The 57,671-nt window shown below is 61.0% G+C and carries 52 protein-coding genes (2 of these 52 running past the window's edge); 11 read left to right on the forward strand and 41 right to left on the reverse strand.

The features are described 5' to 3' along the window. Both A6U87_RS27160 and A6U87_RS27165 read right to left on the reverse strand, forming a co-directional pair. Window positions 1–470, reverse strand: partial view of a xanthine dehydrogenase family protein molybdopterin-binding subunit gene (locus A6U87_RS27160; protein WP_065694435.1) — the beginning only. Its footprint begins 1,876 nt before the window's first position; only the first 470 of its 2,346 coding nucleotides appear in the window; its start codon is at window positions 468–470; its stop codon lies beyond the left edge, outside the window. Between the two features lie 80 nt (window positions 471–550). Further along, window positions 551–1,042: a (2Fe-2S)-binding protein gene (locus A6U87_RS27165; protein ID WP_065694436.1), complete on the reverse strand. Its 492-nt coding sequence runs from the start codon at window positions 1,040–1,042 to the stop codon at window positions 551–553. Window positions 1,043–1,319: 277 nt separating this feature from the next. Here A6U87_RS27165 and A6U87_RS27170 point away from each other — a divergent pair, with 277 nt between their 5' ends. The 3 genes from A6U87_RS27170 to A6U87_RS27180 all read left to right on the forward strand — a co-directional run bounded on the left by A6U87_RS27170 (window position 1,320) and on the right by A6U87_RS27180 (window position 9,851). Continuing rightward, window positions 1,320–1,580 carry a YMGG-like glycine zipper-containing protein gene (locus A6U87_RS27170; RefSeq protein WP_065694437.1) on the forward strand — a complete coding sequence of 87 codons (261 nt, stop codon included), beginning with the start codon at window positions 1,320–1,322 and terminating at the stop codon, window positions 1,578–1,580. A gap of 168 nt (window positions 1,581–1,748) precedes the next feature. Next, entirely contained in the window at window positions 1,749–3,677 is a 1,929-nt protein-coding gene (locus A6U87_RS27175) for an autotransporter assembly complex family protein (RefSeq protein ID WP_198928775.1), read from the forward strand. A gap of 69 nt (window positions 3,678–3,746) precedes the next feature. Then, window positions 3,747–9,851, forward strand: a complete 6,105-nt coding sequence (locus A6U87_RS27180) for a translocation/assembly module TamB domain-containing protein (RefSeq protein ID WP_198928776.1) — start codon at window positions 3,747–3,749, stop codon at window positions 9,849–9,851. A 59-nt stretch (window positions 9,852–9,910) separates the two neighbouring features. On the opposite strand, the gene A6U87_RS27185 is transcribed toward A6U87_RS27180, so the two are convergent. Beyond that, window positions 9,911–10,339, reverse strand: a complete 429-nt coding sequence (locus A6U87_RS27185) for an Lrp/AsnC family transcriptional regulator (RefSeq protein WP_065694439.1) — start codon at window positions 10,337–10,339, stop codon at window positions 9,911–9,913. 128 nt (window positions 10,340–10,467) lie between these two features. Between A6U87_RS27185 and rocF the strand changes: the two genes are divergently transcribed. The 5 genes from rocF to A6U87_RS27215 all read left to right on the forward strand — a co-directional run bounded on the left by rocF (window position 10,468) and on the right by A6U87_RS27215 (window position 16,497). Then, window positions 10,468–11,403 (forward strand): arginase, encoded by a 936-nt coding sequence (gene rocF, locus A6U87_RS27190; RefSeq protein WP_065694440.1) that lies wholly within the window; start codon window positions 10,468–10,470, stop codon window positions 11,401–11,403. A 17-nt stretch (window positions 11,404–11,420) separates the two neighbouring features. Further along, window positions 11,421–12,620: an ornithine--oxo-acid transaminase gene (gene rocD, locus A6U87_RS27195; protein WP_065694441.1), complete on the forward strand. Its 1,200-nt coding sequence runs from the start codon at window positions 11,421–11,423 to the stop codon at window positions 12,618–12,620. A 245-nt stretch (window positions 12,621–12,865) separates the two neighbouring features. Beyond that, window positions 12,866–13,342 (forward strand): chemotaxis protein CheW, encoded by a 477-nt coding sequence (locus tag A6U87_RS27200; protein ID WP_065694442.1) that lies wholly within the window; start codon window positions 12,866–12,868, stop codon window positions 13,340–13,342. A 282-nt stretch (window positions 13,343–13,624) separates the two neighbouring features. After that, window positions 13,625–15,379 (forward strand): methyl-accepting chemotaxis protein, encoded by a 1,755-nt coding sequence (locus tag A6U87_RS27205; protein ID WP_065694596.1) that lies wholly within the window; start codon window positions 13,625–13,627, stop codon window positions 15,377–15,379. A gap of 485 nt (window positions 15,380–15,864) precedes the next feature. Next, window positions 15,865–16,497 carry a hypothetical protein gene (locus tag A6U87_RS27215; protein ID WP_065694444.1) on the forward strand — a complete coding sequence of 211 codons (633 nt, stop codon included), beginning with the start codon at window positions 15,865–15,867 and terminating at the stop codon, window positions 16,495–16,497. 59 nt (window positions 16,498–16,556) lie between these two features. Here the strand turns inward: A6U87_RS27215 and A6U87_RS27220 are convergent, their stop codons facing one another. The 16 genes from A6U87_RS27220 to A6U87_RS27295 form a co-directional block, all read right to left on the reverse strand. Continuing rightward, on the reverse strand, window positions 16,557–16,781 hold the full coding sequence (locus A6U87_RS27220) for a formate dehydrogenase subunit delta (protein WP_065694445.1): 225 nt from the start codon (window positions 16,779–16,781) through the stop codon (window positions 16,557–16,559). Beyond that, window positions 16,771–17,598 carry a formate dehydrogenase accessory sulfurtransferase FdhD gene (gene fdhD, locus A6U87_RS27225; protein WP_065694446.1) on the reverse strand — a complete coding sequence of 276 codons (828 nt, stop codon included), beginning with the start codon at window positions 17,596–17,598 and terminating at the stop codon, window positions 16,771–16,773. The genes A6U87_RS27220 and fdhD overlap by 11 nt, the downstream gene beginning before the upstream one ends. Further along, window positions 17,598–20,477 (reverse strand): formate dehydrogenase subunit alpha, encoded by a 2,880-nt coding sequence (fdhF, locus tag A6U87_RS27230; protein ID WP_065694447.1) that lies wholly within the window; start codon window positions 20,475–20,477, stop codon window positions 17,598–17,600. The genes fdhD and fdhF overlap by 1 nt, the downstream gene beginning before the upstream one ends. Before the next feature lie 5 nt (window positions 20,478–20,482). Next, window positions 20,483–22,039, reverse strand: coding sequence for an NADH-quinone oxidoreductase subunit NuoF (locus A6U87_RS27235; protein WP_065694448.1), 1,557 nt, complete (start codon window positions 22,037–22,039; stop codon window positions 20,483–20,485). Next, window positions 22,036–22,515, reverse strand: coding sequence for a formate dehydrogenase subunit gamma (locus A6U87_RS27240; protein ID WP_065694449.1), 480 nt, complete (start codon window positions 22,513–22,515; stop codon window positions 22,036–22,038). The genes A6U87_RS27235 and A6U87_RS27240 overlap by 4 nt, the downstream gene beginning before the upstream one ends. A gap of 164 nt (window positions 22,516–22,679) precedes the next feature. Next, a complete protein-coding gene (locus tag A6U87_RS27245) occupies window positions 22,680–23,576 on the reverse strand; it encodes a LysR family transcriptional regulator (protein ID WP_065694450.1) in 897 nt (298 codons plus the stop codon). A gap of 75 nt (window positions 23,577–23,651) precedes the next feature. Continuing rightward, window positions 23,652–23,987, reverse strand: a complete 336-nt coding sequence (locus tag A6U87_RS27250) for a helix-turn-helix transcriptional regulator (protein ID WP_065694451.1) — start codon at window positions 23,985–23,987, stop codon at window positions 23,652–23,654. Window positions 23,988–24,097: 110 nt separating this feature from the next. Continuing rightward, window positions 24,098–24,865, reverse strand: coding sequence for an SDR family NAD(P)-dependent oxidoreductase (locus A6U87_RS27255; protein WP_065694452.1), 768 nt, complete (start codon window positions 24,863–24,865; stop codon window positions 24,098–24,100). Window positions 24,866–25,018: 153 nt separating this feature from the next. Then, window positions 25,019–25,423 (reverse strand): F0F1 ATP synthase subunit epsilon, encoded by a 405-nt coding sequence (locus A6U87_RS27260; protein WP_065694453.1) that lies wholly within the window; start codon window positions 25,421–25,423, stop codon window positions 25,019–25,021. Window positions 25,424–25,500: 77 nt separating this feature from the next. Next, window positions 25,501–26,949 carry a F0F1 ATP synthase subunit beta gene (atpD, locus tag A6U87_RS27265; protein ID WP_065694454.1) on the reverse strand — a complete coding sequence of 483 codons (1,449 nt, stop codon included), beginning with the start codon at window positions 26,947–26,949 and terminating at the stop codon, window positions 25,501–25,503. Window positions 26,950–26,972: 23 nt separating this feature from the next. Next, complete coding sequence (locus A6U87_RS27270; RefSeq protein ID WP_065694455.1) at window positions 26,973–27,857, reverse strand: F0F1 ATP synthase subunit gamma; 885 nt, start codon at window positions 27,855–27,857, stop codon at window positions 26,973–26,975. A 26-nt stretch (window positions 27,858–27,883) separates the two neighbouring features. Next, window positions 27,884–29,413, reverse strand: coding sequence for a F0F1 ATP synthase subunit alpha (gene atpA / locus A6U87_RS27275; RefSeq protein ID WP_065694456.1), 1,530 nt, complete (start codon window positions 29,411–29,413; stop codon window positions 27,884–27,886). Then, window positions 29,413–29,973 (reverse strand): F0F1 ATP synthase subunit delta, encoded by a 561-nt coding sequence (locus tag A6U87_RS27280; RefSeq protein WP_065694457.1) that lies wholly within the window; start codon window positions 29,971–29,973, stop codon window positions 29,413–29,415. Before A6U87_RS27280 ends, atpA begins: the two co-directional genes overlap by 1 nt. Window positions 29,974–30,232: 259 nt before the next feature. Then, window positions 30,233–30,622, reverse strand: coding sequence for a DUF4345 domain-containing protein (locus tag A6U87_RS27285; protein WP_065694458.1), 390 nt, complete (start codon window positions 30,620–30,622; stop codon window positions 30,233–30,235). 78 nt (window positions 30,623–30,700) lie between these two features. Continuing rightward, entirely contained in the window at window positions 30,701–32,917 is a 2,217-nt protein-coding gene (locus A6U87_RS27290) for a primosomal protein N' (protein WP_065694459.1), read from the reverse strand. An 83-nt stretch (window positions 32,918–33,000) separates the two neighbouring features. After that, window positions 33,001–33,945, reverse strand: a complete 945-nt coding sequence (locus tag A6U87_RS27295; RefSeq protein WP_065694460.1) for a GNAT family N-acetyltransferase — start codon at window positions 33,943–33,945, stop codon at window positions 33,001–33,003. Window positions 33,946–34,090: 145 nt separating this feature from the next. On the opposite strand from A6U87_RS27295, the gene A6U87_RS27300 reads away from it, so the two are divergent. Continuing rightward, complete coding sequence (locus tag A6U87_RS27300) at window positions 34,091–35,026, forward strand: tyrosine recombinase XerC (protein WP_065694461.1); 936 nt, start codon at window positions 34,091–34,093, stop codon at window positions 35,024–35,026. Between the two features lie 85 nt (window positions 35,027–35,111). Further along, entirely contained in the window at window positions 35,112–36,191 is a 1,080-nt protein-coding gene (locus A6U87_RS27305) for a TraB/GumN family protein (protein WP_065694462.1), read from the forward strand. Here A6U87_RS27305 and A6U87_RS27310 read toward each other — a convergent pair. From A6U87_RS27310 to sdhC, 17 genes are all read right to left on the reverse strand, one after another. Continuing rightward, a complete protein-coding gene (locus A6U87_RS27310) occupies window positions 36,188–36,691 on the reverse strand; it encodes a cytochrome b (protein ID WP_065694463.1) in 504 nt (167 codons plus the stop codon). The genes A6U87_RS27305 and A6U87_RS27310 overlap by 4 nt on opposite strands. Before the next feature lie 93 nt (window positions 36,692–36,784). Beyond that, window positions 36,785–38,191 (reverse strand): dihydrolipoyl dehydrogenase, encoded by a 1,407-nt coding sequence (gene lpdA, locus A6U87_RS27315; RefSeq protein WP_065694464.1) that lies wholly within the window; start codon window positions 38,189–38,191, stop codon window positions 36,785–36,787. A 26-nt stretch (window positions 38,192–38,217) separates the two neighbouring features. Then, window positions 38,218–38,856, reverse strand: coding sequence for a LysE family translocator (locus A6U87_RS27320; protein WP_065694597.1), 639 nt, complete (start codon window positions 38,854–38,856; stop codon window positions 38,218–38,220). Window positions 38,857–38,887: 31 nt separating this feature from the next. Continuing rightward, complete coding sequence (locus A6U87_RS27325; RefSeq protein ID WP_065694465.1) at window positions 38,888–39,640, reverse strand: SDR family oxidoreductase; 753 nt, start codon at window positions 39,638–39,640, stop codon at window positions 38,888–38,890. Next, window positions 39,637–40,143 carry a hypothetical protein gene (locus A6U87_RS27330; RefSeq protein WP_244499579.1) on the reverse strand — a complete coding sequence of 169 codons (507 nt, stop codon included), beginning with the start codon at window positions 40,141–40,143 and terminating at the stop codon, window positions 39,637–39,639. Before A6U87_RS27330 ends, A6U87_RS27325 begins: the two co-directional genes overlap by 4 nt. A gap of 7 nt (window positions 40,144–40,150) precedes the next feature. Next, window positions 40,151–40,540 (reverse strand): MAPEG family protein, encoded by a 390-nt coding sequence (locus tag A6U87_RS27335; RefSeq protein ID WP_065694466.1) that lies wholly within the window; start codon window positions 40,538–40,540, stop codon window positions 40,151–40,153. 54 nt (window positions 40,541–40,594) lie between these two features. Beyond that, a complete protein-coding gene (odhB, locus tag A6U87_RS27340) occupies window positions 40,595–41,839 on the reverse strand; it encodes a 2-oxoglutarate dehydrogenase complex dihydrolipoyllysine-residue succinyltransferase (RefSeq protein WP_065694467.1) in 1,245 nt (414 codons plus the stop codon). A 118-nt stretch (window positions 41,840–41,957) separates the two neighbouring features. After that, on the reverse strand, window positions 41,958–44,942 hold the full coding sequence (locus A6U87_RS27345; RefSeq protein WP_065694599.1) for a 2-oxoglutarate dehydrogenase E1 component: 2,985 nt from the start codon (window positions 44,940–44,942) through the stop codon (window positions 41,958–41,960). Window positions 44,943–45,106: 164 nt separating this feature from the next. Then, window positions 45,107–46,009 (reverse strand): succinate--CoA ligase subunit alpha, encoded by a 903-nt coding sequence (gene sucD, locus A6U87_RS27350; protein WP_065694468.1) that lies wholly within the window; start codon window positions 46,007–46,009, stop codon window positions 45,107–45,109. Between the two features lie 16 nt (window positions 46,010–46,025). Next, entirely contained in the window at window positions 46,026–47,219 is a 1,194-nt protein-coding gene (gene sucC, locus A6U87_RS27355) for an ADP-forming succinate--CoA ligase subunit beta (protein ID WP_065694469.1), read from the reverse strand. A 40-nt stretch (window positions 47,220–47,259) separates the two neighbouring features. Beyond that, on the reverse strand, window positions 47,260–48,222 hold the full coding sequence (gene mdh / locus A6U87_RS27360) for a malate dehydrogenase (protein WP_037181990.1): 963 nt from the start codon (window positions 48,220–48,222) through the stop codon (window positions 47,260–47,262). 178 nt (window positions 48,223–48,400) lie between these two features. Then, entirely contained in the window at window positions 48,401–49,564 is a 1,164-nt protein-coding gene (gene zapE / locus A6U87_RS27365; protein WP_065694470.1) for a cell division protein ZapE, read from the reverse strand. Window positions 49,565–49,610: 46 nt separating this feature from the next. Beyond that, window positions 49,611–50,123, reverse strand: a complete 513-nt coding sequence (locus A6U87_RS27370) for a protease inhibitor Inh/omp19 family protein (RefSeq protein ID WP_065694600.1) — start codon at window positions 50,121–50,123, stop codon at window positions 49,611–49,613. A gap of 221 nt (window positions 50,124–50,344) precedes the next feature. After that, window positions 50,345–51,124, reverse strand: coding sequence for a succinate dehydrogenase iron-sulfur subunit (locus tag A6U87_RS27375; RefSeq protein WP_065694471.1), 780 nt, complete (start codon window positions 51,122–51,124; stop codon window positions 50,345–50,347). A 12-nt stretch (window positions 51,125–51,136) separates the two neighbouring features. After that, window positions 51,137–52,978, reverse strand: a complete 1,842-nt coding sequence (sdhA, locus tag A6U87_RS27380; RefSeq protein ID WP_065694472.1) for a succinate dehydrogenase flavoprotein subunit — start codon at window positions 52,976–52,978, stop codon at window positions 51,137–51,139. A 7-nt stretch (window positions 52,979–52,985) separates the two neighbouring features. Continuing rightward, window positions 52,986–53,366, reverse strand: coding sequence for a succinate dehydrogenase, hydrophobic membrane anchor protein (gene sdhD / locus A6U87_RS27385; RefSeq protein ID WP_065694473.1), 381 nt, complete (start codon window positions 53,364–53,366; stop codon window positions 52,986–52,988). 11 nt (window positions 53,367–53,377) lie between these two features. After that, window positions 53,378–53,773: a succinate dehydrogenase, cytochrome b556 subunit gene (sdhC, locus tag A6U87_RS27390; RefSeq protein ID WP_065694474.1), complete on the reverse strand. Its 396-nt coding sequence runs from the start codon at window positions 53,771–53,773 to the stop codon at window positions 53,378–53,380. Window positions 53,774–54,086: 313 nt separating this feature from the next. Between sdhC and A6U87_RS27395 the strand changes: the two genes are divergently transcribed. Then, entirely contained in the window at window positions 54,087–54,593 is a 507-nt protein-coding gene (locus A6U87_RS27395) for a hypothetical protein (RefSeq protein ID WP_065694475.1), read from the forward strand. 4 nt (window positions 54,594–54,597) lie between these two features. On the opposite strand, the gene A6U87_RS27400 is transcribed toward A6U87_RS27395, so the two are convergent. The 5 genes in view from A6U87_RS27400 to tsaD are tightly spaced (at most 10 nt apart) and all read right to left on the reverse strand, a layout consistent with a single transcriptional unit that may run on beyond the window. After that, complete coding sequence (locus tag A6U87_RS27400) at window positions 54,598–55,245, reverse strand: methyltransferase (RefSeq protein ID WP_065694476.1); 648 nt, start codon at window positions 55,243–55,245, stop codon at window positions 54,598–54,600. A gap of 7 nt (window positions 55,246–55,252) precedes the next feature. Beyond that, complete coding sequence (locus A6U87_RS27405; RefSeq protein ID WP_065694601.1) at window positions 55,253–55,684, reverse strand: EVE domain-containing protein; 432 nt, start codon at window positions 55,682–55,684, stop codon at window positions 55,253–55,255. A 2-nt stretch (window positions 55,685–55,686) separates the two neighbouring features. After that, a complete protein-coding gene (locus A6U87_RS27410) occupies window positions 55,687–55,980 on the reverse strand; it encodes a YciI-like protein (RefSeq protein WP_065694477.1) in 294 nt (97 codons plus the stop codon). Between the two features lie 10 nt (window positions 55,981–55,990). Beyond that, on the reverse strand, window positions 55,991–56,974 hold the full coding sequence (locus A6U87_RS27415) for an NAD(P)H-dependent glycerol-3-phosphate dehydrogenase (RefSeq protein ID WP_065694478.1): 984 nt from the start codon (window positions 56,972–56,974) through the stop codon (window positions 55,991–55,993). Further along, window positions 56,971–57,671, reverse strand: the 3' portion of a protein-coding gene (tsaD, locus tag A6U87_RS27420) for a tRNA (adenosine(37)-N6)-threonylcarbamoyltransferase complex transferase subunit TsaD (RefSeq protein ID WP_065694479.1). It continues 394 nt past the right edge of the window; 701 of the gene's 1,095 nt are visible here — the last part of the coding sequence; its start codon lies off the right edge, out of view — the gene reads right to left on this strand; it ends in the stop codon at window positions 56,971–56,973. The genes A6U87_RS27415 and tsaD overlap by 4 nt, the downstream gene beginning before the upstream one ends.

Here is a 57,671-nt window from a genome sequence, read left to right on the forward strand (position 1 = left end):
TGGATCTGCGGAGCGCCGGATTTCAGCGCATCGACCGCTTCCACCACGACAGGCAGTTCTTCGTAGTCGACCACCACGGCTTCGGCCGCATCGCGTGCCTCGGCGAGGCTATCGGCGACAACGACGGCCACCGCATCACCAACATAACGCACCACGTCGACCGCCAGCGGACGCCACGCGCCCATCTTCATCGGTGACCCGTCTTTTGAATGGATCATCCAGCCGCAGATCAGGTTGCCGATTCCATCGGCGAGCAGCTGCTTGCCGTCCAGCACGCCGATGACGCCCGGCATCGCCTTGGCCGAAGCCGCATCGATGCTGCGGATCTTTGCATGGGCATGCGGACTACGGATAAAAAACGCGAACTTCATGCCCGGCACGACCATGTCGTCGGTATAACGGCCCTTGCCGGTCAGGAACCGCTTGTCTTCCTTGCGCGTGACGCGTGCACCAATTCCTTCAACACCCATGATGTCCTCCCAATGGGGTTTCGGGCCTGGCATTCCGCCAAAGACAGTCGTGTCGGCGGCAGCCAGACAATTCCTGAGCGCTATTCAGCCGCCTGTCGGGCGGTGCCATGCATCTGCTCGTTGGCGGACAGCACAGCCTTGACGATATTGTGATAGCCGGTGCACCGACAGATGTTGCCTTCGAGTTCGTGGCGCACGGTCTGTTCATCGAGCTTGCCGCCATGACGGCCGATCATGTCGACGGCGGTCATCACCATCCCCGGCGTGCAGAAGCCGCATTGCAGGCCATGATGCTCCTTGAACGCAGCCTGCACCGGATGAAGTTCGCCATCGGTTGCAAGGCCTTCGATGGTCGTCACAGCAGAGCCTGACGCCTGGACGGCAAGGATTGTGCAGCTCTTGACCGATCGACCGTCCATATGGACGACGCAGGCGCCACATTGGCTCGTATCGCAGCCGACATGCGTTCCCGTCAGGCCCAGCTTTTCGCGAATGAAATGGACAAGAAGCGTGCGCTCTTCACAGTCGCCGCTCACCGCCCGGCCGTTCACCGTCAGTGTCACTTTCGCCATGATTTCCTCCTCGTGCCTCCTCCAGGCACGGGCGGTATCATTTGACGTTTTTGCTTTGGGATCAACCACTACTTTAGGGAGGCATGTTCAATTCGCCGGTACCGAGCGGACGCCTCGGCCCGGCTTTCTCCACACACTTTTCAAGCCACCAGAAATTGCAACCCCGGCACAAAGAAACGAAAAGCTCCTTTTTGCGCCACAGTTTGCAAGCTAGCCTGTCAGAAAAGAAGAATCAGGGACGGCCATCGCCCGCTGGGGCGCTAATCGGGAGTAATTGATGAAAAAGATTATTGCATTCGCCTTGGTCGGTTTGTCGATCGCCAGCTGCACTCCAACCGAACGCGGTGCGGGGATCGGCGCCGCGTCGGGCGCCATCGTGGGCGGTGCCGTCACCGGCAACGTGCGCGGCGCAGCCGTTGGCGCGGCGATTGGCGGCGTGTCCGGCGCGCTCATCGGTGCCGTCGCCGAGCAGCCCGGCCAGTGCTATTACCGCGACCAATACGGACGCCGGTACATAGACGACTGCCCGCGTCGATAACCCGGGACAGCCTTAAAATCCCGGGTTCTGCCCGGGATTTTTTGATCTTTTTCCACTAATTCAGCAATTAGGCGATTTAAAACGATACACCAAAAGGAATTTTGCCGCTAAGGTTGCCGCCGGCTAGGGGACGCGAAGCTAGATTCCAATGTAACCAAAAAGCGGCGGATGCAGATCAGAGGGACGGCACCGAAAACAGGTATTGCGTATCGGCGTATGGGCATCGTGATGGTGGTCGCGGCAGCGGCTGCGCTCTCACCTGCTCTCGTGGCCGACGCTTTCGCCTTCAAGCTTTTCGGCATGAACTTTTTCGGCAAGGACGAGGACACGAGCGATCAGGTTCCTGATCCCGTTCGCTACGACGTGACGCTGACGACTGATGCAGTCGATCCCGATCTCAAGGAAGCGCTGGAGAACAGTTCCCGCCTCGTCGGCGACAAGGACAAGCCTGTTTCCGGCGATCTCGGCGTCGTGGTCAAGGCGCGCGACGACATCGAGCGCCTGGTCGCCACACTCTACGAAAAGGCACGCTACGGCGGTGTCGTGACGATCACCATCGACGGTAGGAATATCAACGCACTGCCGCCCAACCCGACCTTCAACCGCTCTCGGCCAGTGCCGGTCCATGTGAGCGTTGCGGCCGGGCCGGTCTTCAAGGTGCACGAGGTCCAGTTCGGAGGCGATGCCGCTGGGCAGAATCCGGCCGATTACGATCTCGCCCCCGGCGAACAGGCCGGTTCGCTGGTCATCATCAAGGCCGGCGACAAGATCGTCGAGCAACTGAAAAGCAATGGTCACCCGCTGGCGAAACTGACGGATCGCAAGGTCATCGCTGATCACAAGACGAATACGGTCAATATCCTGATCGCAGCAGAAAGCGGCCCGGTCGCTCCGATCGGAAACGTCGGCGTCACGGGAGAAAAAAGCGTACGTTCGGACTTCATCGAACGCTATTCGAGGCTGAACAAGGGGGATCGCTATTCGCCCGAAGCCGTGAGGAAGGCGGGAGACAGGCTGCGTGCGCTCGGCGTGTTTTCGAGTGTCACCATCCACGAAGCCGACGCTTTGGACCCCGATGGGACGTTTCCGATGACAATCGAGGTCGCGGAAGGCAAACAGCGTTATCTTGGCCTGGGAGCCCAATATTCCACGACCGATGGCTTTGGCGTGAATGGCTATTGGGGTCATCGCAACCTGTTCGGCGCCGCGGAATCGCTGCGCATCGAGGGGTCGGTCGGGCGACTGGGCGACGCATCGAACATCGGCGATCTCGACTACTCGGCGGGCGTCACCTTCACTAAGCCGGGCGCATTTTTCCCGTCCGCGACCCTGACGGCAAGCATTCTTGCAAAGACGGAAAATCCGGATGCCTACAGCGCCAAGCTGGTGACGGCATCGCTCGGTCTTTCCTATGAACTCAGCGACATCGACACGATCAGCGGCGCCGGCGAGGTCAGCTGGGAAAAGGACGACGATGCCTTCGGCACCAATACGTACCTGACCTTTGCGCTGCCGTTCCAATACGATCGCGACACGCGCGACAACAAGCTTGACCCAACGGAAGGCTATCGCGCCACCCTGAAGGCAACGCCAAGCTACGAATCTTACAACGGAACCTTCTTTTCCAGTTTGGAGGGCTCCATCTCAGGCTATCAGGGACTGGGTGCCGAGGATCGCATCGTTCTCGCCGGCAAGCTTTCCACCGGCTTCCTCTTTGGCGCCGACAATCTGGAAAACATTCCCGCGACCCGGCGTTTCTTTGCTGGCGGCGGCGGTTCTGTTCGCGGCTACGGCTACCAGGAAATTTCACCGTACAATGCTGCCAACGATCCCACCGGCGGCGCATCCTACGTCACGGCATCGTTCGAGACGCGCGTGAAGATCACCGATACGATCGGCATTGTTCCGTTCATCGATGTCGGTACGGTCTCAGCCGACCTTGCACCGGACTTTTCCGACATCCGGGCAGGTGCGGGTATCGGCGTTCGCTACGCGACACCGTTTGGCCCATTGCGACTTGATTTCGCCGTACCGCTCAACAAGTACGAAGGCGGAACCAGCTACGGCATCTATGCCGGGATCGGTCAGTCATTCTGACAAGACATGAGTGCGCAGCGGTTTGGCCGCTGTAAACTGCTTTAGACAAACAGGGGCATGTCCGAGTTCATGCAGACGTTGACTAAAATCGTGACCTGGATCATCCGCCTGCTCGGCTATTCCGTGGGCGTCGTACTGATCCTTGCTGCAGTGGCAATCGGCGTTTTCGGCTTCACATCCTTTGGCCCGCGGATCGTCGTCGACAAGGTTGCGTCGATCATCTCCAACCGCGATATGACTATCCGTGTTCAGGATCCGCAAGGGCTTTTGACCGGAGGGCTGCGGGCAAGCCAGATCGTGCTTTCCGATACGCGTGGCGTATTCGCGGAGATCGATGGCGTCGCGATCAACTGGAATCCCCTGGCGCTGCTGACAGGACGATTCCACGCGACGCGCGTGGAGGCCGCCGATATCCACGTTCTGCGCAGCCCTGTGCGAACGCTGCCGTCCCGCCCGGCTGCCGAAGACAGCAGCGGCTTTTCCCTTCCGCTCAAGCTCGATATCGACAACATCTCCCTACCGGCCATTCGGCTGGAGCAGCCGCTGATCGGCCGCGCCTTCTCGCTCGCAGCCAATGGCAGCATGCGTGCCGACAACGAGGGCGGCAATGCCTCGTTGTCGCTGAACAGGCATGATGTTCCCGATGCGAAGCTGACGGCGGATGTCGCCTTTCTTCCTGATGGAAACCAGCTGCGGCTGCAGGCAAAGCTGAGCGAACCGAAGGGTGGCTTGCTTGCGGGCGTACTGGCGCTCCCCGGCAATCCTGCCTTGGAGGTCAGCCTCGCGGGCGACGGCCCGATTTCCAACTGGAAAGGCAAGCTGCAGGCGTCGCTCGACGGACAACAGCGTGCGGCAATCGAAGCCCACCATGCCCAGACGCCAGATGGCCTGCATCACATAGACCTCAAGGGCGGCGGCGATCTCACCTCCCTGCTTCCCGCAGCCTTCCGCCCACTGTTTTCAGGGCAGACCAATATCGATGTCGCCGCCACGTTCGACAACAAGGGCAAGATCGATATTCAAACCGGCAACATCGCGACCGGTGCGGTCGTTATCGCAACCTCAGGCACTCTGGACCCCAAGGGCAAGAACAGCCTGAACGCCAACCTTCTCGGAACATCAGGACCCGTCGATTTCCGTTGGCCGCTGGCCGATGGCGACGCGCGCTTCATGATATCAGGCGTCAACCTCGCCTTGACGGGGGACGCGAAAGCCTCGCGCCTCAACGCCAGCGCATCGATCGATTCCGCGGTCCTGCCGCAGGCAACGATCAACAACGTCAAGCTGACGGCAAAGAGCGACAACTTCAATCTCTCCGGCCGCTCCGGCGGTGTCCAGCTGCGATTGGTCGCGGGCGACATGACATTCGCCAACCCTGACATCAACCGGGCGATCCAAGGACCGGTGACGATTGCCGTCCCCCTGCAAATTTCACCGGATGCCCTCGGCTTCAACGGCACGACGATCGAAAGCGCGTCTGCCAACGCCAGCCTGAACGGGTCCTACAAGCTCAGTGCCAGTGCGCTCACCGGCAACGCCAAGCTGACGATCGAACCCCCGGCATTGCCCCCGGCGGTGGCAGCCCGTTTCGATGCCCCGATAGTGGTTGAGACGGTTGTTGGCGGAACGATCCCGTCGAAGATCACCTTGTCGAACCTTACCATCAAGTCCAGCGCCCTGGAAGCGAACGGCAACGTCGCACTCGACGGTGATATGCTCGACGCCACCCTTTCGGGCCGGATCCCGGAGGTCGCGAAGTTTCTGGAAACAGCCGCGGGCGAAGCAAGCTATTCGCTGAGCGCAAAGGGCAACCTTGCAGCACTCGCCGTCTCGGCAAACGTCAAGGCACCTCAGCTTGATATCGCCGGACGAAAACTGGCCAATCTTGACGTCATCCTTTCCGGCACTGCGGATCCAAAGGCTCCCAAGGCCGAATTGACCGCCAAGGGCAGCATCGACGGCCAGGCGATCAACATCAGCACCGATATGCAGTCGATGGATGGCAGGGTGATCTTGCCGTCGATTGCCGCCAATGTCGGCAAGAATCGCCTGACGGGCCATGTCGAACTTTCCGGAGGCTTCCAGCCGACCGGGTCCCTCACCTTCGATTTTCCGGATGTCGGCCTTCTGGCAGCTCTCGGCGGGCAACTCGCGGAAGGCGACCTGAAGGGCTCCGTCGACATTGCCAATGAAAGCGGCAAGATCGCGCTCAAGGTGGCGGCGGCAGGCAGCGGGCTGAAGCGCGGCACCTTCTCGGTTGTCAAACCGGACATCAACGTTACGGTCAGCGATCTCAAGGCATTCGCGGCAACGGGAAGCATCAAGGCCGAGGAGATCGCGTCCGGCACGAACAAGGTAGAGACGCTGGGGCTGACCTTCACGCAACTGCAGAACCGCACAAACTTTGATCTCGACGCGATCTATGACAGCAGCCCGCTCGTTGTCAGGGGCGGAGTGGAGGCTAAGGACGGAACCACCCTTCTGCAGCTGAACCGCTTTTCGGCGAGACCGCATGACATTCCCGTCGAGCTTACGTCGCCGTCGGATCTGAGCTTCAGCAACGGGACCGTCACCCTCAACGGGATCGAGCTCACTGCCGGCGCTGGCGCAATCAGCGCCAGAGGCACGATCGGCGAGACGCTGGACATTGATGCCGATATCAAGGAACTGCCGGCAAGTCTGGCGAACAGCTTTGTGCCCAACCTTCAGGCAGAGGGCACGATATCCGGCAAGGTTACAGTCAAGGGCACGCCAGCCGCGCCAAGCGCGAACTTCAAGCTAGACTGGAAGAATGCGGCAACCAGCCATACCCGGGGCGCCGGCCTTTCACCCCTTGCGATCGGTGCCAACGGCACTTTTGCCGACAATACGCTGGACTTCCAGGCAGCTGCGACTGGAAGCGGCGGCGTTTCGTTGAAGGCACAGGGAAACTTCGCGACGGCAGGACCGAACGCCCAGTCGTTGAGCGCCAATGCTGACATCGTCAACATACCTGCCGCCCTGGCAAATGCGCTGGTGCCCGGCCTCAATGCCGAAGGATCCATCACCGGCAAAGTCAGTGCCTCCGGCAAGCTGCCGGCACCGGAACTCGACTTCAAGCTCAACTGGAAGAATGCCGCAACCAGCCAGACTAGGATTGCCAAACTCTCTTCGCTCGGCGTTTCCGCCAGCGGCAAACTCGAAAATAATATCCTCCATTTCAACGCCAATGCCAGCGGCAGCGGCGCATTGTCTCTGAAGGCCGACGGTAGTTTTGTGGTTTCGGGTGACACCGCGCAGACGCTGACGCTCGACGGAGAGCTCGCGAATATCCCGGCTGCGCTTGGCAACGCCTTCGTGCCGAACCTTGCGGCCGAAGGCCTGATCTCGGGGACGTTCAACGCCTCAGGCAAGCTGCCGACACCGACTGCCAATCTGCATCTGGATTGGAAGAACGCAGCTACCGCGCAGACGAAGACAGCAGGCCTCACCGGCCTCAAGCTGGCAGCCAATGGCAAATTTGCCGACGGCACTCTCGACTTCGACACGAACGTCACCGCAAACGGCGGTATGTCGTTGGCCGCCAATGGGAAGCTGCACCTCAGCGGCAAGGAGCTCCACGACCTCGCGATCGACGCCACAATGGCCGAATTGCCCGCAAGCCTCGCCAACGCCTTCGTGCCGAACCTTGGTGCAAGAGGCATCGTTTCCGGCGCGGCTTCGGTCACCGGCACTCTGAAGCAGCCGGAGGGCCGTTTCGACCTCGCATGGAAGGATCTGGCCACCAGCCAGACCAAGGCGGCCCACCTTGCTCCTTTCGCCCTGGACGCCAACGGCACTCTCGCCAACAACACCCTGACCTTCCAGGCGAACCTTGATGGAGAAGGAGGCGCCCAACTCAAGGCATCGGGTACAGCGGCACTCGAGGGTACCGCTGTGCGGAACCTGAAGGCAGACGCAAGCCTCAATGCCCTTCCCGCCGCTCTGGTCAATAGTTTCGTCCCCGATCTGGGCGCCGAGGGCACGATCTCCGGATCGGCTGTGGTGTCGGGCGATCTCCCGCTGCCGGCCGTCGATTTCAAGCTGGACTGGGCAAATGCCGGAACGCGCCAGACGAAAAGCGCCGGTCTTTCCGCGCTTAGCCTGAACGCGACGGGCAGATTTGCCGATAACAAGATCGATTTCGACGCAAACCTCTCCGGCAGGAGCGGGGACCTGCTGAAAGCCAAGGGAAGCGCGGCGCTGCAAGGCGGAACGGTCGGCGGCCTGTCCGTCGATGCCGACATCACAAACCTCCCGGCGAGCCTCGCCAATGGCTTCGTTCCAAGCTTGGGAGCCGAGGGCGTCATTTCCGGTACGGCAAAGACCTCGGGAACCCCAACCAATCCGATCATCGATTTCAAGCTCGGCTGGGCGAACGCAGCAACAACGCAGACCAGAGCCTCCGGCATTGGTCCCTTGTCTGCCGATGCCAGCGGCAGGCTGGCCGACAACAAGCTCGACTTCAAGGCAAACCTGGGTGGCAGTGGCGTGTCGCTGAAGGCCGGCGGCAACTTCGTCGTCGCCGGACCAAACGCGCGGTCGCTTTCCGTCAATGCCGACGTTGCAAACCTGCCGGCAGGACTGGCCAACGCCTTCGTTCCAGGGCTCGCGGCCGAAGGCAATATCTCGGGCACGGTAACCGCATCCGGCAAGCTGCCGCTTCCCGCCGCCGAATTCAAACTGGATTGGCGCAACGCTGCGACCAGCCAAACCAGAAGCGCCGGCCTCCAACCGCTCAGCATCGCGACGAGCGGAAAGCTGTCCGGCCCGACGCTGAAGTTCGACACAACAGTCGGGGGCGGTGGCGGCCTGTCGCTGAAGGGTGGGGGAAGTGTTGCCGTTGCTGGCAACCGTGCGCTCGACTTGCGCTTCTCGGGCAATCTGCCCTTCGCGGTCCTCGGCACACAGCTCGCCGCCCAAGGGCTGACGGCAGAGGGAACGGCCAACTTCAATCTGCAGATCGGCGGCACGGCGGCCGCCCCGCTGGTCAATGGAACAGTGACAACCACTGGCGCCAGGATCGTTGATGTGCGGCGCAATCTTGCGCTTAACAGCCTGACTGCCGACATCCGTTTCAATGGGCAGCAAGCGGTCATCTCGAGGCTCACCGGCCAGATCGCCAGCGGCGGCAGCATCTCCGTCACCGGCAATGTCGGGATCCAGCCTGCAGCGAACTTTCCGGCCAACATCGATGTGAAGCTCGACAAGGCCGTCTACGTCGACGGCACGCTGGTCGTCGCGACAGTCGATGGGACGATCGGATTGCGCGGCCCGCTGCTTGCCGGTCCTACGCTCACCGGAAAGCTTCACGTCGAACGGGCCTCCATCACGGTTCCAGAGAGATTGCCGACCTCGCTGCGCGAAATCGACATCAAGCACGTGAACGCGCCGAAGGCGGTTCTCGCGCAGCTCGCCGCCGCCGGGCCTCAGGGGCCGCGTGAAAAATCCGCGACCATGAACCTCGATATCCGATTGGATGCCCCATCGCAGATCTTCGTCCGTGGGCGCGGGATCGATGCCGAGCTTGGAGGAAGCGTAACGATCAAGGGAACGGCCTCGGCCCCACTGGTTTCCGGTGGCTTCACCATGCGTCGTGGCCGCTTGACGATCCTCAACCGCCGCCTCGACTTCTCTGACAAGAGCCGCATCACCTTTGCCGGCGATCTGACTCCGGCACTGCAGATGGAAGCGAATTCGACCTCCGGCTCGACGACGCTCACCGTCGACGTAGCGGGCCTCGCGACCGACCCGTCCATCACCTTCTCCTCCTCGCCCGCGCTGCCGCAGGACGAGGTCCTGGCGCAGCTGATTTTCGGCCAATCCATGTCCCGGCTCTCTCCGCTCCAGATCGCCCAACTGGCGGACGCGGTGAGCCAGCTTGCCGGCGGGCGCTCGGGTTCGCTGTTTCAAGGGCTACGCAACCAGCTGGGCGTCGATGATCTAGACATCAGCACGGATGCCAACGGCCAGACCAGCGTCAGCGTCGGCCGCTACCTGAACGAACGCACCTATTTCGAGCTGCAGCAGAGCAGTGGCAAATCGGGAGCCAAGGCCATCATCAACCTCGACGTCGGACGCGGAGTGAAGTTGCGCGGCGCAGCTGGCGGCGATGGTGCCGGCGAGGCAGGCATCGTCTACGAGCATGAATACTAGGCGATAGACGTCCTCTCGCGGCAGTCTGCGTCCAGCAAACCGCCAGGCTACGCGGGCGCTTAGAAGCTCGTCTTTCGCGTCTTCAGCAGGATGTTGGTCTCGGTGGTGTTGATTCCATCCACCAGTCGAATGCGCCGCAATGTCTCGTCAAAAGAAACGAGATCGCGGTCTTCCAACTCCGCGATGAAGTCCCATCTTCCGTTGGTACTATGCAGGGCGCGAACCTGCGGCAAGCCGCGAAGCTGATCGGCAACCTTGTCGGCAAGCTTGCCGAGAACCTCGATCATGACGATCGCTCGAACGCCTGCCGCGCGGGTTTCGTGGCCGGTGCGGATGGTGAAGGCCGCAATCGTTCCATTGGCGACGAGGCGATCGATCCGGGCGGAAACGGTGGCTCGCGACGCACCCGTCAAAGCCGCCAGCGACGACACGGGAGTACGCGCGTTGTGCCGGAGGGCGCTGAGAAGTTCCTGATCAAGATCGTCCATGGTTTCCACTTTGCCATATGTGACTTAGCAAACTGCTAAATCGGCTTTCATTCCGAACATTTTTTCATCTTTTTGTCGTCGCGTCGATGCTCCACTATTCATCCGAAACAGCATGAGGGAAAAGACATATGCAGACGCAAGCCAGACCGGTCACACTTATCGGCGCCCCCCTGGAAGAGGGATCGGGTCGCAGGGGCGCTGCCATGGGTCCCGCCGCACTGCGCATTGCTGGCGTCGACCGGACACTGGTCGATCTCGGCTATGATGTCGCCGATGCCGGCGACGTACAGGTCGTGCCCGCGCGCGACCTGCCGAACCTCCCGAAGGCACACAATCTACGGACAGTCGGGGCATTTGCCCGTGCGCTGGAAGCCGGCGTCTACGAGATCGCTGCAGCCGGCCGCTTCCCGATCATCCTCGGCGGCGACCACAGCCTGTCGATGGGCAGCGTCTCCGGCATGGCACGCCACGCAGCCCGGCAGGGCCGACCGCTCTTCGTGCTTTGGCTTGATGCACACTCCGATTTCAACACCCCTGCAACCTCGCCGTCCGGCAACATTCATGGCATGCCGGTCGCCTTTTTCTGCGGCCAGGCCGAGATCGCCGAGGTCCTGCCGAAGGACCGGCCCCTGGTGGATCCGCGCAACGTCTTCCAGGTGGGCATTCGTTCGGTGGACGCGCCGGAGCGTGAACTGATCAAGGAACACGGCGTCAACGTCTTCGACATGCGATCGATTGACGAGCAGGGCGTTGCAGCGATCATGCGCGATATCCTTGGCACTGTCAGCGCCGCCAACGGCCTGCTGCATGTCAGCCTCGACGTCGATTTCCTCGACCCCGAAATCGCCCCCGGCGTCGGCACGACTGTCCCCGGCGGCGCCACGTTCCGCGAGGCTCACCTCATCATGGAGATGCTGTGCGACAGCGGCCTCGTCTCTTCGCTCGACCTTGTCGAGCTCAACCCCTTTCTCGATGATCGGGGCAAGAGCGCCCGAATTCTCGTGGAGCTCACGGCAAGCCTCTTTGGCCGCCGCATATTCGACCGCCCGACACGCGCAGCATAATAATAGAGGGACAAATAATGAAAACGGCAGCCAACCTGATCGATACCGAGCAGCGCCTCGGCGCTCATAACTACAAGCCGCTCGACGTCGTCCTGACGCGTGGCGAGGGCGTTTATGTCTGGGACACCGACGGAAACCGCTACCTTGACTGTCTCTCGGCCTATTCGGCGGTCAATCAGGGCCACTGCCATCCGAAGATCCTTGCCGCGATGTTCGAGCAGGCAGGCAAGCTGACGCTGACCTCGCGCGCCTTCCGCAACGACCAGCTCGCGCACCTCTACGAAGAGCTCGCGGCCCTGACCGGCTCGCACAAAATCCTGCCGATGAACTCAGGCGCCGAGGCGGTCGAGACTGCCATCAAGGCCGTGCGCAAGTGGGGCTACGAGGTCAAGGGCGTGCCGGAAGGCAAAGCGGAGATCATCGTCTGCTCGGATAATTTTCACGGCCGGACACTCAGCATCATCAGCTTCTCGACTGATCCGGATGCGCGCACCGGCTTCGGCCCCTACACGCCGGGCTTCCGGACCGTTCCTTTCGGCGATGCCGATGCATTTGCGGCGGCCATCAACGAGAACACCGTCGCCGCGCTGATCGAGCCGATCCAGGGCGAAGCTGGCGTTATCATCCCACAGCCCGGCTATTTCAAGCGCGTGCGTGAACTTTGCACGGAGAACCAGGTCACGCTCATCCTCGACGAAATCCAGACCGGGCTTGGCCGCACCGGCAAGCTGCTGGCAGAGGAACACGAAGGCATCGAGGCCGATGTAACACTGATCGGCAAGGCATTGTCCGGTGGCTTCTATCCGGTCTCTGCCGTTCTTGCCAATTCCGAAGTGCTTGGCGTCCTGAAGCCCGGCCAGCACGGCTCGACCTTCGGCGGTAATCCCCTCGCCTGCGCCGTGGCGCGCGCGGCGCTGAAGGTGCTAACCGAGGAAGGCATGATCGAGAACGCCGCAAAGATGGGCGACTACTTCCTCGAGGGCCTGCGCTCGATCCGTTCCAACATCGTCAAGGACGTGCGCGGCCGGGGCCTGATGATGGCTGTCGAACTCGTACCGGAAGCCGGTGGCGCCCGCCAGTACTGCTACTCCCTGAAGGAACGCGGGCTGCTTGCCAAGGATACGCATGAGAACACGATCCGCCTCGCACCGCCGCTGGTGATCACCAAGGATCAGGTTGAATGGGCGGTGGCGCAGATCGAAAAGACGATCGCTTAGTCGCTCCGCCTTCGCCCAAGGTGGACTCTCGCAACATCGTGAGTTCATCTCGAGCAAACGCCGAGCCGGACTAAAAATCATCTGTCCCAATTTAGAATTGAGAAACACTCTTCACCTAATGTCCGGAGTAACCGTATCGGTACTTTCTCGGTCGAAGAGTTCCGGCGGTTTGAAGGCAAAGTCCATCCGCGCCAATGGTGGCGCGGTTGCTTCTGCCCTGGCTTTCGACAGTTGGGACAATTCTAATGGCTACCATCAATTCCACGAGCTTCAGCGGCGATACGCTTGAGATCATTGCCTTCAGACTGCACGATCAGGAATTCTGCGTGAAGACGACGACAATTCGCGAAATTCGCGGTTGGGCACCGTCGACACCCATCCCGCATTCGCCAGCCGACGTCATCGGCGTCATGAACCTGCGCGGCTCCGTCATCCCGATCATCGACCTTGCTTTCAAGCTCGGAATGAAGAGCACCGTTGCCAATGAGCGCAGCGCCATCGTCGTCGCTGAGGTTCACAACATGGTCATCGGCATGCTGGTCGACCGCGTGTCTGACATCCTGACGATCTCGTCTGGCCAGGTGCAGCCGGTACCGGAAGTGACCGCATCGTTCGACCGCGCCTTCTGCGAGGGCATCATCGCCTCCGAGAATGGCATGATCTGCTTCCTGAACCTCGCCAAGATGTTCAAGGAAAACGAAGCGGACGAACTCGCCGCATAGCGAAAGCTAAACACCAAAAAAAAGCCGCTCAGATCGAGCGGCTTTTTTTGTAGACGAATACACTCATTATAAGAAATTCATCATAATTTCTACCATAACACTCATATTAAATTAGATATTTCTTTTACACTAAACATTAACCCTCATGGTCCGATCATTGGTTGTGGCGACTAGGAATTTCTCGCGTCGAAATGGGCACCGACGAACGGCCTTGGAACGACAACAGTCGTCAGGTTAATGGAACGCGCGGAGCATTGGCGCCCGCGCATTGAGGGGATGAAAATGTTCGGTCTGTCATCTGATTCGAAGAATATCCTCGACGCGATTTCGAAGTCGCAGGCAATCATCGAGTTTGATCTCAAGGGCAACGTCCTGAAGGCAAACGAGAATTTTTGCAATGCGCTTGGATATAGCCTCTCGGAAATCGCCGGCAAGCATCACAGCATGTTCTGTGAGCCGACCTATACCGCGACATCGGAATACCGCGACTTCTGGGCTCGGCTCGGCAGAGGCGAACACGACTCCGGCGCCTACAAGCGCCTTGCAAAGGGCGGTCGGGAGATCTGGATCCAGGCCACCTACAATCCTGTGTTCAAGAACGGCAAACCCTACAAGGTCATAAAATTTGCCGCCGACATCACCGATGTGAAGAAGAAAGCGGTCGAGGACGCCGGCAAGCTCGACGCGATCTCCCGCTCGCAAGCCGTTATCGAGTTTACCCCCACCGGCGAGATCCTGACGGCAAACGAGAACTTCTGCGGCGCGCTCGGCTACTCGCTCTTTGAAATTGCGGGCAAGCACCACAGCATGTTCTGCGAACCGGCATACACGCGAACGGATGAATACGCCAATTTCTGGCGCCGGCTCGCTCAAGGCGAGTTCATCGCCAATGAGTTCGTTCGATACGGAAAGGGTGGCAAGGAGATCTGGATCCAGGCGGCCTATAACCCAATTAGCGACGCCAACGGCAAAGTCTACAAGGTCGTAAAGTTCGCGACCGACGTTACCCAACGAATGAGCGCAATCACCCAGCTTGCTGAAGCGCTTCGCGGACTGTCGGAAGGCGATCTCACCAAGACCGTGGATGCCGCCTTCGTACCGTCGATGGAACAGTTGCGGCACGATTTCAATGCCACGGTCGCCAAGCTATCCGAAACGCTGAATACCGTGGGCGAAAATGCGCGCGCGATTGCCGCCGGATCCCGCGAAATCGGCTCATCAGCGGATTCCTTCTCCAAGCGAACCGAGCAGCAAGCCGCGTCGGTCGAGGAGACCGCTGCCGCGCTCGAACAGATCACCACAACCGTCAACGACTCCAGCCATCGTGCCGACGAAGCCGGTAAGCTGGTCGCCAAGACAAAGCACGGCGCCGAACAATCCGGGCTCGTCGTCCGCAATGCGGTCTCGGCCATGGACCAGATCGAGCAATCCTCACGAGAAATCACCAACATCATCGGCGTCATCGACGATATCGCCTTCCAGACGAATCTGCTCGCGCTCAATGCCGGTGTGGAGGCGGCCCGCGCCGGCGAGGCAGGCAAAGGCTTTGCAGTCGTGGCACAGGAAGTGCGTGAACTCGCCCAGCGCTCCGCCAGCGCAGCGAAGGAGATCAAGTCGCTGATCACCAAATCGAGCGAACTTGTCCGCAACGGCGTCGATCTTGTCGGCCAGACCGGCAAGGCGCTGGAAACAATCGTGACACAGGTCGGCGACATCAACACCAACGTCGTCGCCATCGTCGAGGCATCCAAGGAGCAGGCGACTGGCCTCAAGGAGATCAACCACGCCGTCAACTCCATGGATCAGGCCACCCAGCAGAACGCTGCGATGGTCGAGGAGAGCACCGCGGCAAGCCACAAACTCGCCGCAGAAGCGGAAGCGCTTCGGGCCCTGATTGCGCAGTTCCGCCTAGCCGAGACCTACGCATCTCGAGGCGCGCCGAGGCCAGCGCCCTCCCCGGCGCTGCATCTGGTCGCCCGCGTGGCAAGAGCCCACGGTGCGGCAGCGCCTGTGGCCGATAGCTGGCAAGAGTTCTAAACAGCTGACAGGTGTGAACAGCCGGCATCGCCAAGCGCGGTGCCGACTTCTGCAATTCTGGCGAGCTTCGAAGATCCCTCAGCAAAGAGAACAAGCTCGACTACACATTGCATTAGCGGAATATGAAAATGGGAAACCAAGTCGCTCCCCGAGGCCCACGCAATCAAACCCTCAACAACGTCAAAGATGTTAAATTTCAATAGTTTGTCCATTAGAAACAGGTGATAAGAGAGCTCGACCATCCTCATAGCAGACGAGATTCTTTGCCTTTGCGTTCACGATCGATTAGGCCTACCGAAAATCCTAAATTACCTATGCGTGAGGAAATATTGAAATCTTAGGCTTCGCGCATATTATCTTTCTCTTATGGTGAAAGGCTGGCAGCCACCCTTGGTTGCTGCCAATCGCAAGATGAAAGCGCGCTTCCATTCTGTTTCCCCAAGCCGGAGCATCGAGTTCCGGTAAGAGATCGTTTGGAGGTTAGTATGAGTTACAAGACAACGACCATAGCCATCCTTCTTCTTGGCAGTGCGGGGCTGGTGGCTCCCATTCCGGCGAGCGCGCTTGATATCGGCGGCAAGAACGGCGTCAGCGTCAACAGTAGCAATAGCGGCTTGAGCGTCTCGGTTGGCGGTGCCAGCGGCGTGAACGCCAATGTCGGCAGCAGCTCGTCGGGCGGCCTTGGCGTCAACGCCTCTGTCGGTGGTGCCAGCGGCATCAACAGCAATACGTCGGTCGGCGGCAGCAGCCGCGGTCTTGGCGTGAGCACGACCGCAAGTGTCGGCGGCTCCAGAGGGGTCAATGCCGATGTTGGCGCGAACGTGGGTGGCAGCAGCCTCGCCACAGCAAAAGCCACCGTTGGTTTGGGTGGGAATACGATTGCGGACGTCGACCTCGGCGTGCCATCGGTAAGCAACCCGACGGGACCCGGCACATCGGGGCCAGGTACAACAGGCCCGGGAACGACCGGCAATCCGAAGAACCCGTTGCTCGCCTATGACGACATGTCATCCGCCGAGCAGGCAAAGATCAAGGTCCGCTGCAAGGACGTCGTGCGTTCAGGTGGGTTCGATTCAAGCCTGGTAAAGCTCTGCAAGATGGTCATCGCCATGCGTTGATGCAGGAAAGCGCCGGCTTGCCGGCGCTTCTCCGATTTCTGTCTTGCGCTTGGGATTGGCTATTCCGGGCGACGGATCAGCGTTGCAGCCTGCACCACCAGCGGATTCAGTCCGTTGTCGTCACGCTCCAGTATCTCGAAAAGCTGGCGCCGCATGCGCGGCTCCCAGAATTTATTGATGTGGGAAGCCACCCCCGGCACCGCTTCATCCTCGGGCTGCGTCTTGAAGAACGTCGCGATCTGGTTTGCCATGTAGACGAGTTTGGTCTGGGTATCATGCGACATCGGAAATATGTCCCGGCTGGATGCGGTGCGAATGGGTGAAAATCTCGAAATCCTCGCCGCGAACGAGGGCGATCAGGGTCATCCCCGCCTGCTCGGCGGTGCGGATCGCAAGCGCCGTCGGCGCGGAGATGGCGATCAGCACAGGGCTGCCGAGAATGGCGGCCTTCTGCACCATCTCGACAGACAAACGGCTGGTGACGGCAACGACGCCCCCCGCGCCTGAAAGACCCAGGCGAACAACCGCACCGCAAAGCTTGTCCAGCGCATTGTGCCGCCCGACATCCTCGCGCACGGCGACGAGACCCTGGCCGGGAACATAGAAGCCCGCTCCATGGACCGCTCGCGTCTCCCGGTGCAGGGGCTGCGCTCCATTCAAGAGCGAAATCGCTTCCACGATCTGCTCATGGCTGATCGTCATGCCTGCCGCGGACACATCGGGCACGCTGCGAACCGCCTGCTCGATGGATTCGATGCCACAGAGACCGCAGCCGACCGGGCCTGCCATGCTCCGGCGGCGCGCCGTTAAAGCGAGGGCAGCCTCATCGACCAGCGAAACCTGCACGTCGATGCCCTGCTCGCTCTCGACCACCTCGATCGCCGAGATCTCGTCGCGCCGCCGGATGATCCCTTCCGTGAGGCTGAAGCCGATGGCGAAATCCTCGAGATCAGCAGGTGTTCCCATCATGACCGCATGCGTCGAACCACCATAGGAGAAGGCTATGGGAACCTCCTCCGGCACGATGCGCTCGCCGGATACCATCACACCGCCGCTGCGGGCCGTGCGTCTGACGGCAATCCGGCTTGGCCGCTCGGTCATTACTCTGCGGCCTCCAGCTTGCCCGATATCCGCCGGCTTTGCCGAGCCTGCTCGTCATACTCGACCTGCCAATCGGATGGACCGTTGGAAGGCGAGACCTGCACCGCCGTCACCTTGTACTCGGGGCAATTCGTCGCCCAGTCCGAGAAGTCCGTCGTGATCACATTGGCCTGCGTATCGGGATGATGGAAGGTGGTGTAGACCACGCCGGGTGAAACGCGATCGGTGATCAACGCCCTCAGCGTCGTATCCCCGGATCGGCTCATCAGCTTCACCCAGTCGCCATCGCGAATGCCGCGTTGTTCGGCATCGTGCGGATGGATCTCCAGCCGGTCTTCGGAATGCCAGACGACATTCTCCGTGCGCCGCGTCTGCGCACCAACATTGTACTGGCTCAGGATACGGCCGGTTGTGAGCAGCAGCGGGAAGCGCGGTCCCGTACGCTCGTCGGTGGCGACATATTCGGTGCGGATGAACTTGCCCTTCCCGCGCACGAATCCATCGACATGCATGATCGGCGATCCCTCAGGATGCGCTTCGTTGCAAGGCCACTGCACCGAGCCCATCTTTTCCAGATAGTCGTAGGACACCATGGCGAAGCTCGGCGTCGTGGCCGCGATCTCATCCATGATCTCGGACGGGTGCTGGTAACTCCAGGCAAGGCCCATCGCTTGGGCGAGCTTCTGTGTCACTTCCCAGTCGGCATAGCCGTTCTTCGGGCTCATCACCTTGCGCACGCGGTTGATGCGGCGCTCGGCATTGGTAAAGGTGCCGTCCTTCTCGAGGAAGCTCGAACCTGGCAGGAAGACATGCGCATAGTTCGCGGTCTCGTTCAGGAAGAGGTCATGGACCACCACGCACTCCATCGCCGCCAGGCCTGCCGCCACATGCTTGGTATCGGGATCGGACTGCAGGATGTCCTCGCCCTGGACATAGAGCCCCTTGAAGGAGCCATCGACGGCGGCATCGAGCATGTTGGGGATGCGCAAGCCCGGCTCGTCGCTGATCTTCACGCCCCAGAGCTTTTCGAAGATATCGCGCGTCGCATCGTCGGAGACGTGACGATAGCCCGGCAGTTCGTGCGGGAAGGAACCCATATCGCAGGAACCCTGCACGTTGTTCTGACCGCGCAGCGGGTTCACGCCCACGCCGGGACGGCCGATATTGCCGGTCACCATCGCTAGGTTGGCAATAGCCATGACCGTTGTCGAACCCTGGCTATGCTCGGTCACGCCGAGGCCGTAATAGATCGCACCGTTCCCACCGGTGGCATAAAGACGGGCAGCGCCCCGCAGTAGGTCACACGGTACACCGGTCAGCGCTTCCGTCGCTTCCGGGCTGTGCTGCGGCTCGGCGACGAAGGCCGCCCAATCCTCGAATTCGGACCAGTCGCAGCGCTCGCGGATGAAACGCTCGTCGAACAGACCCTCGGTGACGATCACATGCGCTAGCGAGGTCATGACGGCGACGTTCGTGCCTGGTTTCAGCGGCAAGTGATACGACGCCTCGACATGCGGCGAGCGCACGATATCGGTCCGGCGCGGATCGATGACGATCAGCTTGGCGCCCTGCCGAAGCCGCTTCTTGAGGCGCGACCCGAAGACCGGATGTCCATCCGTCGGATTGGCGCCGATAATGACGACGACATCGCTCTTCTCGACGCTGTCGAAGTTCTGCGTACCCGCCGAGGTGCCGAAGGCCTGGCCAAGACCGTAGCCGGTGGGCGAATGGCAGACGCGGGCGCAGGTGTCGACATTGTTGTTGCCAAAACCGGCACGCACGAGCTTCTGCACCAGATAGGTTTCCTCATTGGTGCAGCGCGAGGAGGTAATGCCACCGACGGAGTCGCGGCCATACTGATACTGGATGCGGCGGAATTCCGAGGCGACATGCGCGAAAGCCTCGTCCCAGGTCACTTCGCGCCACGGGTCCGTGATCTTCTCACGCACCATCGGGTTCAGTATGCGGTCCTTGTGGCTGGAATAGCCGTAGGCAAAGCGGCCCTTGACGCAGGAATGCCCACGGTTCGCCTGTCCGTCCTTCCAGGGCACCATGCGCACCAGTTCCTCGCCGCGCATCTCCGCCTTGAAGGAGCAGCCAACGCCGCAATAGGCGCAGGTGGTCACCACCGAATGCTCCGGCTGGCCGATTTCGATCACCGCCTTCTCGGTCAGCGTCGCCGTCGGGCAGGCCTGCACGCATGCGCCACAGGAGACGCATTCCGACGAGACGAAATCCTCGTGCATGCCGGCCGAAACGCGCGAGTCAAAGCCGCGCCCCTCGATGGTCAGCGCAAACGTGCCCTGCACTTCCTCGCAGGCCCGCACGCAGCGCGAACAGACGATGCACTTCGCGGGATCGAACGTGAAGTAAGGATTGCTCTCGTCCTTCGGCGCCCATTTGGCATTGAGCCCGCCATTGTCTCGCGCCTTGACGTGGTTGTCGCCGTCATAGCCGTAGCGCACATCGCGTAGACCGACGGCGCCTGCCATGTCCTGCAACTCGCAATCGCCATTGGCGGCACAGGTGAGACAGTCGAGCGGATGGTCGGAGATGTAGAGCTCCATCACGCCCTTGCGGATATCCTTCAGCCGGCTAGTCTGCGTCGAGACAACCATCCCTGCCGCGACCGGTGTGGTGCACGATGCCGGAAGGCCGGCCCGCCCCTGGATCTCGACAAGACAGAGCCGGCAGGAGCCGAATGCGTCGATCATGTCAGTGGCGCAGAGCTTGGGGATCTCGATGCCGGCATCCATCGATGCGCGCATGATCGAGGTGCCTTCGGGCACCGTCACCTGGTTGCCGTCGATGGTGAGCGTCACCATGGTTTCGGAGGAGGAGGCCGGCGTGCCGTAATCGGTTTCGTGGACGAGAGGCATAGGTCTTACTCCGCCGCTTCAATAAGAGGTGTGGGGACGAAATCTTCGGGGAAGTGCGTCATGGCGCTCATGACGGGATAGGGCGTGAAACCGCCGAGCGCGCAAAGCGAGCCGAACTTCATCGTGTTGCAGAGATCGGCAAGGAGCGCCCGATTCTTCTCTGGTTCAATGCCCTTCGCAATCTTGTCGGCCGTTTCCACCCCGCGTGTCGAGCCGATGCGGCAGGGCGTGCACTTGCCGCAGCTTTCGACGGCACAGAACTCCATGGCGAAACGCGCCTGCTTCAGCATGTCGGCACGATCGTCGAAGACGACGATGCCGGCATGGCCGATCAGCCCGTCCTTGGCCGCAAAGGCTTCATAGTCGAACGGCGTATCGAACAGGGCCCGTGGGAAATAGGCGCCCAACGGCCCGCCGACCTGCACAGCCTTGACAGGACGGCCGGACGCCGTGCCGCCGCCGATGTCGTCGATGATTTCTCCGAGCGAGAGCCCGAACGCCGTCTCGAACAGGCCGGCATGCTTCACGTTTCCGGCGATCTGTAGCGGGATCGTGCCGCGCGAGCGACCCATACCGAAATCGCGATAGTAAGCCGCCCCCTTCTCCATGATGACAGGGACCGATGCCAGCGAGATCACATTGTTGATGACGGTCGGACAGTCGAACAGGCCTTTGTGCGCCGGCAATGGCGGCTTGGCGCGGACGATACCGCGTTTGCCTTCCAGGCTGTTCAGCAGCGCCGTTTCCTCGCCGCAGACATAGGCGCCGGCACCGGTGCGAACCTCCATATCGAAGGCTTTGCCCGAACCGAGCACGGAGGTGCCGAGAATGCCGGCACTGCGGGCGATGTCGATTGCCCGGGTCATCGCTGCGATCGCGTGCGGGTACTCCGAGCGCGTATAGACGAAACCCTTGGTCGCCCCCGTAGCAAGACCCGCGATCGCCATCCCCTCGATCAGGACGAAGGGATCGCCCTCCATGATCATTCGGTCGGCGAAGGTACCGCTGTCGCCCTCGTCGGCGTTGCAGACGATGTACTTGCGCGCACCCTGTGCGTCGAGCACGGTCTTCCACTTGATCCCGGTGGGAAAGCCGGCACCACCGCGGCCGCGCAGGCCGGAGTCGGTGACTTCCTTGACGATATCGGCGGCTTGCATGGAGGCTGCGCGGCGCAAACCGGCAAGACCACCATGAGCCTCGTAGTCATCCAGCGATAGCGGATCGATCACGCCGCAACGCGCAAAGGTAAGCCGCGTCTGCCGCTTCAGGAACGGTAGTTCTTCGACCTCCCCGAGACAGAGCCGGTGATCGCCACCCGAGATCAGCCCCTCGTCAAACAGAGCCGCGACGTCGCGGGCCTTCACCGGGCCATAGCCGATCCGTTTGCCGGCAACTTCGACTTCAACCAGCGGCTCCAGCCAGTGCATGCCGCGCGAACCGTTGCGCACGATCTTGGCGTCGAGGCCGCGATCTGCGATCTCTCGCGCCACCGCATCCGCCACCTTATCCGCACCGAGCGCCAGCGCTGCCGCATCCCGCGGGACATAGATCCTGACGGTCATCGGCGTGCCTCCTCGATCATTTCTTCGATATCGGCGACATCCACCCGGCCATGAACCTCGCCGTCCATCATCGCGGACGGCGAGCACGAACAGAGCCCAAGACAGAAGACAGGTTCGAGCGTAATTGCGCCGTCCGGCGTGGTGCCGTGCCAGTCTATACCGAGCATGGCTTTGACCCGTTCGGCCAACTCGTCACCGCCCATCGACTGGCAGGCCTCGGCCCGACAGAGCTTCAGAACATGCCGTCCAGCGGGATGATCGCGATAGTCATGATAAAACGTAACGACGCCATGCACTTCGGCTCGCGACAGATTGAGCTCTTCGGCAATGACCGGCAGCGCTTCGCGCGGGACATAGCCGAACTCGTCCTGAATCTCGTGGAGGATCGGCAGCAGCGGGCCTTCGAGAGATTTCAGATGGTCGATGATGGCGCGTGTGCGCTCGGCGATATCGCTCCTGGCGACATGAATGTTCATCAGCAGCCCTCCCACGGCCTGCACACTATGCGAAGCAGCTTGGGCGGGCGGGCTCTCTACCGAAACCTGTGGCCGACGAAACCGCTAAGTCAGTTCATTATAGAACTTTCTCAGGCAACGGCGAAGCGATCAATAACGCTGTTCCGTCAAACGATAGGAAAAACCTATCGAAGTTCAGGTGTTTCGGCGAGGATGCGCGCTTCATGCAGCAGCGCGGAGACCAGCGGCGTGAAGGGTTCGCGATGCGTGGCGACGAGACCGACCACATGATGCGCTTGCGGCTCGACGATCGGTATCATCCTGATCTCGGCAGGAAAGCCAAAGGATTTTGCGACGTTGCGGGGCATGATGCTCGCCCAGCGGCCGGTCCTTACGTGTGAGAAGAGGACGATCATCGAATTCGATTCGAGCGTCGGATGCGCCGTGGCACCCGCCTCGGCGAGAAGTTGATTGATGATCCGGCGGTTCTGCATGTCCGCCGTCAATAGGCAAAGCCTGATATCGCCGAGCTCCTTCCAGGTCACACTCTCGCGATCGGACAGGGGACTGCCTGCGGCGGTGATGAGATTGTAGCGCTCCTCGTAGAGCGGCACGCTGGTAACGCGGCCGAGCGGCTCGTTCTCGAGATAGGTGATGCCGGCATCGATCTCCAGATTCTCCAACATGCTCAGCACCTGCAGGGAGTTGCGGGAGACGATCGAAAACGTCACATCGGGGTGGCGCTCCTGAAACGGCATGGTGATGCGCGGCAGCATGGCCAGCGCGGTAGGGATGACCGCGATCTTGATGTGGCCGGAGAGCCCCTTGCGCGCCGCGCGCATTTCCTCTCGCATCGTCCGGGCATCGCTGACGATCCGACGTGCCCATTCGAGCACCCGCTGGCCTTCGGGGGTCAACCCTTGAAAACGGGACCCGCGCTGGACCAGAACGACGCCAAGCTGATCTTCAAGCTGGCGGATGGCGGCGGAAAGGCTGGGCTGCGAGACGCCGCACTCTTCGGCGGCGCGGCCGAAATGCTTCTCATTGGCGAGCGCGATGAAGAATTCCAGCTTGTCGATCATTCGGCCTCCGCGCCGAACTACGGCACGCGTTATTTTCGCGTCGCTGTCTGCGATACGCAAGCCCCGAGATCAAGCCTACTCCGTTGCGGGGACCATGCTGAAGAGCGAGTTCAGGAACGTGATCGTGCTGGGTGTTCCAACACGATAATAGACAAGGCGTCCATCCCGCCGCGTCGTGACTAAGCCTTCCAGCCGCAGGCGCGCCAATTGCTGCGAAACCATCGCCTGCTGAATGCCCAGGATGTCCTCGATTTGGCCGACGGTCTTTTCCTCGTCGGCAATGATGCAAAGGATCAGGATCCGAGTGTGATGCGCCAGCGCCTTGAGCAGGTCGCTTGCCTCGCGTGCGCGCGTCGAGAACTTTTGCAGCTCGTGGCTGCTCGTGCCCTCTCTGGGTGTAGGCAAGTGCATATTTATCTATCTCTAATTGCATAAATAGAATGTCAGAATAGACATACTAACATATACGGGTAGAGCGATACTTTGGATCTTCTAAAATGCCAAAAAAAGTCGCAGAGCGATCAGCAGATCAGCTGACCACCGTTTATCTCGATGACCTGGCCCGTGATGTAGCCCGAGAGAGAGGGCGCCGAGAGAAACAGATAGGCTGGTGCGCAGTCTTCCGGCGTGCCCAAACGCTGCAGTGGGATGGTCTTGCGCGTGGATTCCAGCTTTTCAGCCGAGGAATAGCGCTGGTGGAAGTCCGTCTCGATCGTCCCGGGCGACACGCAATTGACCCGGACCCCATCGGGTGCGAGCTCCCTGGCAAGGGCCTTTGAGTAAGTGGAAACAAACGCCTTGGAGGCCGAATAGATCGCCGAACCGGGACTTCCGCCTGTTACCGCCGAGATGGAGACGGTGTTGACAATGGCGCCACGTGCGGAGCGGAGCGCCGGCAGCAGCAACCGCGTCAGCTCGACGACCGAGGTCTGGTTCAACTGCACGATCGAGGCGTACTGCTCATCCGTCAAACTATCGGCAGGAAACCGGCCGACCATGGTGCCCGCATTGTTCACGAGCACGTCGATGCGATCAAAGGCACCGAGAACGGCTGCACCAAATGTCTCGGTGCCGGAGGTCGATGAAAAGTCCGCGGGGATTAGAAACGCCCGCCGATCTTCCTCCGCGGTCAACAGGAAATCCGGAAGCGATCGATCGGCGGAACGCCCGGTATGGACGAGCACCTTGGCCCCGCAATCCAGGAACTGTCGCGCAACCTCTAGGCCAATCCCCCGGCCGGCTCCGGTGACGACAACGTTCTTGTTTTCGAACAGCCGCGGATGAAACATATGCTACCCCCCCAAACAACACTTCGGCCTTAGCATCCATGAATTTAGCCGGAGAGACAAGAACACACCAGCCGTGCGGAGACTTCGTACAGAGACGCCGAAAACAAAAAAGCGGCCCGATAGGCCGCTTTTAATCATGCTGCTAGAAGCAGATCAGTCTTCGATGACGCCGCTGAGGTGCGTCATTTCCATGATGAAGTGCTCCAGCGCCGACTTGTGCTCGTGATGGTGTGCATCCAGCAACTCGCGCTTCGCACTGTCGATGCGGCGGGTCAGTTCATCCTTGGTCAGGTCTTCCTTCGCAACCGCCGATTCGGCGAGCAGCGTGCAACCGGTCGGCAGGATGTCAGCAAAACCGCCGAATACGACGTAGTCCTGCTTTGCGCCGCTTGCGGAGCGAACGCTGACGATACCCGGCTTGATGGTGGTCATCGTCGGGGCGTGGTTCGCCATGACGGTCATCTCGCCCTCGGTTGCCGGAATGACAACTTCGGTCACCATCTCCGACAGGAGCAGGCGCTCCGGAGATACGAGTTCAAAATTGAAATTGTCAGCCATGACGTTTCACTTCTTGATTGTCTTTGAAACGAGAGACGGCGCGCTTGGGCAATCCCAGCGCGCCGTAAGGGAATGCATCAAGCAGCTGCGGAGAGCTTCTTGGCCTTTTCGATGGCTTCTTCCATCGAGCCGACCATGTAAAAGGCTGCTTCCGGCAGGTGGTCGTAATCGCCGTTCACGAGGCCCTTGAAGCCCTTGATCGTGTCTTCGAGAGCAACCAGCTTGCCCGGCGAACCGGTGAAGACTTCGGCGACGAAGAACGGCTGCGACAGGAAGCGCTCGATCTTGCGGGCGCGGGTAACCGTCATCTTGTCCTCTTCGGACAGTTCGTCCATGCCGAGGATGGCGATGATGTCCTGCAGCGACTTGTAGCGCTGAAGCGTCGTCTGGACCTTACGGGCGACTTCGTAGTGCTCTTCGCCGACGACCATCGGGTCGAGCATGCGCGAGGTCGAGTCGAGCGGGTCAACGGCCGGGTAGATACCCTTTTCAGCGATCGAGCGCGACAGAACGGTCGTTGCGTCCAGGTGGGCGAACGAGGTTGCCGGAGCCGGGTCGGTCAAGTCGTCGGCGGGGACGTAAATGGCCTGAACCGAGGTAATCGAGCCCGTCGTCGTGGTCGTGATGCGTTCCTGCATCTGGCCCATGTCGGTGGCGAGCGTCGGCTGATAACCAACGGCCGAAGGAATACGGCCGAGCAGAGCCGACACTTCCGAGCCAGCCTGCGTGAAGCGGAAGATGTTGTCGACGAAGAACAGAACGTCCTGGCCCTTGTCGCGGAAGTCTTCAGCGATGGTGAGACCCGTCAGAGCGACGCGTGCGCGGGCGCCCGGCGGTTCGTTCATCTGGCCGTAAACCAGCGCAGCCTTGGAGCCTTCGCCGCCGCCATGCTTGTTGACGCCCGATTCGATCATTTCGTGGTAGAGGTCGTTGCCTTCGCGGGTACGTTCACCCACGCCAGCGAATACCGAGTAACCACCGTGCGCCTTGGCGACGTTGTTGATCAGTTCCATGATGAGAACGGTCTTGCCGACGCCAGCGCCGCCGAACAGGCCGATCTTGCCGCCCTTTGCGTAAGGCGCGAGCAGGTCGACGACCTTGATGCCGGTGACGAGGATCTGTGCTTCGGTCGACTGGTCGACGTAGGCAGGAGCGTCCTGGTGGATAGCGCGCTTGCCCGAAGTGACCAGCGGGCCAGCTTCGTCAACCGGCTCGCCGATGACGTTCATGATACGGCCGAGCGTTTCCGGACCGACCGGAACCGTGATCGGGCCACCGGTATCCGAAACGGCCTGACCGCGAACCAGACCTTCGGTCGAGTCCATGGCGATCGTACGAACTTCGTTTTCACCCAGGTGCTGAGCGACTTCGAGCACGAGGCGGTTGCCGCCGTTCGTGGTTTCGAGCGCGTTCAGGATCGCCGGCAGTTCGCCTTCGAAGGCAACGTCTACGACGGCGCCGATAACCTGCGTGACCTTGCCGGCGGAGCCTGCCGCGGCCTTCTTGGGGGTAGCTGCCTTAGCCATCTTCTTACCCTCTTTCCCTAACCTCAGAGCGCTTCCGCGCCCGAAATGATTTCAATGAGTTCCTTGGTGATCTGAGCCTGACGCTGACGGTTGTAGTTCAGCGTCAGCTTGTTGATCATCTCACCAGCGTTACGCGTCGCATTGTCCATCGCGCTCATCTTTGCGCCCATTTCGCCGGCGACGTTCTCAAGGAGCGCGCGGAAGATCTGGACAGAGATGTTGCGTGGGATCAGATCGCTCAGGATCGATGCCGGATCCGGCTCGTATTCGTAGACCGCACCCGCATGCGCGGCATCTTCGGCGACAACGTCACCAGCCGAAGCCGGGATGAGCTGCTGTGCCGTCGGAACCTGCGAGATCACCGACTTGAATTCCGAGTAGAACAACGTGCAGACGTCGAACTCACCGGCTTCGTACATCTCGATGATGCGCTTGCCGATGCTGTCGGCGTTTTCGAAGGCGACACGCTTGACGTCGCGCAGTTCCTTGCGCTCGACGATGAGCGAGAGGAATTCGCGGCGCAGGCTGTCGTAGCCCTTCTTGCCGACCGTGAAGATCTTCACCGTCTTGCCTTCGGCGATCAGCTTGCGGGCATGATCACGGGCAAAACGAGAAATCTGCGAGTTGAAACCGCCGCAGAGGCCGCGCTCGGCGGTGCAGACGACGAGCAGGTGAACCTGATCCTTGCCTGTACCGGTCATGAGCGTCGGCGCACCATCCGCTTCGGTGACGGCCTTGGCGATGTTCGCCAAAACCGCACTCATCCGCTGCGAATAGGGCCGAGCGGCCTCGGCCGCCTCCTGCGCACGCCGAAGCTTCGCCGCGGCGACCATTTTCATCGCCTTGGTGATCTTCTGCGTCGCCTTGACGGAGGCGATCCGGTTTTTCAGATCCTTAAGTGAAGGCATCCGTGATCCGTCCTAACTGGGTCCGATTACGAGAAAGACTTCGCGAAGCTGTCGATGGCAGCAGTGAGCTTGCCCTTCGTATCGTCGCTGATGGCCTTGTCGTTACGGATCGTGTCGAGGATCGACGCACCTTCGGAGCGCAGGTACGACAGCAGGCCCTGCTCGAACTTGCCGACCTGGTTGACCGGGATCTTGTCGAGGTAGCCGTTGACGCCGGCGAAGATCACCGCAACCTGCTCTTCCGTCTTCAGCGGCGAGAACTGCGGCTGCTTCAGGAGTTCGGTCAGGCGTGCACCGCGGTTAAGCAGGCGCTGCGTCGAGGCATCGAGGTCTGAGCCGAACTGAGCGAAGGCGGCCATTTCGCGATACTGGGCGAGTTCGCCCTTGATCGAGCCGGCAACCTGCTTCATGGCCTTGATCTGAGCGGCAGAACCAACGCGCGAAACCGACAGACCGACGTTAACGGCCGGACGAATGCCCTGGTAGAACAGGTCGGTTTCAAGGAAGATCTGTCCGTCGGTGATCGAGATCACGTTGGTCGGAATGAACGCCGAAACGTCGTTACCCTGGGTTTCGATGACAGGCAGAGCCGTCAGAGAGCCAGCGCCCTTCTCGTCGGAGAGCTTAGCAGCGCGCTCGAGGAGACGGGAGTGAAGGTAGAAAACGTCGCCGGGATAAGCTTCGCGGCCCGGCGGACGGCGCAGCAGGAGCGACATCTGACGATAGGCGACAGCCTGCTTCGAAAGGTCGTCGTAACCGATGAGAGCATGCTGGCCGTTGTCGCGGAAGTATTCGCCCATGGCGCAACCGGCGAACGGTGCCAGGTACTGCATCGGAGCCGGATCGGAAGCCGTAGCAGCAACAACGATCGAGTACTTCAGTGCGCCGCGCTCTTCGAGAACCTTGACGAACTGGGCAACGGTCGAACGCTTCTGGCCGATAGCGACGTAGACGCAGAACAGCTTGTCGCCGTCCGGGCCGTTGTCGTGGATCGGCTTCTGGTTCAGGATCGTGTCGAGAATGATGGCGGTCTTGCCGGTCTGGCGGTCGCCGATGACGAGCTCGCGCTGGCCACGGCCAACCGGGATGAGCGCGTCGATGGCCTTGAGGCCGGTCGACATCGGCTCATGAACCGACTTGCGCGGAATGATGCCAGGAGCCTTGACGTCGACGCGCGCACGGCGGGTCGCGTTGATCGGGCCCTTGCCGTCGATCGGGTTGCCGAGAGCGTCGACAACGCGGCCGAGCAGTTCCGGACCAACCGGAACGTCAACGATGGCGCCGGTCCGCTTAACGGTGTCGCCTTCCTTGATGTCGCGGTCGGAGCCGAAAATAACGACACCGACGTTATCGGACTCAAGGTTCAGCGCCATGCCGCGGATGCCGCCCGGGAACTCGACCATCTCGCCTGCCTGGACGTTGTCCAGACCGTAAACGCGAGCGATACCGTCACCGACGGAGAGCACCTGACCGACTTCCGAGACTTCTGCCTCTTTGCCGAAATTTTTAATCTGATCTTTGAGAATTGCGGAAATTTCCGCGGCGCGGATATCCATCAGCCAACCTCTTTCAATGCAAGCTTAAGGGTAGAGAGTTTGGTACGAAGAGACGTATCAATCTGACGGGACCCGACCTTCACGATCAGACCACCAAGAATTGACGGATCAACCGTGACGGCGAGCGCCACGTCTTTGCCGGTGACGCCCTTGAGCGCCGCCTTCAATTCAGTTTCCTGCGCTGCGGAGAGCGCATGGGCCGAGGTTACCTCGGCGGTAATTTCGCCACGCTGGTTTGCAGCGATGATCCGGAAGGCCTTGATCATGCCCGGGAGAGCAAACAGGCGGCGATTACGCGCCACGACCTTCAGGAAGTTTGCGAAGAAGCCACTGATGCCAGCCTTTTCGCTGATCGCAACGATCGCCTTCAACTGATCCTCGGCCGAAAAGACCGGGCTGGAGACGAAGCGCTTCAGATCTTCGCTCTCATCGAGCATCGCCTGAAAACGATCGAGATCGGCGGTCACGGTATCGACTGCCTTTTCCTCGAGCGCCAGTTCGAACAGCGACGAGGCATATCGTTCTGCAACACCAGATGTAAGCTGGGACGTGTCTGCCACGGCACAAATTTCCCTGATTTCAACCCAAGAATCCGGCTTCCGGCGGGCGCCTGATCTAAATTCTTGAATTCGTTTTGATTTCCCCCAGAAATCGCAAGAGAAGCCTCTTGCTTCTTCCGAAATTCGGGGTCCGTCTAACATAGGATATCGGGACTCGCAACACGCGTAACGCCGTTATCCTGTTTTAGCCGCGATTTATGCGGCAAAAATGCGCGATACTTCGCCGCCCCATAGTCAAGCGGTCCAATTTGGATCGATTCTAGGCTGAAAAGAATCCATAAACGTAGCCGATCGGAAGTGCGGCCAGAACAATGTACACAACCAATAGTATATAATTGATAACGGTTCCTCCCCGGTCGGAAAGCAACGAAACAACACGCGCAAATGCCGCAAGCGTGAAGACAGCGCCGAACACGAGGTAGATATCTGGCTGTCCAAGCATGATAGGAGCCAGACCAAGAGCTAGATAGACGGCGCCTGTCGAACGAAGCTCCGCATAACCATCACGTCGTCCCTCGCGCAATTGCAGACCAAAAAGACGCATAGCGTAGCCCGGTGCAAACATAATGATGAGACCGGCCAAAGCGGCGAATGCCGCCGAACAAAAAGCAAGTCGTTCACCAAGTTCGTCGGGAAAGTACAGTTCCATTACAAGCCCCCAAATCACGCGAAATATGCTTCTTATGCCACGATTGCGCGAGCCAGCAAAAGCCCGACGCGCCGCGATTTACAAGAAGCTTTGCGGATCGATATCGAGCTGCACATGAACCGAGCCCCGTTCCTTTGGAGAGTGGGCGAGCAAAGCGCGCAGAAAGCCCTGCATGTCTGAGTTTCGCCGGCCGTGTACGAGCAGGCGGAAGCGATGGCGACCGCGCACCAGCGCCAGCGGCGCCTCGGCCGGCCCCAGCACCGAGATGCCTGAAACGTGCGGCGCCGCGTTGCGCATGCCGCGCGCATGGCTCTCGGCATCATGGCGCGTTTCGGCAGAAACGATGATCGAGGCAAGACGGCCAAACGGCGGCAGGATCGCACGCTCACGCTCGGCGATCTCGCGCTCATAGAAAGCGCCGGCGTCACCCGAAACGATCGCCTGCATCACCGGATGCTGCGGCTGGTAGGTCTGTAGCAGACCGTGGCTCTTCAGACCGGTACGCCCGGCCCGACCCGTGACCTGTGACAGGAGCTGGAATGTACGCTCGGCTGCGCGCGGATCGCCATTGGCCAGCCCGAGATCGGCGTCAACGATGCCAACCAGCGTCATCAGGGGGAAATTGTGGCCCTTGGCGACGAGCTGCGTGCCGATGACGATATCCGCTTCCCCCTTGGCGATGGCATCGAGTTCGAGGCGCAGGCGCTTGACCCCACCCATGATGTCGGACGAGAGCACGATCGTCCGGGCCTCGGGGAAATGGCGTTCGACTTCCTCGGCGATCCGCTCAACACCCGGCCCGCAGGCGACGAGATGGTCGAGGGTTCCGCATTCCGGACAGGCCTCGGGCGTGTGCTGGCTATAGCCGCACTGGTGACACTGCAGCTGTCGCTTGAACCGGTGCTCGACCAGCCAGCTGGAGCATTGCGGGCACTGGAAGCGATGGCCACACACCCGGCAAAGGGTCAGTGGCGCGTAGCCGCGACGGTTCAGGAACAGCAGCGCCTGCTGCTTTTTCTCGACCGTCTTGCCAATCGCGCGCACGAGAACGGGCGACAGGAAACCGCCGCGTTCCGGCGCATGTCGTCGCATGTCGATCAGGTGCAGATCGGGCAGCGCCGCATCGCCGAAGCGTGTCGGCAGGTGAATCGTGGTGTAGCGTCCGCTTTGCCCGTTGACCTGGCTTTCAACCGATGGCGTGGCGGAGACCAGCACCACCGGGAAGTCGCCGATGCGAGCCCGCACGACAGCCATGTCGCGGGCATTATAAAAGACGCGATCCTCCTGCTTGTAGGCAGGATCGTGTTCTTCATCGACGATGATAAGTCCGAGATCTTCGAACGGCAGGAAAAGGGCCGACCGTGCGCCGGCGACAACCCGCACTTCACCCGTCACGGCCTGCCGCCAGACCTTCTCGCGCATCCGCGGCGGAAGATCGGAATGCCACTCCGCTGGCTTGGCACCGAAACGATCCTGGAAGCGCTCAAGAAAGCTTGCCGTCAAGGCAATTTCCGGCAGCAGGATAAGCACCTGTTTGCCGCGCCTTAGCGTTTCCGCGATCGCCTCGAAATAGACCTCCGTCTTCCCGGACCCGGTAACGCCATCGATCAGCGAGACCGCGAACTCGCCCTTGCGAACTTCGGCAAGGATTTCCTCGGCTGCATCCTTCTGCGGTCCCTCCAGCCGGGACGTGATGAAATCAGGATCGGGTTTTGCCACCACCGGCGGCGGTGGGAGGAACACAGTCTCGAAAATCCCCTGCGCCACCAGCCCGTCGACGACACTTGTCGACACGCCTGCGGCATGAGCAAGACCGCTTCGCGTCCACGATAGCCCACCGCTACCAGTCTCGAGCACCCGGGCGCGCGCCGGCGTCATCCGCTCCGGTGCGCCGCCGACGAAACGCAAGCCCTCGACCATCGGCTCCGGCTCGAATGCGTTCGGCGCGCGCAAGGCCATGCGCGCCACGAGACCAGGCGGCGAGAGCGTATAACTCGCTACCCAGTCGATGAAATCGCGCATTTCCTTGGTCAGCGGCGGGCAATCGAACACATGACTGATCGGCCTAAGCTTCTTCGGGTCGACACCCTCGTCGCCACCGTCCCAGACGACACCGATGACCTGCCTCGGCCCCAGCGGCACCTGTACGACCGAGCCCGGCTCAACCGCGATCCCATCGGGAACCGAATAGGAATACGGCTTTGGGGCAGGCATGGGCACGAGCACCGCAACCGTGCGGTTTGCCGACGGTGTCTGAAACAAGGCTCCAAAGAGATCGGACGAATCTGTACTCATCGGGCGAGACCATGCCCGCAATGATCCAAAAAGAAAACCTGCGTCTCCGTCTTCCCTCGCCAATCACTCGGGCTTACGCGTGATCAAAAAGAATGGGCGGCAACCGTTTCCCGAAGAGGCGGCTGAACGAGCGGCAGAAAGCGGGTACCGGCATCGGCTTTCAGATCATGCACCGTGTGCTGCTCAAGCGCCTTCGTCACATCGTTGACGTCTCCGTCCAGGTGCTCCACCGGGATCAGATTGCCGACCAAGAAATCGAAGCGATCGCCGCGCTTGTTCAAGAGTTCGTGAAACACGGTCATGTCGCGGAGTTCCGTCGACCATTTGGCGAACCAGTAGAACAGGCCCGAATTGCGCGCCGTCACATGCACCGGCAGGATCGGCAGGTTGTACTTGCGCGCCAGCCCCACGGCCGAGGTCTTCCAGGGACGTTCATTCAGCTGGCCGTTTGCCCAGTAGGCAATGCGGCCGGAGGGGAAAAGGATCGTCGCCTTGCCTTCCTTGACCGCATGGTTGGTCAACAGCAGCGTTTCGCGGGTCTTGAGCTTGCTCTTGTATTCCTCTCGCCATTCGACCGGAATGATCACCTCGGCAAAGCGTGGATTGACGCGCACCGCGTCACGGTTGGCAAAAAGCATCATATCAGGACGTCGGCTTTTCAGGAGATCGAAAACCGCGACGCCATCGGCGATGCCGGTTGGATGATTGCTGACAAGAATGAAGCCGCCGCTCTTGGGGATGCGTTCGTCGTTACGGACATTGATCTCAAGCTTCAGCAGGTCGCTCATATATTCGAAGCACTGGAAACCCGGCATGTTCGCGATGTCGTTGGCGAACTTGACGGCCTTGTTGTAGCGCAGCAGCGTGTAGAGGAACGGACGCATCGCCGGCCAGAGCGGATGACGCACGATGCGTTGGCCGCGCTCGGCGATCAGCGTATCGACGATGTGGCCCGGTTTGCCGTGGGAGACGAGTGCGACCGCTTCCGCGAGTTGTCCTAAAGCCGTCAGGGATTGGCGCCGTGCCATGCAAAAATCCTGCCTCATTGGGAAACCAGTTGTCGTCAATGGTATGATGGAAGCATGACAAGCACTTGGCCGATATTAGCAATTCCATAACTGTCCCTCGTCCAGAATTGGAAGCCGCACCGGCAAATTCAAGAGGGCCAGAGACGTGAACGAACTCCTGATTATTGCCGACCAGCGCCTGATGACGGAGCGCGCCGCCTGGCTTGATAACCTCGCCAACGAGCGGCGGCTTTCGCAGAACACACTGGACGCATACGAGCGCGATACCCGCCAGTTTCTGACCTTTCTCACCGGCCATCTCGCGGGTCCGACGACGCTCAACGATATTCGTGCGCTGCGGCCCGCAGACTTCCGCGCCTTTCTCGCAGCACGCCGCAAGGAAGGCTCCGGGGCCCGCTCGCTTGGCCGCAATCTTGCAGGCCTGCGCTCGATGCTGCGCTATCTCGAAAAGAAGGGACTGATCAACGCCGCCGGCGCCGGCGCGGTACGTTCGCCCAAGCAACCGAAGTCCTTGCCGAAACCGCTTTCTGACAAGCAGGCGATCACCGTCGTCAGCGACGAGGCGCAGCTTCACGAGGAACCCTGGATCGCCGCCCGGGACGCCGCGGTGTTCGCCCTCCTCTATGGCTGCGGCCTGCGTATATCTGAAGCACTCGACCTCACGCCGGATGCGCTCGACCGCGGCTCGACGACGCTGCGCATCACCGGCAAGGGCAACAAGACGCGCCTAGTGCCGTTGCTCTCCGTGGTGTCCGATGCGGTTGAGAAGTACCGCGCGCTGTGCCCCTATCATCTGGAGATCGGTGAGCCGCTGTTTCGCGGTGCGCGCGGCGGAAAGCTGCAGGCAGCCATTATCCAGCGCACGATGCAGAAGATGCGCAGCGCCTTCGGCCTGCCGGAGACCGCGACACCGCATGCGCTCCGCCATTCCTTCGCGACCCATCTTCTGGCCGGTGGCGGCGACCTCAGAACCATCCAGGAACTTCTCGGCCACGCCAGCCTGTCGACGACGCAGGTCTACACCGGTGTGGATTCCTCACGTTTGCTTGAAGTTTACGATCGTGCCCATCCACGGGCGTAATCTTTTGTTAACGCCTTCCCTTAAAGGAATATGCGCACGCTATGCGTAAAGCTTGAGCTCCATTTACCGTGACCGGAACACCATCATGACGATCTCCATCGGCCACCGCAGCCTGCGCATCACCTCACCGGGCAATGTCATGCTTTGGCTGGTTGCTGCTTTTCACATGCTGCTCGCTGCCATGTTGCTGGCAGTGCTCTTTTCGGTTTCGCCGGCAACCGCCGCAGACGACGCCAGCTGCACCGGCCGCAACATCCTGACCGATCTCAAGGAGAGCGACCCCGCCCGCTACGCCGCGGTCGTCAAGGAAGGCGAGGCGGTTCCGAACGGCAAGGGTATCTTCTGGAAGATCGAGAAAGCGGGCATCAAGCCTTCATGGCTGCTCGGCAGCATGCATGTCACGGATCCGCGGGTACTGGATCTTCCGCCCCGCACCCAGGCAGCACATGATGCGGCCGACACGATCGTCATCGAGTCTGACGAGATCCTTGACGAAAAGAAGGCGGCTACCGCCCTGCTGATGAAGCCGGAGCTGACGATGTTTACCGATGGAACGACCATCGAGAAACTCCTGTCTCCCGACGACTACGCACGCCTCGAGGAAGGCCTGAAGCAACGCGGCATCCCGCTCGCAGCGGTCTCACGCATGCGCCCGTGGATGATTTCCAGCGTCGTCGCCCTGCCGGGTTGCGAAATGGCCCGCAAGGCAAAAGGCGTGCAGTTCCTTGACCAGAAGATCGCCACCGACGCCGTTGCTTCAGGCAAGCAGGTCAAGGGCCTCGAGACACTCGCCGAACAACTGCAGGCGATGGCCGAGTTGCCGACTGAGTTCCACATGAAGTCGTTGATCGAAACCCTGGCGCTCGGCTCCAAGATGAACGATGTCGTGGAAACCATGACCGACCTCTATCTCAGTGGCGATATCGGCATGACGATCCCGATGCTGAAAACCGTTTCGCCTGATGGCGCCGATGAGGACAGCGACTACGCCGCATTCGAACAGCGCATTATCATTGATCGCAACAAGATCATGGCGGAACGCGCGGCACCCATCCTTGCCAACGGCAACGTGTTCATGGCCGTTGGCGCCCTGCATCTGCCCGGCGAAGGCGGCGTCATCGAACTCCTGCGCAAGCAAGGCTTCACCGTAACGGCCGTCAACTAGCGTCCGACCGTCATTCGGCGAAGGACGTTGCTCTTCCAGTAGAACTGATGAACGAGCGCGCCGGCCACGTGCGCCACAATCAGGATCCACAGGACGACCTTCAGCACATCGGCGTGCAGAGAGCCTGCGGAATCAATTCCGAGGTAGTAAGCGGCAATCCCGGTCACCGGCATCGCGAAGATGAAGGCATACAAGCCGAAATGAACGAGCTTGGCTGCAAGGCGAAAGACCGCGGGCTCCTCGGTGGTTTCAGACGGAGCGCCCTGAGCAAGCCGCAGACAGACGCGGATGATGGCGAGCAGCAGGATGGCAATGCCAATATACGCATGTACGTTCGCTGACGAAATCTGGTCAGCGGTCGGGGTCTCGCCGCGTCGAACGATATGGTGCCATTCATTCATGCCATCGGTGAACAGCAGATTGTAGAAGATCAGCACGGCCATGAGCCAGTGAAGAGCCCGCTGTGGCAGGCTGTATGCATCGATCGGTGCGGATGGCATGGGCGTCCCTCGAAGGATATTAGAATCATTCGAAAGTAAAACGGCCGCCTGCCCTGAGACAAGCGGCCATTCATGCATTGCTAAAATTTAATCCTACATATGGATCGGCTTGAAGAACGCAGCCAGTGCCGCTTCCTTTACCGCTTCCGACATGGTCGGGTGCGCATGGCAGGTGCGGCCGAGGTCTTCGGCGGAGCCGCCGAACTCCATCAGAACGGCGATCTCGTGGATCATTTCGCCCGCGCCGAAGCCGACGATGTGGCCGCCGAGGACGCGGTCGGTGGTCTTGTCCGAGAGGATCTTCACGAAACCATCCGTTGCCAGCATGGCGCGCGCGCGGCCGTTGGCCGTGAACGGGAACTTGCCGACCTTGTAGGCGACGCCAGCGGCCTTCAGCTCTTCCTCGGTCTTGCCGACAGAGGCAACTTCGGGCTGCGTGTAGACGACGCTCGGGATGACGTCGTAGTTCACATGGCCGTGCTGGCCGGCGAGGATCTCGGCGAGTGCTACGCCTTCGTCTTCAGCCTTGTGCGCCAGCATCGGGCCCTTCACCACGTCGCCGATCGCATAGATGCCGGCAACGTTGGTGCGGAAGTGACCGTCGATCTCGACGCGGCCGCGATTGTCGAGCGCAACGCCCGCTTCCTCGAGACCGAGGCCAGCCGTGTAGGGAATGCGGCCGGTGGAGATCAGCACCACATCGGCTTCGACGGTGACAGCGGCGCCGCCGGCGACCGGCTCGAAGGTCACCTTCGCGCCCTTGCCACCCTTTTCAACGCCCGTCACCTTGGAGCTCAGGTTGATGTCGACGCCCTGCTTGGCGAGCATGCGCTGGAACTGCTTGGAGACGTCGCCATCCATCGCGCCGAGGATCTTGTCGAGATATTCGATGACGGTGACCTTGGCGCCGAGGCGCGACCACACAGAGCCGAGCTCGAGGCCGATGACGCCGCCGCCGACGACGATCATCGTCTCAGGCACCTTGTCGAGCGCGATCGCGCCGGTGGAGGAAACGATCACCTTCTCGTCGATGTCGACCTTCACACCAGGGATGCCGGCAACGTCGGAGCCGGTGGCGATGACGATGTTCTTGCCTTCGATTTCCTGGACCTTGCCGTCCTCAGCCGTAACCGAGACCTTACCAGCCGAGACGATCTTGCCGGTGCCGATGAAGCTGTCGATCTTGTTCTTCTTGAACAGGAAGGCAACGCCGTCGACATTTGCCTTAACCGTCGCATCCTTGTGCGCCAGCATCTTGTCGAGGTTCAGCTTCGGCGCCGCGACTTCGATGCCGAGCGCGTCCATGCCGTGGCCGGCCTGATGGAACATTTCCGACGCATGCAGCAGCGCCTTGGAGGGAATGCAGCCGACATTGAGGCAGGTGCCGCCGAAGGTCGCGCGCTTTTCGACGACAGCGACCTTGAGGCCGAGCTGGGCCGCCTTGATGGCAGCGACATAGCCGCCGGGGCCGGTTCCGATAACGATCACATCATAGGACATTGGTGCTTTTCCTTTTCGTTATTTATCTAGTCCGCCGCGCGGGCGAGCGCGAGACGGAAGCCGAAGCCGACCAGAGCGGCGCCGGTAATGCGGTTGAACCATTTGCCGCTGGCGATGAAACGATCGCGAACGGCCTTGACGGTGAAGAAGGTGGAGACGGCGGCGAACCATAAGACCAGCGCGGTCGCCATGCCGATGCCGTAGCTGAACTGGATGAGGCCGGGCGTGTCGTGATGAACGAGCGTCGAAAACAGCGACAGGAAGAACAGCACCGGCTTCGGGTTCAGCGCATTGGTGATGAAGCCCATGCCGAGGCAGCGCAGCGCCGAGATCGGCTTGCGATCCTCTTCGCTTACATTGATCTCGCTGACGTTGAAGCCCGGCGCGCGAAACGACTTGATGCCGAGATAGACGAGATAGGCGACACCCGCCCACTTGATCATCGCAAACAGCATCAGCGACTGCGACACGATCAGCCCGAGACCGAGGATCGTGTAGCTGATGTGGAAGAGCAGCGAGAAGCCCATGCCGATGCCGCTCATGATCGCGGCGCGGCGGCCATGCACGATGCTCTGGCGCAGGATCACCGCGAAATCAGCGCCCGGCACGACGATGAAGATCGAGAAGACGGCCATCAGGCCGAGAAATTCGAGAACATACTGCATGCTCATATCGCCCTTGAAATGATGAACCCGATCATCGGCCGCCGCTTACATTGAGGATCGCGCCGGTGACATAGGATGCATCCCTGGATAGCAGATAGAGCACCGCGTCGGCGATCTCTTCCGCCGTCCCGGCGCGCTGCATCGGAATGCTCGGCGCCATCTGGCGCGCCCGATCAGGCAGGCCGCCGGAAGCATGGATTTCGGTGTCGATGACACCAGGCCTGATCGCATTGACACGCACGCCCTCGGTCGCCACTTCGCGGGCAAGGCCGATGGTGAAGGTGTCGATCGCGGCCTTGGAGGCGGCGTAATCGACATATTGCGACGGCGAGCCAATGATTGCCGCCATCGACGAGATATTGACGATCGCCCCGCCCTTGCCGCCATGCCGGGTCGACATGCGGCGCACGGCCTCGGCCGCGCAGAGGATCGAGCCGGTAATGTTGATGCGCATCATCCGCTCGATGCGCTCGACCGACATTTCATCGACGCGGGCGGGCGCGTCGACGATACCGGCATTGTTGGCAAGTCCGTCCAGCCGGCCGAAATGGCGGTCGACGGTTTCAAACATCGCGGCGATATCGACGGCCTCGCCGACATCGCCCCTGATCGCGATGGCGTCCCCGCCGCCGGCCTTGATCTTCGCCACGACCTCGTCCGCCGCCTGCCTGTTGGAGGCGTAGTTGACGGCGACGCGCCAGCCTTTCGACGCCGCCAGCAGGCTGATCGCGGCGCCAATGCCGCGGCTGCCGCCGGTGACGAGAAGTACGGGTTGGTCGCTCATGACGCACATTCCTTGAAATTGAGGACGTCCCAGGGCGCGACGTAGGCCTTGCCCTCGCCCCAGATCGAGGAGGCGCGAATGGCCGGGCCGATGCCGGGCAGCACGATCTTGTCTGCTGCGGCACCTGCTTCCGGCTCTAGGTTGTTCATCTCGCCCTTGGCATCGACGCCGTAGACCATGCCCTGCCAGATGGTACAGGCATTGAGATCGTCGCCGGTCACGTCGCCGCCGGGGCAATTGAACATGATCATCCCGATCGAACGATCCGGTTCCTCCGACGGCATCACGTAGCCGTCGAGCACCATTGATGTCTTCAGCACCTTGATCTTGAACTGGTTGCTCGCGGCCGCCGCTTCGGAATTGAGCGGCGAGAAGCGCAGCTCATAGGCGCCGTCGCGATCCGTATAGACCGCACTGCCCTGCTTGCACTCGGCCGCCAGCAGCGGCTGGCCGCAAAGCGCGCCGAAAACGAAGGGGGCGATGGCAACAGAAAGCTTACGCATCATCCCCTCACCACACGATGCCTGAGAACATCAGCACCAGCCCGATCGCCGACACCGACCAGATCCATGAGCGGTAGGGGCTGAGCCCGATCAGATAGGCAGGCAGATAGGCGACGCGCGCCCAGAACCACAGCGCTGCACCCCAGTGGGTCAGGCTGTCGGAACGGCCGGAAGCGACGGAGACCACGGCAAGCGCGATGAATATGGGATAGGTTTCCTGGAAATTCCTCAGCGCCCGCGTCGCACGGCCTGTGAGCACGTTCGGCTCAGGCTCATGGTCGCGCGTCGAATTCGCCTCCTTCACGCCGCTCTGCATGCGATAGGCCGCCGCCTGCGCCATCATGTAGGCGAAGGCGAGCGCGGCGCTCCAGAGCAGGTAGACAAGTTCCAGCGACATCAGGTGTTCCGGTGCTGAGGCGAAAAGGGCCGCTCGCGCGGCCCTGTCGGTCTCTTAGAGATCGAGAACGAGGCGTTCCGGATCTTCCAGGCTTTCCTTGACGCGCACGAGGAAGGTAACCGCTTCCTTGCCGTCAACAATACGGTGGTCGTAGGAGAGCGCGAGATACATCATCGGGCGGATGACGATCTGGCCCCCAACGACGACGGGACGATCCTGGATCTTGTGCATGCCGAGAATGCCCGACTGCGGCGCGTTCAGGATCGGCGAGGACATCAGCGAACCGTAGACGCCGCCATTGGTGATGGTGAAGGTGCCGCCCTGCATGTCGGCCATCGAGAGCGAACCGTCACGAGCAGCCTTGGCGAGACGGCCGAGGTCCTTTTCGATTTCGGCGATCGACATCTGGTCTGCATCGCGGATGATCGGAACGACGAGGCCCTTGTCGGTGCCGACGGCCATGCCGACGTGGCAGTAGTTCTTGTAGATGATGTCGGTGCCGTCGATTTCGGCGTTGACGGCGGGCAGTTCCTTCAGCGCGTGGGTGACGGCCTTGGTGAAGAAGCCCATGAAGCCGAGCTTCACGCCGTGCTTCTTTTCAAACACGTCCTTGTACTTGGCGCGCAGCGCCATCACGGCGCTCATGTCCACCTCGTTGTAGGTGGTGAGCATCGCGGCGGTGTTCTGGGCGTCCTTGAGGCGCTTGGCGATCGTCTGGCGCAGGCGCGTCATCTTCACGCGCTCTTCGCGACCGGCATCCTCGACCGTCGACGGGCCGCGTGCGGCAACCGGAGCAGCGGCAGGGGCTGCCGGAGCGGCGATGCCCTTGGCGACGGCAGCGATCACGTCGCCCTTCAGAACCTGGCCACGCTTGCCGGAGCCATCGACCTGATCGGCCGAGAGGTTGTTTTCAGCGAGCATCTTCGAAGCAGCCGGCGCCGGCGGCATCGAGGAAGCGGTAGCGGAAGCCGAAGCAGCGGCAGCAACCGGAGCAGCAGCGGCAGGAGCCGGCTCGGCAGCCTTGGCGGGCGCTGCGGCCGGAGCGGCGGCGGCTGCACCTGCGGAAGCGGCGATCTGGCCGAGCAGCGCGTCGAGACCGACGGTTTCGCCGGCCTGTGCGACGATTTCGGAGAGTACGCCGGCAGCCGGTGCCGGAACTTCGATGGTCACCTTGTCGGTTTCAAGCTCCACCAGCGGCTCGTCGGCCTTGATGACATCGCCGACCTTCTTGAACCAGGTGCCGACGGTTGCCTCGCTGACGGATTCACCGAGAGTTGGAACGCGGATTTCTGTGGCCATTGTTCAAATCCTGAATTTTGATCTTTGTGATGTTTGACGGCGTTCCGACAGCGGAGGCCGAAGAACGAATTAATGCGAAGAGGAAGCGTTATATCGCTCCCTCTTCGATCTCATTCTCTTAGCCGCCGAGCGCGTCCTCGAGGAACGCGGCGAGCTGTGCCAGATGCTTGGACATCAGGCCGGTTGCGGGCGATGCCGCGGCCGGACGTCCGGTGTAGCGAACGCGCTGGTACTTCGCATCGATATGGGCAAGCACCCATTCCAGATACGGGTCGATGAACGACCATGCACCCATGTTCTTCGGCTCTTCCTGGCACCAGACCATTTCCGCGTTGCGGAAGCGGGAGAGCTCGTTGATGAGCGCCTTGGCCGGGAACGGATAGAGCTGTTCGACGCGCAGCAGATAGACGTCGTCGATGCCGCGCTTTTCGCGCTCTTCGAGAAGGTCGTAGTAGACTTTGCCGGTGCACATGACGACGCGACGGATCTTGTTGTCCTTCTGCAGCTTGATCGGACCATCCTTGATGACCTCCGCATCGTCCCACAGGAGACGGTGGAAGGAGGACTCGCCGGCCATTTCGGCCAGGCCCGACACGGCACGCTTGTGGCGCAGCAGCGACTTCGGCGTCATCAGGATCAGCGGCTTGCGGAAGTCGCGCTTCACCTGGCGGCGCAGGATGTGGAAGTAGTTCGCCGGCGTCGTGACGTTGGCGACCTGCATGTTGTCTTCAGCGCAAAGCTGCAGGAAGCGCTCGAGGCGGGCGGAAGAGTGTTCCGGACCCTGGCCTTCATAACCATGCGGCAGCAGGCAGACGAGACCGGACATGCGCAGCCACTTGCGTTCACCAGACGAAATAAACTGGTCGAACACGACCTGCGCACCGTTGGCGAAGTCGCCGAACTGGGCTTCCCAGAGCGTCAGCGCGTTCGGACGGGCCAGCGAGTAGCCGTATTCGAAGCCGAGAACAGCTTCTTCCGAAAGCATCGAGTTGATGACTTCGTAGCGGGCCTGGCTCGGAGACAGGTTGGCAAGCGGGATATAGCGCTCTTCCGTCTCCTGATCGTAGAGAACCGAGTGACGCTGCGAGAAGGTGCCGCGTTCGCAATCCTGGCCGGAGAGGCGGATCTTGTGGCCTTCGACGACGAGCCCGCCGAACGCCAGCGCTTCCGCCGTTGCCCAGTCGATGCCCTCGCCGGTCGAGATCATGTTGGCGCGGTTTTCCATGAAGCGCTGGATCGTGCGGTGCGCATGGAAACCTTCAGGGATCTCGGACAGCTTGCGGCCGATTTCCTTCAGTTGCTTCATCGGCACGGCTGTCTTGCCGCGACGCTGCTCGTCGGCATTGTCGGCCGTGCGCAGGCCAGCCCACTCACCGTCGAGCCAGTCGGCCTTGTTCGGCTTGTAGCTCTGGCCGGCCTCGAACTCCTGCTCGAGATGCGCACGCCAGTCGGCCTTCATCTTTTCGACTTCGCCTTCGCTCAGCACGCCTTCGCCAACGAGGCGTTCCGCGTAGATCTGCAGCACGGTCTTGTGGGCACGGATGACCTTGTACATCTTCGGCTGCGTGAAGGACGGCTCGTCGCCTTCGTTGTGGCCGTAGCGGCGATAGCAGAACATGTCGAGGACGACAGGCTTGTGGAACTTCATGCGAAATTCCATGGCAATCTTGGCGCCGTAGACGACAGCTTCCGGATCGTCACCGTTGACGTGCAGGATCGGCGCTTCGATCATCTTGGCGACGTCGGACGGATAGGGCGACGAACGCGAGAAGGCCGGGTTCGTGGTGAAGCCGATCTGGTTATTGATGATGACGTGCATCGTGCCGGCAACGCGGTGACCGCGCAGACCGGAGAGACCGAGAATTTCGGCAATCACGCCTTGGCCGGCAAAAGCGGCGTCGCCGTGGATGAGGAGCGGCAGAACCTTGGCGCGCTCCGACAGCGGAATGGTATCGCCGTCCCAGACGGTGGCGCCCATGTCCTGCTTGGCGCGCGCCTTGCCCATGACGACGGGGTCAACGATCTCAAGGTGCGACGGGTTGGCCGTCAGCGACACGTGAACCTTGTTGCCGTCGAACTCGCGGTCCGAGGAAGCGCCGAGATGGTACTTCACGTCACCGGAACCTTCGACTTCGTCAGGCGCGTAGGAGCCGCCCTTGAACTCGTGGAAGATGGCGCGATGCGGCTTGCCCATGACCTGGGAAAGCACGTTCAGGCGGCCGCGGTGGGCCATACCGAAAACCGCTTCCTTGAGGCCGAGATTGCCGCCGCGCTTCAGGATCTGCTCAAGTGCCGGGATCAGCGACTCGCCACCGTCGAGGCCGAAACGCTTCGTGCCCTTGAACTTGACGTCCAGGAACTGCTCGTAGCCCTCGGCTTCGATGATCTTGGCAAGGATTGCCTTCTTGCCCTCGACGGTGAAGGCCACGCCCTTGTCGGGACCTTCGATCCGTTCCTGGATCCAGGCCTTTTCCTCGGGGTTCGAGATGTGCATGAACTCGACGCCGAGCGTCGAGCAGTAGGTGCGCTCGAGGATCTCGATCATCTCAGGGATGGTCGCGTATTCGAGACCCAGCACGTTGTCGATGAAGATCTTGCGGTCGTAGTCAGCGGCGGTGAAACCGTAGTTTTCCGGCGACAGTTCCTTGTAGTCTTCAACAGGTGCAGCGATGCCGAGCGGATCGAGCTTGGCATGCAGGTGGCCGCGCATGCGATAGGCACGGATCATCATGATGGCGCGCACGCTGTCGCGGGTCGCCTGCAGGATGTCGGCACCGTCCGTCGGCTTGCCGGCGGCTTCCGCTTTCGCCTTGACCTTGGTCTCGACCACCTTTTCGATCACGCCCCAGTCGCCATCGAGCGCCGAAACGAGATCACCGCTGGCCTGCAGCGGCCAGTTCTTCTTGCGCCAGGACGCGCCCTTGGCGGCCCGCTTCACATCATCAGGATTGTCTTCCAGCGCCTTGAAGAAGGAACGCCATTCCTCATTGACCGATGCCGGGTCGTCCTCATAACGCGCATAAAGCTGCTCGATGTAAGCAGCATTGGCGCCATCCAGGAACGAGGTGATCTGAAACTGCTCGTTGGCTTCTTGCCGTGCCATGGGTTCCACGCGGACGTTTTCGCCCGCCTCCTGACTCTTGTGATTTGCCGATCCCATCGACCGGCTGCCGCATCTGTATTTCAGCCGCCTGTCCGCGGCTCATGTCATGTCTTGTTCAAACCGGGCAGACGACGAAGCGCCCTCTGCCCGGGGTATAGATTGGATTAGCCCTTGAGGACTTCAACCAGCGTCTTGCCGAGGCGTGCCGGCGAAGGCGAAACCTTGATGCCGGCTGCTTCCATGGCAGCGATCTTGGATTCCGCGTCGCCCTTGCCGCCGGAAACGACAGCGCCGGCGTGGCCCATGGTGCGACCCTTCGGAGCCGTACGGCCCGCGATGAAGCCGGCCATCGGCTTCTTGCGGCCCTTCTTGGCTTCGTCGATCAGGAACTGCGCCGCGTCTTCTTCAGCCGAACCGCCGATTTCGCCGATCATGATGATCGAGGTCGTGGCTTCGTCGGCCAGGAACATCTCGAGCACGTCGATGAACTCGGTGCCCTTGACCGGGTCGCCGCCGATGCCGACTGCCGTCGTCTGGCCGAGGCCTTCGTTCGACGTCTGGAACACGGCTTCGTAGGTCAGCGTGCCGGAGCGCGAAACGATACCGACCGAACCCTTGCGGAAGATCGAGCCCGGCATGATGCCGATCTTGCATTCTTCCGGCGTCAGGATACCCGGGCAGTTCGGGCCGAGCAGGCGCGACTTGGAGCGGTCGAGGCGAGCCTTGACGCGAACCATGTCCATAACCGGGATACCCTCGGTGATGCAGGTGATGAACGGGATCTCGGCGTCGATCGCCTCGATGATCGCGTCAGCGGCACCAGCCGGCGGAACGTAGATGACCGAAGCGTCGGCACCGGTGCGTTCCTTGGCTTCGGCAACCGATGCGAAGATCGGCAGGCTTTCGCCCTTCGAGCCGGTCCAGGTTTCACCACCCTTCTTCGGGTGGATACCGCCGACCATCTGCGTGCCATAATAGGCGAGCGCCTGTTCGGTGTGGAAAGTACCGGTCTTGCCGGTCAGGCCCTGAACGAGAACCTTGGTATTCTTGTTTACGAGAATAGACATCTATCAGGTCCTCAAATTAGGCGTTGATCGCCGCGACGATCTTCTTGGCAGCATCGTCGAGATCGTCAGCTGCCGTGATCGCGAGACCGGATTCGTTGAGGATCTTCTTGCCGAGTTCGACATTAGTGCCTTCGAGGCGAACGACGAGCGGAACCTTGAGACCGACTTCCTGAACCGCTGCGACAACGCCTTCGGCGATGACGTCGCACTTCATGATGCCGCCGAAGATGTTGACGAGGATACCCTCGACCTTCGGGTCAGCCGTGATGATCTTGAAGGCTGCAGCAACCTTGTCCTTGCCGGCGCCACCGCCGACGTCGCAGAAGTTTGCCGGCTCCTTGCCGTAGAGCTTGATGATGTCCATCGTCGCCATGGCGAGACCGGCGCCGTTGACCATGCAGCCGATGTTGCCGTCGAGGGCAACGTAGGCGAGGTCCCACTTCGAGGCTTCGATTTCCTTGGCGTCTTCTTCGGTCTCGTCGCGCAGCGCCTTGACGTCGTCATGGCGGAACAGAGCGTTGCCGTCGAAGGACATCTTGGCGTCGAGAACGCGCAGGTGGCCGTCCTTCATGACGATCAGCGGGTTGACTTCGAGGAGCGCCATGTCCTTTTCGCCGAACGCCTTGTAGAGCGCCGGGAACAGCGACTTGGCGTCTTCAGCGGCAGCACCGGAAAGTTCCAGAGCCTTGACGATCTTGGCGACGTCGTCAGCCGTCACGCCCGTTTCCGGGTTGATGGCGATCGTGTGGATCTTCTCGGGCGTGTCGTGGGCGACAGCTTCGATATCCATGCCGCCTTCGGTCGAAACCACGAAGGCAACCTGACCGACCGAACGGTCGACCAGCAGCGAGCAATAGAGTTCGCGATCGATGTCGGCACCGTCTTCGATATAGAGACGGTTGACCTGCTTGCCGGCTTCGCCCGTCTGCGCCGTTACCAGCGTGTTGCCGAGCATTTCCTTGGCGTGAGCGACGACTTCGTCGATCGACTTGGCAAGGCGAACGCCGCCCTTGGCGTCGGGGCCAAGTTCCTTGAACTTGCCCTTGCCGCGGCCACCAGCGTGGATCTGGCTCTTGACCACGTAGAGCGGGCCCGGCAGCGACTTGGCAGCGGCTTCGGCTTCCTCGACCTTGAGGATCGGCACGCCCTTGGCGACCGGCGCGCCATAGCCCTTCAGGAGAGCCTTGGCCTGATATTCATGAATGTTCATGGATCTATTCCTGTTTGGATTGCGTCAGCGATCGGCCGGCTTACTTCAGCGACGGCGCGATGTTGATGCAGGCTTCGCACAGGCCGGCGACAGCGCCGACGGACTTGTCGAATGCTTCTCTTTCGGCCTTGTTGAGATCGATCTCGATGATGCGCTCGACGCCGCCGGCGCCGATGACCGTGGGAACGCCAACATACATGTCCTTGACGCCGTATTGGCCGGTGAGCTGCGCTGCGCAAGGCAGGACGCGCTTCTTGTCCTTGAGGTAGGATTCAGCCATTTCGATCGCCGAGGCGGCCGGTGCGTAGTAGGCCGAGCCGGTCTTCAGCAGACCAACGATTTCGGCGCCGCCATCACGGGTGCGCTGGATGATTTCCTCGAGGCGCTCCTTGGTGACCCAACCCATGGTGACGAGGTCGGTGAGCGGGATGCCGGCAACGGTGGAGTAACGTGCGAGCGGCACCATCGTGTCGCCGTGGCCGCCGAGAACGAATGCGGTGACGTCCTGTACGGAAACGTTGAATTCCTTGGAGAGGAACAGACGGAAGCGCGAGCTGTCCAGAACGCCGGCCATGCCGACGACCTTGTTGGCCGGGAGGCCGGAGAACTTCTGCAGCGCCCAGACCATGGCGTCGAGCGGGTTGGTGATGCAGATCACAAAGGCATTCGGGGCATACTTCTTGATGCCGGCGCCGACCTGTTCCATGACCTTGAGGTTGATGCCGAGCAGGTCGTCGCGGCTCATGCCCGGCTTGCGGGCGACGCCGGCGGTGACGATGCAGACATCGGCGCCTTCGATCGCGGAGTAGTCGCTTGCGCCGGTGAGGTTGGCATCGAAGCCTTCAACCGGCGAGGACTGCGCGATGTCGAGACCCTTACCCTGCGGGATGCCGTCGGCGATATCGAAGAGAACGATGTCACCCAGCTCCTTCAGGCCGGCGAGATGCGCCAGCGTGCCACCAATCATGCCAGAACCAATGAGTGCGATCTTGTTACGCGCCATTTCGGTGTTTCCTTTGCGACCAAAATTCGTCGGGCGGTGCGGGGGAGGCTCGCCCAATTGCAAAAATCGCATAGACCCAAAGGCCAAAAATGGCAAATGATTATTTTTGGCCCAGGAATTTCAATCGTTTAGAACATAAAATTCTTACGTAAACGTAAGATAAAATGTCACCAAAACGTTACTCGGCGGCCCGTCTTTCCTGATGCAGGGCTAGATATTCAGCGCTGCGCATCTCAAACAAGCGCGATACCGTACGATCAAACTCGAAGCCCTCTGTACCACGCGCGTGTGTCAACAAGTTCGCAGGCATTGCTGCCGCGGAAACATAGAGCCGCACCGCATGATCGTAAAGCGTGTCTATTAGAATAATGAAACGTTTGATCTGATTCCGCTTGTCGGGTCCGAGCAGCGGAACATGATCCAGAAAGATGGCATCAAAACGCTCGGAGATAGCAAGAAAGTCCGCAGCGCCCAGCGGCTTTTCGCAGAGATCCGCGAAGGAGAAGCGCGCGAGACGGTCGGCCGCAAGCGGCACGTGGATGGAGCGCCCCTTCATCGGAAGCTCCAGCGGCTTTGCCTTGCGACCGTGCAGCGCCTGGGTCCAGGAGGCGTCCATCGCCATATCGGCACGCTCGTCGAGCGGCGTAAGGTAGACGGGAAGACTGTCTACCTTCTCCATCCGGTAGTCCGTCGGAGAGTCGAGAGAAACTACATCGACATGCGTCGCCAGCAAATCCAGGAACGGCAGGAACAGGCTGCGATTGAGGCCGTCCATATAGAGGTTCTTCGGCTCGACGTTCGACGTCGCAACGAGAACGCAGCCACGCCGGAACAGCTCTGAAAACAGCCGCGAAAGGATCATCGCGTCGGCGATATCGGTGACGGTGAACTCGTCGAAGCACAACAATTCGGCCTCGTCGTAAAGTGCTCCCGCCACCACCGGAATCGGATCGGCTTGCTTTGTCTCGCCGTTTTTCAGTTTCAGGCGATGGGCAGCGATACGATTGTGCACGTCAGCCATGAACTCGTGAAAGTGCGCGCGGCGCTTCTTGGCGCAGGGCGCCATCTCGAAGAACATGTCCATGAGCATCGTCTTGCCGCGGCCGACGCTGCCGTAGATGTAGAGGCCCTTGACCTTTTCCGAAGGCTTCTTCTTCGCCGCAAACAGCCAGCCCAGCGCACTCGCCTTGGCGGCGGGACGCTTCTGCTTCAGCGTGGAAAGCACCCGGTCGAGGCACTTCGCCACCTGCATCTGGGCCAAGTCGGTTTGAAGCGAACCCGAGGCCGTCAGCGATTTCAATTCCTCGCTGACGCTCAAGCTGTAGTCTGGCATCGGTTGCATAAAGGGTCCGCCTATGCAGGATCGGCGGCCCGAGCCGCCGGATCGCTTATCGGCTCAGAGTGATCGGCTGCCCGGTATTGGTCTGGCCGCTGAACGCATTGTCGGCGGTCTTGTAGACGCTGCCGATCTGGTTTCCGCTGCGATCCTTCAGGAGAACCTGCTTGCCGGAGACTTCCCAGGAGCCCATCGCCGTCAGCTCGCCGACACAGCCGCGCGTCCCGCCGCGCGATCCGCTGCCGAGATTGGTAAGCGTCAGGAACATGTCGCACGATCCGTTGACGCGCCAGCTCCCCACCATCGATTCCTTGGTGACATCCATCGCGTTCGAGGCCACCGCCGTCGGCTGGCCGCCCGCCACCGGCGCGTTCGCCGTCGGCGCTGCCGGGAACTGCGACGAGCCTGTCGGCGGCGGAAGCTGACCGCCCTGAACCGACGGAACCGGCTGCGCCGTCAAAGGCGCCGGAGCCGCACTGTAGCTTGCATCATTGTATGCGGTGCGCTGGCAGCCAGCTAACGACAGAATGACTACGAGGCCTGTCGCCACATGTCTGAACTGCATCATGATACTCCTGATTTTTCCAGTATTGCCCTGAAGTTGCCGCGCAATCACGGCGGAATTATCTTGAAAGGGCGTATTGAATCAAGCCAGATCAAGGAGATTTTGCATCAGGATCGGCTCATGTTCGCCATCCCGAGACAAATTTGGCGCAGTCTGGCACAATCAAACCTTGGTGATCTGTCAAAAAGAAGGGCCGCAAACGCGGCCCTGGCTTTCAGTCGTCAGACGCGACGCTCGACCATCATCTTCTTGATCTCTGCAATCGCCTTGGCAGGGTTCAGGCCCTTCGGGCAAGTCTGCGCGCAGTTCATGATCGTGTGGCAGCGATAAAGGCGGAAGGGATCCTCGAGATTATCGAGACGCTCGCCGGTCGCTTCGTCGCGAGAATCGATCAGCCAGCGATAGGCCTGCAGGAGGACAGCCGGACCGAGGTAACGGTCGCCGTTCCACCAGTAGCTCGGACAGGAGGTCGAGCAGCAGGCGCAGAGAATGCACTCGTAAAGACCGTCAAGCTTCTGGCGATCTTCGTGGCTCTGCTTCCATTCCTTGGCTGGCGTCGGCGACACCGTCTTCAGCCACGGTTCGATCGAGCGATGCTGGGCGTAGAAGTTGGTGAGGTCGGGAACCAGATCCTTGACGACGGGCATATGCGGCAAAGGATAGATCTTTACCGAACCCTTGATCTCATCCAGACCCTTGGTGCAGGCGAGCGTGTTCGTGCCGTCAATGTTCATCGCGCACGAACCGCAGATGCCTTCGCGACAGGAACGGCGCAGTGTCAGCGTCGGGTCGATGTTGTTCTTGATATAGAGCAGGCCGTCGAGCACCATCGGGCCGCAATTGTCGACATCGATGTAGAAGGTGTCGATCGACGGGTTCTGGCCGTCGTCGGGGCTCCAGCGGTAGACGCGGAATTCGCGGGTGTTCGTGGCCCCTGCGGGCTTCGGCCACACTTTGCCTTCGCGCATCTGGGAGTTCTTGGGAAGAGCGAGTTCTACCATGTCCAGTTCCTCTTAGTACACACGAGCCTTGGGCGCGATCTTCTGGGGATCGATGCCCTCTGCGATGAGCTCGGTGTGAACCGGGCGGTAGTCGAGCTTGACGTCGCCGGCGTCGTTGACCCAGGCAAGCGTGTGCTTGCGCCAGTTGACGTCGTCGCGGCCGGCGAATGCGCCTTCCGTGTAGTCTTCGCGGGCGTGGGAACCACGGCTCTCCTTGCGGGCCTCGGCGCCGTAGATCGTCGTGATGGCGTTGGCCATCAGGTTCTGCAGCTCGAGCGTTTCGACAAGGTCGGAGTTCCAGATCATCGAGCGATCGGTGACCTTGATGTCACGCATTTCCTGCCAGATGGCGGAGATGCGCTTGCAGCCCGACTCCAGCGATTCCTGCGTACGGAAAACGGCAGCGTCTTCCTGCATGGCGCGCTGCATCTTTTCGCGCAGCACCGCAGTGGGCGTACCGCCGCTGGCATGACGCAGGCCATCGAAGCGATCCATGATCTTGTCACAGGCGGCGACGTTCAGATGCGGCACCGGTGCCGCGCGGTCGATGACTTCGCCGGCGCGGATGGCGGCGGCGCGGCCGAAGACCACGAGGTCGATCAGCGAGTTGGAGCCGAGGCGGTTGGCGCCGTGCACCGAGGCGCAGCCGGCTTCGCCTACCGCCATCAGGCCCGGAATGATCCGCTCGGGATTGGAGCTGTCGGCGTTCAGCACTTCGCCCCAGTAGTTCGTCGGAATGCCGCCCATGTTGTAGTGAACGGTCGGCAGAACCGGGATCGGCTCGCGCGTCACATCGACACCGGCGAAGATCTTGGCGCTCTCGGAAATCCCCGGCAGGCGCTCGTGCAGAACGGCCGGATCGAGATGGTCGAGATGCAGGAAGATGTGGTCCTTATTCTTGCCGACGCCGCGACCTTCGCGGATCTCGAGCGTCATGCAGCGCGAAACGACGTCGCGCGAGGCAAGGTCCTTGGCCGAAGGCGCGTAGCGTTCCATGAAGCGCTCGCCTTCGGAGTTGACGAGGTAGCCGCCTTCGCCGCGCGCACCTTCCGTGATCAGACAGCCGGAGCCGTAGATGCCGGTCGGGTGGAACTGCACGAACTCCATGTCCTGGAGTGGCAGGCCGGCGCGTGCAACCATGCCGCCGCCGTCGCCGGTGCAGGTGTGCGCCGAGGTCGCGGAGAAATAGGCGCGGCCGTAGCCGCCGGTCGCCAGCACCACCATCTTGGCGGCGAAGCGATGGATCGTGCCGTCGTCGAGATTCCAGGCGACGACACCGGTGCAGCGGCTGCCGTCATCGGACATGATCAGGTCGAGCGCGAAGTACTCGATGAAGAATTCGGCGTTGTTGCGCAGCGACTGGCCATAGAGCGTGTGCAGGATGGCGTGACCGGTGCGGTCGGCAACGGCGCAGGTGCGCTGTACCGGCGGGCCTTCGCCGTAGTTCTGCATGTGGCCGCCGAACGGACGCTGGTAGATCTTGCCTTCTTCGTTACGCGAGAAGGGAACGCCGTAGTGCTCGAGCTCATAGACCGCCTTCGGCGCTTCCATGGTCAGGTACTGCATGGCATCGACGTCGCCGAGCCAGTCGGAACCCTTGACGGTGTCGTAAAGGTGCCACTGCCAGCTGTCCGGCGTCATGTTGCGCAGCGAGGCGGCGATCCCGCCCTGGGCGGCAACCGTGTGCGAGCGGGTCGGGAATACCTTGGTGATGCAGGCGGTCTTGAAGCCCTGCTCGGCCATGCCGAGCGTGGCGCGAAGACCAGCGCCGCCGGCGCCGACGACGATCACGTCATACGAGTGATCGACGTATTTGTAGGCCTTCCCATTCTGAGCGGGTGAAGTCGGTGCCATGATACGGTTATCCTACGAATGCGATTTTCAGAATGGCGAAGAGACAGAGCCCCGCCATCAGGATCGAAAAGAAGCTGTTGAGCATCAGAAGACCGAGCTTGGCGAATTCGCCATGCACATAGTCCTCGATGATGACCTGCATGCCGAGCTTCATGTGAATGATGCCCGAAATGACCATCAGCGCCATGACCACCGCGACGAACGGGTTCGACAGCGCGTGCACAACCTCTGCATAGGGCTGGCCCGCATGAACGATCATGAAAATGATGAAGAAGAGAAAGAGCGGTACGTTGGCAACCGCCGTGACGCGCTGGCGCCAGAAATGATCCGTGCCTTCCTTGGCCGAACCAAGGCCGCGAACCTTACCCAGAGGGGTACGCATATCCATGAGAGCAACCTTCAGAAGCGAATGACGAAGCCGATCACCCAGACCAGCACGGTCAGACAGAGCGAGGCGATGATATTGAGCTTGGCGAGCTTGGTCGAAAATGCCTTGTCGAAGCCGTAGCCGAGGTCCCACATGAAGTGGCGGAAACCGCCGAGCATGTGATGGATCAGCGCCCAGGTGTAGCCGAGCAGCGCGAGCTTGCCGATGAAGCTGCCGAGGATCCAGTTGACCCAATCGTAATAGGCTTGTCCGGTCGCCGCAGCGATCAGCCACCAGGCGATCAGAAGCGTGCCGACATAGAGCGCGCCACCGGTAATGCGGTGGATGATCGACATAGCCATGGTGGGGATTAGTTTGTAAATTTGCAAATGCGGCGACAGGGGCCGATTATTTGTCACGTTCGCCATCAGAACCTCGCGGCGTCTTTCTGCGCTCCTGGGATCCAGGAAGCATCCAAGCAACCACACGATTGACAAAAAGCTATGTGTGCGTTGCATCAATGGCGACGTTTAATCACGGAAACCCCTAACGACAAGTATAATTGCGGCGCTGCGGGAATTTAATCGATTTGCGTCTTGACGCCGCTGGTTTGGCACCCAAATCCGCCCTGATTGCCCACCTTGCCCCACGATTTTTCAACGTTTGGTGGACAACCCGGCGCTTTTGGCGCATTTTCGCGTTAACGCTTTGTTAAGCATTCGGTTTCCGGAGACCAGCGCGATGTGGAAGACGTCATCGAAACTTGTTTCGCTCGCTATTGCGACGCTCATCGCCCTGCCTGCGGCCGCGGGCGATTTCGGCGGCCGTCCATTTCAGCGCCATCACGGGTTCGGTAACGGTCCGTCTCTGGTCGGACAGCACGGCGGCTGGAGAAGTGTTCCCGCTGGCTTCACAGGCCGACACCTCGCCGACGGGCATGACGGCTTCGACCGCCGCCATTTTCGCAATCGGCTGTTGAAACGCTTCGACTCGCCCTCGACCAATTTTGCGCGCAACAACGTCGTTATCGTCGTCCAGGGCGCGCAGGCAGGGGGAGCCGCTGACACTTATGCCGGTTCGTCTTTTGTCTATGACGCAAACGGCGGCACCTATGTCGGCGGCAGCAGCGGCAGTTTCTACCGCTACCAGCCCACGGTGGCTCTTGCCCCCATGGCGAAGGTGATCAACGTCACGGCCAAGAGCAACGGTTGCTCTTACGAAGCGGGCGTCTGCGTCATCCGGCCGTGAAATCTCAACGCGTGAAACGCCAGACGGTGGTCTTCTTGACTTCGCTGTCTTCGAGCGCGCGCGTCACCGGCACCTCGTAAACGGCGCAGGCCTCCAGCCGATTTTTGGGCAGATAGGCACGACCGGGATCGCCAACGACTACACTGACGCCGTCTGACGCCAGCCGCTCGAACCATGGCACAAGCGCTCCCGCAAAATCACGATCGTAGAAGACGTCGCCAGCCAGCAGCACATCCGCTTCGATCGCGCTGCCGATGAGGTCGGCATTCGTAAAATCGACCTCGACGTTATTGAGTTCCGCGTTCAACGCCACTGCGGTCGCTGTCCACGGATCGATATCGGCGGCAAGCACCTTGTCAGCGCCAGCCATCTTCGCCGCAATCGCCACCAGTCCGGAGCCGCTGGCGAAATCCACCACCCTCTTGCCGCTGACGATCGAAGGATGATCGAGCACATAGCGTGCCAGCCCCTGCCCACCGGCCCAGGCAAAGGCCCAGAACGGTGGCGGCAGGCCGATTTCCGCCAGCTCCTCCTCCGTCTTCAGCCATAGCTCGTGAGCCTCGGTCGCCAGATGCAACCGGATCTCCGGCACATGCGGCGGCGCCATCGGGCTCGTATTGCCACGAATGAAGATCGCGGGGTCGGTCTTCAATGGCTGATCACCGCGGCGGGTTGTCGAGACCGCCCATGCAGCAAACCTCAAGCCATTCCTCGTCGGTGACGGGCTGCACGGAAAGCCGCATCGACGTCACCAGCGACATCTTCGACAGCTTCTCGTTCGCCTTCACGTCCTTGAGCGTGACCGGCTTTGGCATATCGCGGACGGCGCGGATATCGACACAATCCCACTTCGGATCGCCCTTGGCAGTCGAGTCGGGATGTGACAGCGCGCAGACCTCGACAATGCCGACGATCTCCAGCCCGTCATTGGAATGATAGAAAAAACCCTTGTCGCCGATTTGCATTGCCCGCATGTTGTTGCGCGCCAGATAGTTGCGGACGCCGGTCCACTCCGTGCCCTTCTCGCCCGCAGCCTTCTGCTGCTCCCAGGACCATGCGGCCGGTTCGGATTTGTAGAGCCAGTGCGCCACGGTCATGCCTCCGGCTTGTTGAAGACCCAGTTGAATGCCTGAACCTCGACGCTTTCGAACAAGCCGGCCTTTGCGTAGGGATCCGAATCCGCAATCGCCCTTGCGGCTTCGATCGTCTCGGCTTCCACGATCACCAGGCTACCGGAAGGCTTGCCGTCGGAATCGAGAAACGGGCCTGCCATCTTCAGCGTGCCGGCTGCATTCAGCGCGTTGAGATGCTCGACATGAGTAGGCCGCGTGTCCATGCGAACGTTCAGGTGGCCCGGCTTGTCCTTGCAAACAAAAGCGAAAAGCATGTCAGTTCTCCTATTCGGTCGTGATCGGCCGCGTCATCAACTGGTCGATGGCCTCGGCGATGCCGAGCTTGCCATCGATAATGGCGGACACTGCGTCGGTGATCGGCATATCAATGCCGAGCGATTTTGCCATCCTGGAAACCACCGCCGCCGCAAAGGCGCCTTCGACAAGTTCACCATGCGCGGGATCACGGGTCTCGCCGCGCCCGAGCGCAATGCCGAAACGCAGGTTGCGCGATTGATGGCTTGTGGCGGTCAACACCAGATCGCCCAGACCGGAAAGGCCAGGCACGGAATCGGACTGCCCGCCCTTGGCCACCACGAAACGTGACATCTCGGCCAGCCCGCGAGCGATCAGCGCGGCACGCGCCGAGTCACCCAGGCCGGCACCCTCGACGATGCCGCAGGCAATCGCCAGCACGTTCTTGAGCGCGCCGCCAAGCTGTACGCCGATCCGGTCCGACGATGGATAGAGGCGAAAGGTCCTGCCTGAGATCGCCTGCGCCAGCCGCTCGGCAATCTCGCGATTCTCGGCGGCGATTACCATCGCCGTTGGCAGCCCACTGGCGATATCGGCAGCAAAACCCGGCCCCGACAGCACGGCGATCCGATGCCCGGGCAAGGCGCGCTCCAGCATGTCGGTCAACAGATTGCCGGTTGCCTTCTCGATCCCCTTGGCACAGGTAACGACGATAGCGTCCTTAGCCAGGTAAGGTTCGTATTGCCGCGCGGCATCCGCCTGCGCCTGCGAGGGCATCGCGAAAAGTACGATGCCGGCATCGCTGATGGCGCTGGCTTCAGCGGAAAATTCTAGAGCGTCCGGCAGTTCTATCCCCGGCAGCACGGCATCATGCAAGTGCTCGGCGCTCAGATCCGCCATAAGCTGCGGATCGCGCCCGACGAGCGTCACGGAATGCCGTCCCGCCAGCGCGATGACCGCAGCCAGAGCCGTACCAAAGGCGCCGGCACCGATGACGGCAATTTTCTCGCTCATGCCTTCGCTCCTCGCTTGCCGAAGCCAAGCAATGTCTCGGCGCTCGCATCAAGCGGCCAGCGCGACCGCGGTTGCACATCGAGATCGTCTGGCTCGACACCCGTTGCCATGCGCTCCAGCCCGGCCCAGGCGATCATCACCGCATTGTCGGTGCACAGATGCAACGGTGGCGCGACGAACCGAAAACCGTTCTTGTCGCACAGCGCCTGCAGCGTACTGCGGATTTCCCGATTGGCCGCGACACCGCCTGCAACGACAAGAGCCGGCTCGGCGACATCGGGAAACAGTGCCTTGAAGCGCTCGAGGCCGCGGCCGATGCGATCCTTGAGAGTCCGCGATACGGCGTCCTGGAAAGAAGCGCAGATATCGGCCACATCCTGATCGTTCAGCGGCGCGATTTCCGTCGCCGCTTGCCGTACGGCAGTCTTCAGGCCCGAGAAGGAGAAATTTAGCTTCGCCTCGCCGACCAGCGGCCGTGGGAAGACAAAACGCTTCGGATCGCCCTGCTTTGCAGCGCGTTCCACCGCCGGTCCACCCGGATAGGGCAGGCTCAGAAGCTTCGCCGTCTTGTCGAACGCTTCGCCGAGCGCATCGTCAATCGTCGTGCCCCAGCGCTCGTAGTCGCCGACGCCGCGCACGAGAATAAGCTGGGTGTGACCACCAGACACCAGCAGCATCAGATAGGGAAAGCACAGGC

This window comes from Rhizobium sp. AC44/96 (assembly GCF_001692185.1).
GTDB lineage: Bacteria > Pseudomonadota > Alphaproteobacteria > Rhizobiales > Rhizobiaceae > Rhizobium.

What these genes read in the sequence shown, in the direction of transcription:
- A6U87_RS27165 (WP_065694436.1), bottom strand. Translation starts at nt 1,042, where the DNA reads ATGGCGAAAGTGACACTGACGGTGAACGGCCGGGCGGTGAGCGGCGAC.
- A6U87_RS27170 (WP_065694437.1), top strand. Translation starts at nt 1,320, where the DNA reads ATGAAAAAGATTATTGCATTCGCCTTGGTCGGTTTGTCGATCGCCAGC.
- A6U87_RS27175 (WP_198928775.1), top strand. Translation starts at nt 1,749, where the DNA reads ATGCAGATCAGAGGGACGGCACCGAAAACAGGTATTGCGTATCGGCGT.
- A6U87_RS27180 (WP_198928776.1), top strand. Translation starts at nt 3,747, where the DNA reads ATGCAGACGTTGACTAAAATCGTGACCTGGATCATCCGCCTGCTCGGC.
- A6U87_RS27185 (WP_065694439.1), bottom strand. Translation starts at nt 10,339, where the DNA reads ATGGACGATCTTGATCAGGAACTTCTCAGCGCCCTCCGGCACAACGCG.
- rocF (WP_065694440.1), top strand. Translation starts at nt 10,468, where the DNA reads ATGCAGACGCAAGCCAGACCGGTCACACTTATCGGCGCCCCCCTGGAA.
- rocD (WP_065694441.1), top strand. Translation starts at nt 11,421, where the DNA reads ATGAAAACGGCAGCCAACCTGATCGATACCGAGCAGCGCCTCGGCGCT.
- A6U87_RS27200 (WP_065694442.1), top strand. Translation starts at nt 12,866, where the DNA reads ATGGCTACCATCAATTCCACGAGCTTCAGCGGCGATACGCTTGAGATC.
- A6U87_RS27205 (WP_065694596.1), top strand. Translation starts at nt 13,625, where the DNA reads ATGTTCGGTCTGTCATCTGATTCGAAGAATATCCTCGACGCGATTTCG.
- A6U87_RS27215 (WP_065694444.1), top strand. Translation starts at nt 15,865, where the DNA reads ATGAGTTACAAGACAACGACCATAGCCATCCTTCTTCTTGGCAGTGCG.
- A6U87_RS27220 (WP_065694445.1), bottom strand. Translation starts at nt 16,781, where the DNA reads ATGTCGCATGATACCCAGACCAAACTCGTCTACATGGCAAACCAGATC.
- fdhD (WP_065694446.1), bottom strand. Translation starts at nt 17,598, where the DNA reads ATGACCGAGCGGCCAAGCCGGATTGCCGTCAGACGCACGGCCCGCAGC.
- fdhF (WP_065694447.1), bottom strand. Translation starts at nt 20,477, where the DNA reads ATGCCTCTCGTCCACGAAACCGATTACGGCACGCCGGCCTCCTCCTCC.
- A6U87_RS27235 (WP_065694448.1), bottom strand. Translation starts at nt 22,039, where the DNA reads ATGACCGTCAGGATCTATGTCCCGCGGGATGCGGCAGCGCTGGCGCTC.
- A6U87_RS27240 (WP_065694449.1), bottom strand. Translation starts at nt 22,515, where the DNA reads ATGAACATTCATGTCGCCAGGAGCGATATCGCCGAGCGCACACGCGCC.
- A6U87_RS27245 (WP_065694450.1), bottom strand. Translation starts at nt 23,576, where the DNA reads ATGATCGACAAGCTGGAATTCTTCATCGCGCTCGCCAATGAGAAGCAT.
- A6U87_RS27250 (WP_065694451.1), bottom strand. Translation starts at nt 23,987, where the DNA reads ATGCACTTGCCTACACCCAGAGAGGGCACGAGCAGCCACGAGCTGCAA.
- A6U87_RS27255 (WP_065694452.1), bottom strand. Translation starts at nt 24,865, where the DNA reads ATGTTTCATCCGCGGCTGTTCGAAAACAAGAACGTTGTCGTCACCGGA.
- A6U87_RS27260 (WP_065694453.1), bottom strand. Translation starts at nt 25,423, where the DNA reads ATGGCTGACAATTTCAATTTTGAACTCGTATCTCCGGAGCGCCTGCTC.
- atpD (WP_065694454.1), bottom strand. Translation starts at nt 26,949, where the DNA reads ATGGCTAAGGCAGCTACCCCCAAGAAGGCCGCGGCAGGCTCCGCCGGC.
- A6U87_RS27270 (WP_065694455.1), bottom strand. Translation starts at nt 27,857, where the DNA reads ATGCCTTCACTTAAGGATCTGAAAAACCGGATCGCCTCCGTCAAGGCG.
- atpA (WP_065694456.1), bottom strand. Translation starts at nt 29,413, where the DNA reads ATGGATATCCGCGCCGCGGAAATTTCCGCAATTCTCAAAGATCAGATT.
- A6U87_RS27285 (WP_065694458.1), bottom strand. Translation starts at nt 30,622, where the DNA reads ATGGAACTGTACTTTCCCGACGAACTTGGTGAACGACTTGCTTTTTGT.
- A6U87_RS27290 (WP_065694459.1), bottom strand. Translation starts at nt 32,917, where the DNA reads ATGAGTACAGATTCGTCCGATCTCTTTGGAGCCTTGTTTCAGACACCG.
- A6U87_RS27295 (WP_065694460.1), bottom strand. Translation starts at nt 33,945, where the DNA reads ATGGCACGGCGCCAATCCCTGACGGCTTTAGGACAACTCGCGGAAGCG.
- A6U87_RS27305 (WP_065694462.1), top strand. Translation starts at nt 35,112, where the DNA reads ATGACGATCTCCATCGGCCACCGCAGCCTGCGCATCACCTCACCGGGC.
- A6U87_RS27310 (WP_065694463.1), bottom strand. Translation starts at nt 36,691, where the DNA reads ATGCCATCCGCACCGATCGATGCATACAGCCTGCCACAGCGGGCTCTT.
- lpdA (WP_065694464.1), bottom strand. Translation starts at nt 38,191, where the DNA reads ATGTCCTATGATGTGATCGTTATCGGAACCGGCCCCGGCGGCTATGTC.
- A6U87_RS27320 (WP_065694597.1), bottom strand. Translation starts at nt 38,856, where the DNA reads ATGCAGTATGTTCTCGAATTTCTCGGCCTGATGGCCGTCTTCTCGATC.
- A6U87_RS27325 (WP_065694465.1), bottom strand. Translation starts at nt 39,640, where the DNA reads ATGAGCGACCAACCCGTACTTCTCGTCACCGGCGGCAGCCGCGGCATT.
- A6U87_RS27330 (WP_244499579.1), bottom strand. Translation starts at nt 40,143, where the DNA reads ATGCGTAAGCTTTCTGTTGCCATCGCCCCCTTCGTTTTCGGCGCGCTT.
- A6U87_RS27335 (WP_065694466.1), bottom strand. Translation starts at nt 40,540, where the DNA reads ATGTCGCTGGAACTTGTCTACCTGCTCTGGAGCGCCGCGCTCGCCTTC.
- odhB (WP_065694467.1), bottom strand. Translation starts at nt 41,839, where the DNA reads ATGGCCACAGAAATCCGCGTTCCAACTCTCGGTGAATCCGTCAGCGAG.
- A6U87_RS27345 (WP_065694599.1), bottom strand. Translation starts at nt 44,942, where the DNA reads ATGGCACGGCAAGAAGCCAACGAGCAGTTTCAGATCACCTCGTTCCTG.
- sucD (WP_065694468.1), bottom strand. Translation starts at nt 46,009, where the DNA reads ATGTCTATTCTCGTAAACAAGAATACCAAGGTTCTCGTTCAGGGCCTG.
- sucC (WP_065694469.1), bottom strand. Translation starts at nt 47,219, where the DNA reads ATGAACATTCATGAATATCAGGCCAAGGCTCTCCTGAAGGGCTATGGC.
- mdh (WP_037181990.1), bottom strand. Translation starts at nt 48,222, where the DNA reads ATGGCGCGTAACAAGATCGCACTCATTGGTTCTGGCATGATTGGTGGC.
- zapE (WP_065694470.1), bottom strand. Translation starts at nt 49,564, where the DNA reads ATGCAACCGATGCCAGACTACAGCTTGAGCGTCAGCGAGGAATTGAAA.
- A6U87_RS27370 (WP_065694600.1), bottom strand. Translation starts at nt 50,123, where the DNA reads ATGCAGTTCAGACATGTGGCGACAGGCCTCGTAGTCATTCTGTCGTTA.
- A6U87_RS27375 (WP_065694471.1), bottom strand. Translation starts at nt 51,124, where the DNA reads ATGGTAGAACTCGCTCTTCCCAAGAACTCCCAGATGCGCGAAGGCAAA.
- sdhA (WP_065694472.1), bottom strand. Translation starts at nt 52,978, where the DNA reads ATGGCACCGACTTCACCCGCTCAGAATGGGAAGGCCTACAAATACGTC.
- sdhD (WP_065694473.1), bottom strand. Translation starts at nt 53,366, where the DNA reads ATGGATATGCGTACCCCTCTGGGTAAGGTTCGCGGCCTTGGTTCGGCC.
- sdhC (WP_065694474.1), bottom strand. Translation starts at nt 53,773, where the DNA reads ATGGCGAACGTGACAAATAATCGGCCCCTGTCGCCGCATTTGCAAATT.
- A6U87_RS27395 (WP_065694475.1), top strand. Translation starts at nt 54,087, where the DNA reads ATGTGGAAGACGTCATCGAAACTTGTTTCGCTCGCTATTGCGACGCTC.
- A6U87_RS27410 (WP_065694477.1), bottom strand. Translation starts at nt 55,980, where the DNA reads ATGCTTTTCGCTTTTGTTTGCAAGGACAAGCCGGGCCACCTGAACGTT.
- A6U87_RS27415 (WP_065694478.1), bottom strand. Translation starts at nt 56,974, where the DNA reads ATGAGCGAGAAAATTGCCGTCATCGGTGCCGGCGCCTTTGGTACGGCT.